Origin of the sequence: Bradyrhizobium diversitatis (assembly GCF_016031635.1) — a bacterium.
Classification (GTDB): domain Bacteria; phylum Pseudomonadota; class Alphaproteobacteria; order Rhizobiales; family Xanthobacteraceae; genus Bradyrhizobium; species Bradyrhizobium diversitatis.
Genome location: NZ_JACEGD010000044.1, coordinates 1 through 48,981, shown reverse-complemented (window position 1 = coordinate 48,981; position 48,981 = coordinate 1). Strand labels below are relative to the sequence as shown.

The following is a 48,981-nucleotide window of genomic DNA, read 5'->3' as shown; positions in this document are numbered from 1 at the left end:
AAGACATACCCTACGATCAACATCCGGATCATCAGCTCCGGATCGATCGACGGGCGACCCATGGACGAATAATGAGGAGCAAGTTCGCTGCGAAGCCAGGATAGATCGAGAGCAGTGTCGATCTTCCGCACCAGATGATCTTCGGGAACTACATCGCTGAGATGAAACTCGTAGAACAGTTGACCTTGGTCACCCTTCAGACGGCCCATCATGGATCGACCTCGTCGCGATTCGCGTCAACACAACGGAATCACGCTTGCTGGCTCGTCTCAACTGACTTTTGCAACAATATCGGACCCGAAGCGGAAGGGACGGCAAGAGCGGCGAACGCAAATGATGGTAGAGCGTTCTTTCGAACCATGAAGGCGAAAAGAACGCTCTTACAAGACTTTGCACGCCTCAACCGCGCAGCCACCGTCTACAAGTGCAGCGGTCTGATGTTCTGATTCACGCGGAAAAAATTCGTCGGGTCGTATTTGGCTTTCAAGGCGACGAGACGATCGTAATTGTCCCCGTAGGTGGCCTTGAGTCTGTTGTCATCTCCATCGTCCATCATGAAGTTCACGTAGCCACCGTTAGCCGAGTAGGGATGCACCGCCTCCCAGTATCCCTTGGTCCAGCGGGTGATCTCGCCCGCCTTTTGCGGATTGGGATCGATCCCGGCGATAACCATCGACCAGGTCGCATCGCGCGTGCTCCAGGCGGTGTCGCTCTTGCCGACACGACGGACTGCAGCGTCGATCGGGTAAAGATGCATGAGTGAGAGCGGACTCGGTAGTTTGTGTGCCTGGGCGATATGGGCGTCAATCGCTTCGTCAGTCAGTTCTTTCACGAAATCGCCGCGCCAGTACCATTGCAGGCCCTTCGGCAAGAACGGATCGAACATGGACTGGAGGGCCGGATAGGACATCTCGCCCATCCAGTTGAAGAGCGGCGCGGGGAGTTCAGAGAGCAATTTAGCCATGACAGCCTGGCCGTCTGCTGTCGCGCCGTTGTAGCAGGCTATGATCGCGCAGGCGCGCTTGCCCTGATGCTCCGCCGGGAACGGCTCCATCGGCGGAACGGTCTTTAACCCGACAAAGACCGCAAGCTCTTCAGGCGCCCTAGGCAGGAAATGCCGGTACGTCTGCATGACGGTCCGGGCATCCTTGAGATCCCAGAAGATTGGGCCGGCATAGACCATGGTCACCGGATGAGCCTGGAACAGGAAGCTCGTAACAATACCGAAATTGCCGCCGCCTCCGCGCAGGCCCCAGTGGAGGTCAGCGTTCTCTGATTTGTTCGCGGTGACAATACGGCCGTCGGCAAGCACGACATCCGCCTCAAGCAGATTGTCTATGGTCAGGCCATACTTCCGGGTGAGGTATCCGGTGCCGCCGCCGAGCGTGAGGCCGGCGATACCCGTGGTAGAGACGATGCCGGCCGGCACAGCGAGTCCGTAAACATGCGTGGCGTGATCCACGTCGCCCTGCGTGCAGCCGGGACCGACGCGGACGGTACGTGCAGTGGGATCGACCCGCACGCCTTTCATCATCGACATGTCGATCATCAGCCCGTCATCGACACTGCCAAGGCCTGGTCCGTTGTGGCCGCCTCCGCGGATCGCGACCGCGAGATCGTTCTGCCTCGCAAAATTGACCGCAGTGACAACATCAGCGACATCGGTGCATCGCGCAATCATCACGGGTCTCTTATCGATCATCCCGTTGTAGAGGCTTCGCACGCCGTCATAATCGGCGTCCGTTTGCCTGATGACGGGGCCGCGCATGTTGCCGATAAAAGTTTCGATGGCAATGGCATGCATGATCTCCTCCTCTTGCACACAGCGATCGTCAATGAGGTCTGAGGTTGCTCCTATCGTGGGGTCTTCCGATGTTCGTTAGCAAACCAGTGATCGCGGACGTCATCGCACAAATGACGTCTCATGATGTGCCTCGGACTTCCGCTAGCAGCTCTGTCTACATTCACGTCAGACTGTCTTGCTGGCGGGGCCGTTCGACCAAAGCCAGCGGCCCAAGCGCAGGACCGATGCCCAGGCGCTCGGCTTCTACCAACAGGTCCCGAAGTTGCCATGTCGTTACCTGTTCGGAACGACCCCGACCAAGTGCACAAACAGTGCGTCCATATCGAACAAAGAAGTTGGCCCAGGGTAGCGGCTCTGCCCGGGTAAAATCCTCCAGGGCAGCACTATAGCGCTCCGCGCCTTTCCAATCCTGCGAGTGCAGCGATGCTTCAACCGCGTATCGGAAGAACCACAGATGATTGTGGGCGACAGCGCCTTTGCGGAGAATATCCTCGCCTTCTGCCAGCGCCGTTTGAAGCTCAACGGAATCATCAGTTGTGACCGCGAGATGGCCCAGGATCCACGGACCCACAAAAGTCATTCCGGTCTCCCGGGCGATCATCAAGGCGCGGCGCAGCAAATCCATCGCCTCCGCCTTGCTCGCTTCTGAGCGGGCGACCATCGCTAGATCGTTGAGGCTTACAGCCTCAAACCGTTTGGCGCCAAGACGTTGAGCGAGGAGCAGCGCCCGATCGGCATGAATCTTCGCACGCGCAAACTCGCCTGTCGTGCGAAACACGTTGCACGCCGCGTTATGGGCGATGATTTCCGCGCGGTGATGCCCGACCCGCGCTGCCAGTTCAATTGCCATCTGGCTCGTCGCGAGTGCTTCGGAGAAATCGTTGAGGTACACCTGGGTATGCGCGACCATACTGAGGTTGGCGACTTCGATGCGCCCGTGGCCAGACCCGCCCGACAGCTCCACGCATCCGCTAAAGTGCCGATGAGCGCTGGCCATTCGGCCGCGCGCGTATTCAGCATCGCCCAACCCGCCAAGCGAGCGCGCCTCCAGCTCTGGCGAACTGGCTATCCGGGCGCAGTCGAGAGCGCGCTCATGTTGATGTAAGCACTCGACGAGCCTTCCGAGGGGGAAGCAGAGATTGCCACGCAGATGGTGGATCCGCGCGCGCTCCGCCGCCGAAAGATCGTCCATAGCCGCGCTCGCGGCCTTGTCCAGCATCGCAAAAGCCTCGTCAAAACGATCGGTCACGCGCAGGCCGGCAGCGAGCCCGAGCCAGGCTCGACACCTCTCGATGTCAGCATCGGCCACTGCCAGGGCCTGCTCAAAAGCAGCAATCGATTCTGGGATTAGACCGAGGTCATGCAGGATTTCGCCCCGAAGCAGATGCAGTGCGCTTAGATCGGCCCGGTTGTTAGCCAAGGCTACTCCGCGCTCGACGAGACGTAGGGCCCGTTCGGTCCGGTACTCCGCAGCCTGCGCTCGTGCTGCCTCCAGGAAGGCACGCGGAGCGCCATCGTCGTCCCCTCGATCGAGATGCTGTGCGCACAACATCAGGTCACGGCTCTTGAACCAATCTGCCGCCTTGCGGTGCAACTCGCGGCGCCGGCTCCTGAGCAGGGTGTCGTAGACTCCTTCCTGAATCAGCGCGTGGGCGAAAAGAAAGTGATCGCCCTGCGAGCGCACCAGGAGATGCCGCATCAGGCCGGCGCAACTCCAGCCAGGCTGGTCGAGTAGGGCGGCCAACGCTTCCGCAGTAAAGCGCTGGCCGAGAACCGAGGCTGCTTGCAGCGCCCGCTTGTCGGAGAGTGGAAGCCGATCTAAGCGCGCCTGTACCAGACTCCGGATCGACCCCGGGACGTTGCCCTCGGCGCTTTCCTCGGCGTGCCGCAACAGTTGCTCCAAAAACAGCGGATTCCCGTCGGCCCGTTCGACACAACGCTGGGCGAGCTCGCCTACTTCGCCGAAATAGGCCTCGGCGAGCCGGTTGGCTTCGGTTGGCTGAAGCGGGCCGAGGTCGATCGTCACCATTGGCAGGCCGGCAATCGTCGGTACCCAAGCCTCTTGAAGCAGGTCGCGCTCGAGCCGCGAGGTCATGACCAGAAGCGCCGGACATCCAGCGACGGTCTCAGCGAGGTTCGACAGATGAGCGAGGGTCATCTGATCAGCCCAGTGCACGTCCTCAATTGCCAGCAGCAGAGGACGATGGCCGCTCGCGTTGGTGACAAGTTCGGTGACGGTCGCCCGCTTACCGCGGTTGCGGGCGGGATTATCCATGGCGTCATATAGCGTACGTAGTCCAGTCGGCTGCGGTAGGTTGAGGAGGTCATTCAGGTACACTCGTCGCTCGTTAGCGAGCATGCCATCCGCAATGGTCTTCTCAGCAGCAACAGAGATCTCTTCCTCGCTGCTCTCGCCCGACAAACCGAGCAGGCTGCGGACGAGAGAGCGGATTGCGTCCTGGCCGGAGCCCATTCCGAAGTCGAGCACCAGCCCGCCGTGGCAGGCGAAGTTCTGCCTCTCGGCGGTTGTCCGAAACTGCTCGAGCAGGCGGGTCTTGCCGATGCCAGCCTCACCGCGGATGTAGATGGTCCGGCCGTGTAGCGTGTTCCGGCACCGGACGAGCGCCGCTTCGAGCTCCCTTAGTTCGCGGTGCCGTCCAACAAAGGCTTGGCGGCTGGAGCGGGCCGGTTTGCGAAGGGCGTGCAGTCGCCACACTCTTACCGGCTTTGCGAGCCCTTTGATGGTGAGCTCACCGACGTCGGAGCAGTCGACCCGTTCGGCCAGGGCACGGTAGAGCGAATCTGAAATGAAGATTTCGCCCGGGGGCGCCATAATCCTTCAGTCGTGAGGCGAGATTTACGGATTCGCCGGTGACAGTGTATTCAACGTGGCGTGCGCTGCCGGTATCGCTGGCCATGACTTCGCCACTGGCAATGCCGATGTGCACGCTAATAGGGCGGGCAAGATCGGCCGCGACCACCGGCATGCGGCTTCCGATATCGAGGGCCGCCTGGACGCATCGCTCAGGATCGTTGCCATATGCTACCGGGGCACCGAAGACAGCCATCACGCAATCACCGATGTGCTTGTCAACAGTACCACCGTGATCGACGACGCTTGCGTCGGCAAGATCGAAGAAGCTTTCAAGGAGGGTGTGGACTTCCTCAGCGTCGAGTTCGTCGGCGAGTTTCGTGTAGCCGGCGATGTCAGCGAATAGCACTGTCACCTGCCGCCGCTCAGCATCCGGAAGCGGCGAAGCCAACCTCGGTGTCGCGGCGGGTGCGCTTGGGACAGGGCGCGGCGTCGGCGTCGGTCCGTCACGCAACTCCGCGATAGCGGTAAGCAGCTTGCGGCGGTGACCCACCGAGGCGACGCCAATCCCGATTAGATCGTCGCCCGTGAGGCGGGCAAGGACCGAAGCGTCAATGTCGTTCTCCCGGAACGCCTGTTCGTATCGCCCCAGCCCTAGACCGTGCAGCCAAGCTGTAACATTCATGGGCGCCTCCTGGCCGCATCCCTCCGAAGAGCACCCCAACCAGTCTACCCTAGGATTTCGCGACAGGTGCTGGGAAATTTCAGCGCGCCGTGAACGTGCCCAGGGCGTCTAGACGCGATTGCGCCTGCGCTGGATCGGAGCAATACCGTCAGGTTCTCTGACACAAAGGCCGCTCAGTTGGGCCTTTTACTTTAAGCAACAACAGTATGTTGCCGGCTGGGCCCGTTCGAGACGTGCCGAGTGGGCGCGACGGTGTTCGCCTCTGGAGAACGGAAGTCGTCGCCAGGGAGCCAAACCCACGCGATTCGACCGCTGGGGCAGCCAATGCACGTCTTCGAGCGGAAAGCGGACGTCGCCGTGCCTCCATCGACACTGATGGATTCTGAGTACACACGCCTCAGCTCGACACGTGTTTTGCCCGACGTGTCAAGCTGATCGCGGCTGCAATTGTCGTTACCGTGCCGCTCGAAAATCCCTTGCCGATCAAGGCGCATTCTACTGTGCATGGGGTTGTTTTCGACGTTTTGGTTCGGGGCCCCGCCGGATCAGTCGCTATCCCACCCGCTGCCCTTGATCCCCGCATTCGCATAGACGATGCCGCCATCGACCGCGATGGTCGCGCCGACCACGTAGTCGCCGGCGCGCGAGGCGAGATAGATCGCGGCGCCCGCCATGTCTTCGTCGGTGCCGATGCGGCCCGCGGGCACGCGCGTTGCGACCTCGTCGCCATGGTCGCGCGCGGCACGGTTCATGTCGGACTGGAACGGGCCCGGCGCGATGGCCGTGACCACGACATGGTCGGAGATGAGCTTCACCGCCATGCGGCGGGTCAAATGGATCAGCCCCGCCTTGCTCGCGGCGTAGGAATAGGTCTCCATCGGATTGACGAAGATGCCGTCGATCGAGGCGATGTTGATCACTTTCGCCGGCTGCTCCGCGCTTGCTGCCGCGCGCAGGGGGCCGGCCAGCGCCTTGGTCAGGAAGAACGGCGCCTTGACGTTGAGGTTCATCACCTTGTCCCAGCCGCTCTCCGGAAATTCGTCGAACGCCGCGCCCCAGGCCGCGCCTGCATTGTTGACGAGGATGTCGAGCCTGGATTCGCGCTTCTTAAATTCGCTCGCCAGCAGATCGCAGCCGGCGACCGTGGACATGTCGATCGGCAGCGCGATGCATTCGCCGTCATATTGTGCGGTGAGCGCCTTGGCGGTCTCCTCGCACGGCCCAGCCTTGCGCGCGGTGATGTAGACCTTTGCCGCGCCGGCGCTGAGAAATCCAGCCGCGATCATCTTGCCGATGCCGCGCGAGCCGCCGGTCACCAGCGCGACACGGCCTTTGAGCGAGAACAGATCGTTGAACATGGTGCCTCCCTTGGTTGGCGCTGTTTTGGGCGGGGCGGGAAGGGGAGTCAAGGAACGCGCTGGGGATGGGATCGGAGTGGGGCATGACAGCGGGTCGACCAACTCGGTGTCGTCCCGGACAAGCGTAAGCGCAGATCCGGGACCCATAGCTACAGGGCGCAATTTGGCGACGGCTCGTCGTCCGGTACTTCTATCAACATCAATTGAGAGATCACGCGGTATGGGTCCCGGATCTGCGCGCGCTGAGGGCGCGCTTGTCCGGGACGACAGCGGAGTTTGCAGCTACGCCGCCGCGATCCGGCGAAAACCGTTCCACATCGCGGTCGCGGCGCCTGAGGTCAGCACCGGCAGGATGCGCGCGTCCTGGTAGTTGCCGTTGAGCGAGACGCGGGGCAGCGCGGTCATGTGGCCGGCATTCTCCGCGAACAGCATGCCGGGCCGTGTCGTCACCGCGGTCTTGAAGCCGGCGGATGCGGCAAGGGCGAATTCGCGCATCCCCGCGGCCTCGCGATCGCCATAGGGATAGGCGAGGTGCAACACGGGGCGCTCCAACACCTGCTCGATCCGCGCGCGGCTCGCGGTCATCTCCTGCGCGGCGATGTCTTCCGCCTGCTTGGCGAGGTTGCAATGGCTGACACTATGCGCGCCGATCGTGACCAGCGGATCGGCGGCAAATGTCTTCACCTCGGCCCAGGACAGGCACAGGCTGCGGCACAGCGCTTCCATGTCGACGTCGTACGTCGTGCAGAGCGCTTCGATCTCGCGCTTGAGGTCGTGCTCGCCCGGCAGCGCGCGCAGCCAGTTGTGCAGGCGATCGAACGTTGCCTGTTTGGCGGCAGGCGTGGTGGCATCCAGCCGCAGCGCGGAATTTCCGATCTGGATGTCGACCTGCTCGGCTTTGGCGATCACGGCCTCCAGCGCCGTCCACCACAATCGTCCGGTCCCTTCCGCAAAATCGCTCGCGACATAGACCGTCAGCGGCGCGTCAAATTCGCGCAACACCGGCAATGCATGGTCCAGATTGTCCCGATACCCATCGTCGAAGGTGAAGGCGGCGAAGCGGCGGTCGAACCGGCCCTGCACCAGCCGCTCATGCAACTCGTCCATGCTGACGATGTCGATGTCGCGCGAGCGCAAATGGCACAGCGTCGCCCGCAGGAATTCGGGCGTGACTTCGAGATGCCGGTTCGGCTGGAACGCAGCCTCGCGGGCAGGCCGCACATGGTGCAGCATGAAGATGGCGCCGACGCCCGACAAAAGTGGGCGCAACAGGTGGTGCGCTCCGCTGAAATAGAGTGCTCCCAGCCCGGCGCGGATGACGTTGTTACGCAGTTGTTTCATGAACGGCTGGGGGGACTCTGGCATTCCGTCCTCAACTTAGGGAAGAACCCTTGAAGAAAAAGTTATTCCGATTGTCCATGCGGGGTCCCTGGATCGGCAGCATTTCCGGTTTGACAGCCTGCCAAGGGTTTGTTTTGTCTCCGTTTCCAGAGTTCGGGTCGTCGAATGCAGAAGCTTTTCAGGTGGGCCAGCAAATGGTGGCCAGGGCTGATCCCCCTGGCCGCCATGTGGGGATTTGCGGCCTGGAATAACACCTTACCGGTCGAGGCCGATCTGTCGGCGCGCAGCTCGGCGGCGCTGAAGGATACCGTTCTGGACAAGACACGGATCGTGGTCGATGGCCGCGACGTCGGCCTGGCCGCCGACGCCTTCTCCGAGGAGGGTCGCCGCGACGCCGTGATGGCGGTCGAGACGGTCGCCGGCGTCCGCCTGGTCGACGATCGGACCCGCCTTGTTCCCGAAGCCAAGCCCTTCGTCTGGAACGCCGAGCGCGACGTGGTGCGGGTGACTCTGTCGGGCTCCGCGCCCCTGCCGTCGATGAAGGCCCGGCTGACCGAGGCCGCCCGCAAGGAGGTCGGCGGCGTCGAGGTGGCCGACCAGATGGGGCTGGCGCGCGGTGCGCCGCCACGCTTCGAGGCTGCCGCGATGCTGCTCCTGGATCAGATCGGCAAGCTCAAGGACGGCAAGATCACGATAACCGACACCAAGGTCAATCTGTCGGGCATGGCGCGCGAGCTCGGCGGCCGCGAGGCGATCGCGGCCGCGCTGAAGAACTTGCCCGAGGGTTTTTCGATCGCCGCCAACGAGATCAAGGCGCCGCCCTACATCTTCCAGGCCTACAAGGATCCGGTGGCCGCGACCGTGACGCTGACCGGCTATGTTCCCGACAATAATGTCCATGCGGCGATCGCCACCAGCGCCACGCGAAAGTTCTTCACCGAGAAGGTCGTCGACAACCTCAAGGCCAGCATCGGGGCACCCGGCTCCTTCAGCGCGGCCGTGGTCCCAGCGCTCGGCGCGCTGTCGCGGCTCTCGACCGGCACGCTTGTCGTCTCCGATCGCGAGGTGAAGCTGTCGGGCGATGCGCTCTACGAGGGCGCCGCCAACGATATCCGCGCAGGGCTCGGCAAGGACTTCCCGAAAAACTGGCAATACAAGCCGGAGATCACGGTGAAGCCTGCGGCAGGCCCGGTCGACGGTACTGTGTGCCAGCAATTGTTCTCGGAGCTTCTGACCAAGGGCAAGATCCGTTTCGCGATCAGGCGTGCGGACATCGATCCCGACTCCGCCGGCATCCTCGATCGTCTGATCGAGACGGCGCTTCGCTGCCCCACCACCAATATCGAGATTGCCGGGCATACCGACGCCGACGGCGAGGATTCCTTCAACCAGGCTCTCTCGGAAAAGCGCGCGCAGGCGGTGATCGACTATCTGGTCAAGGCCGGCCTGCCTGCCAGCCGCTTCACCGCGGTTGGCCATGGCAGCACGCAGCCGCTCGCCGGCAACGACACCGATGAAGGCAAGGCCCAGAACCGCCGTATCGAATTTCTGGTGAGGTGACGATGCCCTATCTCGTCTCGTTCCATCTGGGCTGGCTGATCGGCTCGCTGCTGCTGGGCTTCTGCATGGGCTGGATCTCGGTGGTCCAGCGCGGCAACGGCACCTCGAAAGTGACGGCGCGCTGGCTCGCCGCGCTCACCGCCGCGCTGGTCGCGGCCTCGCTCGCCCATGTGGTCCCCGGCCGCTTCGGCTACTGGCTCGACCTCGGCCTGATCATGTTCGCCTGCTACCTCGTCGGCTGCACCATCGGTGCATGGCTGCGCGACCGCGTGGTCTCGCGCACCGCGCCACCGGCCGCTCTGTGATGTTGCTGTGCACCCTCACTGAAGGGACGGGGGGCGTCCGCCGCGGCCTTCCGGCGCCTCAGAACGCGTCAACTGGCCGCTTCGATCCTCCTCTTTCAACAGTCAGGCCTGCCCCATAGATTGATGTCGGCTTAAGGCGTGACGGAACATTGTGCGGCCGAAATCATCAAAACTTCATGGCGCCTGCGCAGGATTGCCATGGAGATTCGCGTCAAGCCTTGCCGCCGAAAGCGCCAAATCGTGCATCAGGAGCCGTAACCCTGCCTAAAATATTGAAGGCACGTGTTTTTGTTCGGATTGGCGAATTCCACTCCGCCCGAAAACGCGCTAGTGGAGGGGCAGGGGGTATGCGCGATGCCGGCGCCGACGGCGAGGGTTCGCTGGGTGCCTGTGCTTCGTCCGCCTGTCCGCCGGCCACCCTGGCCGCCGAAGCGTTGTTGTTCGAGGTCTAGATGCTGGAAGCCATACGCAGGGCGATGTCGTTTCTGCGCCAGAAGCAAGTCCTGCATAAGCTTGGAGTTGTGATCAGCATCGCGGTCATCGGCATCGCTTGCTATGTGCTCTACCACATGCTGCGAGGCATCGATTTCAACGAGGTCCTCGAGGCGATCAAGAGCACCGAGCCGAGTCAGATTGCGATGGCGGCGCTGTTCGTCGCTGCGGGCTATTTCACCCTCACATTCTACGACCTCTTCGCCACGCGCGCGATCGGCCATGCCCATGTGCCCTATCGCATCAACGCGCTCGCGGCCTTCACCAGCTATTCCATCGGCCACAATGTCGGCGCGAGCGTCTTCACGGGCGGTGCGGTGCGCTACCGCATCTATTCGGCCTATGGGCTGAACGCGATCGACGTCGCAAAAATCTGCTTTCTCGCCGGCCTGACCTTCTGGCTGGGCAATGCCGCCGTGCTCGGTCTCGGCATCGCCTATCACCCGGAGGCCGCCGCCTCGATCGACCAGCTTCCGCCCTGGCTGAACCGGACGCTGGCGCTGATGATCATCGTGGCGCTGATCGGCTACGTGGTCTGGGTCTGGACCCAGCCGCGGGTGGTCGGCCGCGGCCCATGGACCGTGGTGCTGCCGGGCGGCCCGCTGACGCTGCTTCAGATCGCGATCGGCATCGTCGATCTCGGCTTCTGCGCACTGGCGATGTATGTCCTGGTGCCGGACGAGCCCCATGTCGGCTTCGTCGTGGTTGCGGTGATCTTCGTCTCGGCCACCCTGCTCGGCTTTGCCAGCCATTCCCCGGGGGGGCTCGGCGTGTTCGACGCCGCCATGCTGGTCGGCCTCTGGCAGATGGACCGGGAGGAGCTTCTGGGCGGCATGCTGCTGTTCCGCGTCCTCTATTATCTGTCTCCCTTCGTCCTATCTGTAATCTTGCTGACGCTTCGCGAGGTTATCATCGGCGCGCGATCGAAGCGCTTGCATCAGGCGGCGCTCAAGCTGGACCCCGGCCCGGCGCGCGAAGCCGCCTATGTGCGAGAGCGTAGCGACAGCGGCGCCTGACCGGTGCCAGGCCCTTAAGACAAGGTCGTTAGGACAAGTCCCCCAGGAGAAGCCCGTCCCGATGGCGATCGACGCCCCATCTTCTCCCCCCGCCCAGCCCTGGTCCGACCGGCTGCGGCACTCGACCATCATCCTGATCGCCGCGGCGCTGGCGCTCTCCGTCGTGGTCTCGCTCGGCGAATTGTCCGCGCTGCACGCCGCGATTGTGTTCCTCTGCATCGCGGCGGCAGCCCTGATCCCGTGGAGGCTGCACGATACCGCCGCCTCACGCGATGATGTCAGGCGGATCAACCCGGTCGAGAGCGCGGCGGTGGCTGCGGTAGTCGCCGGCATGCCGGATCCGGCGGTGCTGCTCGACCGCGCCGGCCGCGTCATCCATCTCAACGCCGCGGCCGCCCAGCTCGCGCCGGCGCTGCGCCGGAACGAACTTGCCCAGTTCGCGCTGCGCTCACCGGAGATCATCACGGCGCTGCGCGAGGCGATCGCCACCACCGAGCCGCGGCGCGCGACCTATCTCGACCATGTTCCGGTCGATCGCTGGATGGAGCTCATGATCACGCCGGTTCCGGTGCCGACCAGCTTCGGCGGCGCCGATAAATGCATGCTGATGACCTTCCACGACCAGACCCCGCTGCGCCGGGTCGAGGAGATGCGCGCCGACTTCGTCGCCAATGCCAGCCACGAGCTGCGCACCCCGCTGGCCGCGCTGTCGGGCTTCATCGACACGCTGCAGGGCCAGGCCAAGGACGATCCCAAGGCGCGGGAGCGTTTCCTCGGTATCATGCACAACCAGGCCACGCGCATGGCGCGCCTGATCGACGATCTGCTGTCGCTGTCGCGGGTCGAGCTGTCGGCCCATGTCCGGCCCGACACCCTGGTCGACCTCATACCGATCATCCGCCAGGTCGCCGACGGGCTCGAGCCGCTGGCGCGCGAGCGCCAGGTCGAGGTGGAGATCGAACTGCCGGAGCTGCCGGTGATGATCGCGGGGGACCGCGAGGAACTGCTCCGCCTGTTCGAGAACCTGATCGAGAACGCGCTCAAATACGGCGCCTCCGGCGGACGCGTCATCGTGTCGCTGACACCAAGCGTCGCCACTGATGGAACTCCGGAAATCCGGGTCTTGGTTCGCGATTTCGGCCCCGGCATCGCGCCCGAGCACCTGCCGCGGCTGACCGAGCGCTTCTACCGGGTGGACGTCGGCGACAGCCGCTCGCAAGGCGGGACCGGGCTCGGATTATCGCTGGTGAAACATATTCTTAACCGTCATCGCGGGCGGCTTCTGATCGAGAGCGTGCCCAGGCATGGCGCGACTTTCACGGCGTGTTTTCCCCAGGCGAAGATTTCGGCTTCGGCCTAAAAATCAAGCGAATTCAATCGCTTGGTTGCGTCATCCAGCTGTCACGAAACCTTCGTAAAAGCACAGCCGACCGCTCCTAAACGGACGGCGCGGGGAGCGCGATCGGGCGCGGATGGCGCTTCGCTCCCCTGTATGGAGACCAGCATGAATTTCCTCAAAACCATGGTCGCTGCTGGCTTGGTCGCCGCATCGACGACGGCAGCCTTTGCGGCCGACATCACCGGCGCCGGCGCGACGTTCCCGTTCCCGCTCTATTCCAAGTGGGCTGACGCCTACAAGAAGGAGACCGGCAACGGTCTGAACTACCAGTCGATCGGTTCGGGCGGCGGCATCAAGCAGATCCAGGCCAAGACCGTGACCTTCGGCGCGAGCGATATGCCCCTCAAGCCCGAGCAACTTGAAAAGGACGGAATGATCCAATGGCCGCAGGCGATGGGCGCCTTGGTGCCAGTCGTCAATCTCGAAGGGATCAAGTCGGGCGAGCTGGTGTTTTCTGGCGAGTTGCTGGGCGACATCTATCTGGGCAAGGTCAAGACATGGAATGACCCGGCGATCGCCAAGCTCAATCCCAAGGTGAAGCTCCCCTCGGACGCCATCACCGTCGTGCGTCGGTCGGACGGCTCCGGCACCACGTTCATCTGGACCGATTTCCTTACGAAGACCAATGCCGAGTGGAAGACGAAGGTCGGTGCTGGTACCGCGGTCGAGTGGCCAACGGGTGTTGGCGCCAAAGGCAATGAAGGCGTCGCGGGCAATGTCAGCCAGACCAAGAACTCGATCGGCTATGTCGAGTATGCCTATGCCAAGCAAAACAAGCTGACCTACGGCGCCCTGATCAACAAGTCTGGTAAGACCGTGCAGCCGACTGTTGCGGCCTTCCAGGCGGCAGCCGCCAACGCCGACTGGGCCGGCTCCAAGAACTACTATGTGATCCTGACCGACCAGCCCGGTGAGACGTCGTGGCCGATTACCGGCGCGACCTTCATCTTGATGCACAAGGATGCGACCGACAAGGCGGCCTCCCAGGAAGCCATCAAGTTCTTCAAGTGGGCGTTCGAGAAGGGCGACAAGATGGCGGAGGAGCTCGACTACATCCCGATGCCCGACACGGTCGTGAAGCAGATCGAGAAGACGTGGGCTGCCGAGATCAAGAGCTGATTGCAGCATACTGAAACTCGCGCTCCGCCTCGGCGGGCGCGAGTGAAGGAGCGGCCCGGAATCCCAGGATTCCGGGTCCTTGAGACCACCCGGAACGACGCGGGCAAACCGTCGAAAACGACCGCCTTTGGCGGCATGCAGATGGCGTAAGGCAAAACAGGGGATCGGCGTGGCAGAGATGGCCGTTCAGAGCGATGTAATCGACGATGCCGGACCTTATGATCGCGCCAAGGCCTTGGGCGCGTTCAAGCTCGGTGACGTCACCTTCTACTGGATCACGCGGCTTTCCGCGATCTCGGTGCTGCTGATCCTCGGCGGCATCATCATTTCGCTGATTGTGGGCGCCTTCCCGGCGATCAAGGAATACGGCCTGTCGTTCCTGTGGACGCAGCGCTGGGCCCCTTCGGCCGATCCGCCCGTGCTCGGCGCGCTCGGGCCGATGTACGGCACGCTCGTCACCTCCTTCATCGCGATGCTGATCGCCATTCCCGTCGGTCTGGGCATTGCGATCTTCCTCACCGAACTTTGTCCGCAATGGCTGCGCCGCCCGATCGGCATGGCGATCGAGCTGCTCGCCGGCATTCCTTCGATCATCTACGGCATGTGGGGCTTCTTCGTGCTGGGCCCGTTCCTGGCCAACACCTTCCAGCCCTTCATGATCAAGGTGTTCGACGGCGTGCCCGTGCTCGGCGCGATCTTCGCAGGTCCCCCGTCCTATCTCAGCCTGTTCAATGCCGCGCTGATCCTCGCCATCATGGTGCTGCCCTTCATCACCTCGATCTCGGTCGACGTGTTCAAGACGGTGCCGCCGGTGCTGAAGGAAGCCGCCTACGGCGTCGGCTGCACCACGTGGGAAGTCGTGCGCAGCGTGGTGATCCCGTATACCCGCGTCGGCATCATCGGTGGCGTCATGCTGGCGCTGGGCCGCGCGCTCGGCGAGACGATGGCGGTGACTTTCATCATCGGCAATTCGTTCCGCATCTCTTCATCGATTTTCGCCCCGGGCACCACGATCTCGGCGGCGATCGCATCCGAGTTCGCCGAGAGCGACGGCCTGCACCAGTCCGGCCTGATCCTGCTCGGCCTGCTCCTGTTCGTGCTGACGTTCTTCGTGCTCGCAGCCGCGCGGCTGATGCTGATGCGCCTGGAAACCAAGGCGGGGAAGTGAAGCCATGAACCCGATCTATTCACGCCGCCGCCGCTGGGATGTCATCATCCGCGGGCTCTGCATCGCCGCCGCCGCCTTCGGCGTTACCTGGCTCGCGCTGATCCTGATCACGCTGCTGTACAACGGTCTGGCCGGGCTCAACCTTCAAGTCTTCACCGCAGACACGCCGCCGCCCGGATCGACCGAGGGCGGCCTGCGCAACGCCATCGTCGGCTCGCTGATCATGACCGTGATCGGCGTCGGCATTGGCGCGCCGCTCGGCCTGTTCGCCGGCACCTATCTCGCCGAGTACGGCCGCAACGACAAGCTGACCTCGGTCATCCGCTTCATCAACGACATCCTCTTGTCGGCGCCCTCGATCATCATCGGCCTGTTCATCTACGGTGCGGTCGTGGTGCCGATGCGAGGCTTCTCGGCAATCGCAGGCAGCCTCGCGCTCGCAGTGATCGTGATCCCGGTCGTGGTGCGCACCACGGAGGACATGCTGCTGCTGGTGCCGAACCCGCTGCGTGAAGCCGCCAGCGCACTCGGTCTGCCGCGTTCGCTGGTGATCAAGCGCATCGCCTACCGTGCGGCGCGCTCGGGCCTCATCACCGGCGTGCTGCTGGCCACGGCTCGCGTCGCGGGCGAGACCGCGCCGCTGCTGTTCACCGCGCTGTCCAACCAGTTCTTCAGCCTCGGCCTGGACAAGACGATGGCCAACCTGCCGGTGACCATCAACAACTTCGTGCAAAGCCCCTACGCCTACTGGAAGCAACTCGCCTGGAGCGGGGCGCTGCTGATCACCCTGACTGTGCTTGCCCTGAACATTGGCGCCCGCATCCTTGGTGCCGAGAGGACCGCAAAATGAGTGAAATGTCTATTTCCGTAAGCGCGCCGACCGTTCATCCCGGCTCGCAGCCGCTCCCCGAGGCGCCTGCCAAGGTCACCGCGCGCAACCTCAATTTCTATTACGGTGAGCACCATGCGCTGAAGAACATCAATCTGGCGCTGGGCACCAATCGCGTCACGGCCTTCATCGGCCCGTCCGGCTGCGGCAAGTCGACCCTGCTGCGCATCTTCAACCGGATGTACGACCTCTACCCGGGCCAGCGCGCCACCGGCCAGCTGTTGCTCGACCACACCAACATGCTCGACCCCAAGCTCGACCTCAATCTGCTGCGCGCCCGGGTCGGCATGGTGTTCCAGAAGCCGACCCCGTTCCCGATGACGATCTACGAGAACATCGCCTTCGGCATCCGCCTCTACGAGAAGATCTCGAAGTCCGAGATGGACGATCGCGTGGAGAAGGCGCTGCGCGGCGGCGCGCTGTGGAACGAGGTCAAGGACAAGCTCAACGCCTCCGGCCTGTCTCTCTCTGGCGGCCAGCAGCAGCGCCTCTGCATTGCCCGCACCGTCGCGGTGCGGCCCGAGGTGATCCTGTTCGACGAGCCCTGCTCGGCGCTCGACCCGATCTCGACCGCCAAGGTCGAGGAGCTGATCCAGGAATTGTCCGAGAACTACACGATCGCGATCGTCACGCACAACATGCAGCAGGCGGCGCGCGTCTCGGACAAGACCGCCTTCATGTATCTCGGCGAGTTGATCGAGTTCGACGACACCAGCAAGATCTTCACGTCGCCGAGCGACCGGCGCACGCAGGATTACATCACCGGCCGGTTCGGCTGAGGAGACGGAACATGGGTTCTGAACATACCGCAAAGGCTTTCGATACCGACCTCCAGGAACTCACGCGCCTGGTCGCCGAGATGGGCGGCATCGCCGAGCGCATGATCGTCGATTCCGTCGACGCGCTGATCCGCCGCGACGTCGCGCTCGGTCAGCGCGTCGTCGCCACCGACGCCGAACTCGACACGCTGCAGAAGCGCATCGAGGAGCGCGCCGTGCTCACCATCGCCCGCCGCCAGCCGATGGCCGTCGATCTGCGCGAGATCGTCGGCGCCATGCGCGTCGCGACCGATCTCGAGCGCATCGGCGACCTCGCCAAGAACATGGGCAAGCGCGTCGCGGCGCTGGAGACGGATTTTCATCCGCTGAAACTGTTCCGCGGCCTGGAACACATGACCGACCTCGTGCAGCAGCAGGTCAAGTCGGTGCTGGACGCCTATGCCGCGCACGATCTGCCGGCAGCAATGGCGGTGTGGAAGGGCGACGAGGAAGTCGATGCCATCTGCACCTCGCTGTTCCGCGAACTCCTCACCTACATGATGGAGGATCCGCGCAACATCTCGTTCTGCATCCATTTGATGTTCTGTGCCAAGAACATCGAGCGGATCGGCGACCACGCCACCAACATCGCCGAGACCGTGTTCTACATGATCGAGGGCCAGGCGATCACCGACAAGCGGCCGAAGGGCGACATGACGACCTTCGCCACGACGGTGCCGAATACCTAAGCGGCGCCGAATACCCAAGGAGCGACGACAACATGGGCGCACGCATTATGGTGGTTGAGGACGAGGAAGCTCTCACCGAGCTTCTTCGCTACAACCTCGAAGGCGACGGCTATGACGTTGAGACGGTGATGCGCGGCGATGATGCCGACACCCGCCTCAAGGAGCACATTCCCGATCTGATCGTGCTCGACTGGATGCTGCCGGGCCTGTCGGGCATCGAGCTGTGCCGGCGGCTGCGCACCCGTCCCGAAACCAAGCAGCTGCCGATCATCATGCTCACCGCGCGCGGCGAGGAGAGCGAGCGGGTGCGGGGACTTGCGACCGGTGCCGACGACTACATCGTCAAGCCGTTCTCGGTGCCGGAGCTGCTGGCGCGCGTGAAGGGCCTGCTCAGGCGCGCCAGCCCCGAGCGGCTCGCCACCGTGCTCGCCTATGGCGACATCGAGCTCGACCGCGACAAGCGCCGCGTGGCGCGCTCGGGTCGGCCGATCGATCTCGGCCCGACCGAATATCGTCTGCTGGAGTTCTTCCTGGAGCATCCCGGCCGCGTGTTCTCGCGCGAGCAGCTGCTCGACAGCGTCTGGGGCCGTGACATCTACATCGACGAGCGCACTGTCGACGTCCACATCGGCCGCCTGCGCAAGCTGCTCAATCTCGGCCGCGAGCAGGATCCGATCCGCACCGTCCGCGGCGCCGGCTATGCGCTGGACGATCGGTTCGCGAAGGCGGAGCAGACGTAAGGTTTGCAGGCGCGGGTTTAGCGAGCTATCGCCACACGTTCAGTGTCGTCCCGGACAAGCGAAAGCGCAGATCCGGACCCATAACCACAGCGCGTGATTGTCTTGCGAAAGGGTATCTCCGAGTCCCCGTAACCACATCTTGCGGTGGCTATTGGTCCCGGATCTGCGCGCGCTTGTGGCGCGCTTGTCCGGGACGACATCGGATGTGTTGAGGCACCGTCGTGCGACGGCTGCCGACTTTGCAGTCAGCCAACTAAATCCGCAAACTCACCGCGTGGGCTTCGCCGGTGCGCGCCGGCGATCCGCCGCCGGCTGATACGCCACGCGCGAATGCTGGGCGCAGTAGGGCAGGCCGGAGAGCGCCTTGCCGCCGCAGAAGAAGAAATCCGGGCTCGAGGGATCGCCGACCGGCCAGTGGCAGGTCGCCTCGTTCAGCTCCAGCAGCGACAGCCGCTGGCTCATCGGCACCACATTGTCGTAGGTGACGGGTTCGGCCTCCACCTCGACCTCGAAGGCCTGCGCCAGCGCGGTGTTGCCGCGGGCAACGGGGCGGGTCACCCGCATCATGTGCTGCGCGGGGCGCGCCTTGCGCGGCCGGGGCGCTGCCGACGAAGGGCTCTTGGCGCGGCCGGACAAGCCGAGCCGGTGCACCTTGCCGATCACGGCATTGCGGGTCACATTGCCGAGCTCCGCCGCGATCTGGCTGGCCGAAAGTCCGGCCTCCCAGAGCTTTTTCAGCTGCTCGACGCGATCATCGGACCAGGTCAAAACCGTCATTGCACCCTTTCCCTCGCTGCGCGCCTGCCATCCTGGGGCCTTCGCAGCGATTGCCTAAGCCTTGAAAAACCCGTGCCGCCAGAATCCCTTAAGGCTCGCCGGGCGCGCTCAAGACGCCCGAACGTTTACGCCGGTACATGAGGACTTAAGGGATCAGAACTGCTGCACGAGATGTCGTATCTGACAGTCCAAACGCTACAATATGGCGTGACTCCCGCGCAAGAGTCCGCCGACTCGCGTCCACATGTTCCGTGGTGAAAATCCCGCAAAATCGGCACCGCAAGACTACGGATTCAGCGTTTCGCGGGGCTTTCCGGGCGGCATTGACACCCGTCTTGCCAGGCATAAGATAGTCCTGCGTGCCGCCCTTAAAAGGCGGCACGTTTCGTTTTCCGGGCCGGTCAATGGTGCGTTGCGCAATGCACGCGTGACACCGTCCGCAACATTCAAGTGACGTCATGACCAACAGCGCCGCGCCGCATTTGCTCCCCGTTTTCGCCAGGACCGACCTCGGTTTCGAGCGCGGAGAAGGCTGCTGGCTGATCGCGACCAATGGCGATCGCTATCTCGATTTCACCTCCGGCGTGGCGGTGAATGCGCTCGGTCATGCGCATCCCACGCTGGTCAAGGCGTTGCAGGAGCAGGCGACGAAGCTCTGGCACATGTCGAACCTGTTCCAGAGCCCGGACGGCGAGAAGCTCGCGGCGCGTCTGTGCAATGAAAGTTTTGCCGACTTTGTGTTCTTCTGCAATTCCGGCGCCGAGGCGCTGGAAGGTGTGATCAAGCTGGTGCGCCACCATCACTTCTCCAAGGGGCATCCTGAGCGCTATCGCATGATCACATTCGAGGGCGCCTTCCATGGCCGCACGCTGGCGACGCTGGCCGCCACCGGTTCTGCAAAATATCTCGAGGGCTTCGGTCCGCCGATGGACGGCTTCGACCAGGTGCCGCATGGCGACCTGGAGGCCGTGAAGAAGGCGATCGGCCCGCACACCGCCGGCATTCTCATCGAGCCGATCCAGGGCGAGGGCGGCGTTCGTTCTGCGCCTCCCGCGTTCCTGAAGGCGCTGCGCGAGCTCTGCAACGAGCGCGGCCTGTTGCTCGCCTTCGACGAGGTGCAGACCGGCATGGGCCGAACCGGCGAACTCTTTGCCTACAAGCGCACCGGCGTCGTGCCCGACGTGATGTCGCTTGCGAAGGCGCTCGGTGGCGGTTTCCCGATCGGCGCAGTGCTCGCCACCGCCGACGCTGCGCGCGGCATGGGGCCGGGCTCGCACGGTTCGACCTTCGGCGGCAATCCGCTCGCCATCTCCGCTGCGAACGCCGTGCTCGACGTCATGCTCAAGCCCGGCTTCTTCGACCACGTACAGAAAATGTCGCTGCTGCTGAAACAGAAGCTCGCCTCCGTGATCGATCGCCATCACGATGTCGTCAGCGAGGTGCGCGGCGAGGGGCTCCTGATCGGCATCAAGGCCGTGGTGCCCTCGGGCGATCTCGTCGCGGCGCTGCGCGCCGAGAAATTGCTCACCGTCGGAGCCGGCGACAATGTCGTGCGCTTCCTGCCGCCCTTGATCGTGACCGAGGCGGAGATCGAAGACAGCGTCGGGCGGCTCGAACGCGCCTGCGCTGCAATCTTGTCCAGCCAGACCAAGCGGGCGGCAAGCTGATGAGCAAGACGCCCAATAAAGCTCCAAAGCACTTTTTGGACATCAACGAGCTGCCGCTGTCGGAGCTCAAGAGCATGCTCGCCGCCTCGTCGGCCATGAAGGCGAAGCAGAAGGCGCACCAGCCGGTCAGGCCGCTCGAAGGCAAGACTCTGGCGATGATCTTCGAGCGGCCATCGACGCGGACGCGGGTGTCGTTCGATGTCGCCATGCGCCAGCTCGGCGGCGAGCCCATCATGCTCACCGGCGCCGAGATGCAGCTCGGTCGCGGCGAGACCATCGCCGACACCGCGCGGGTGCTGTCGCGCTATGTCGATGCCATCATGATCCGCATTCTCAATCACGAGGCGCTGCTGGAGCTTGCGGCCTATGCGACTGTGCCCGTGATCAACGGCCTGACGCGGCGGTCGCATCCCTGCCAGGTGATGGCCGACCTCATGACCTATGAGGAGCATCGCGGCCCGATCGAGGGCAAGACGGTGGCCTGGACCGGCGACGACAACAACGTGCTGGCGTCCTGGGCGCATGCCGCCGAGCGCTTCAAATTCCAGCTCAACGTCGCAACACCTCCGGAGCTCGCGCCGAAGAAGGCAATGCGCGACTGGATCAAGACGTCAGGCGCGCCGATCGTGCTCGGCACCGATCCGGAAGCCGCCGTGCGCGGCGCCGATTGCGTCGTCACCGACACCTGGGTGTCGATGGGCGACAAGGAGGGCGAGCATCGCCATAACGTGCTCAAGCCCTACCAGGTCAATGCCAAGCTGATGTCGCTGGCCAAGCCCGATGCGCTGTTCATGCACTGCCTGCCGGCCCATCGCGGCGAGGAGGTCACGGACGAGGTGATCGACGGTCCGCAATCGGTCGTTTTCGACGAGGCCGAGAACCGCCTGCATGCGCAGAAGGGCATTCTGGCCTGGTGCTTCGACGCGGTGAAGTAATTGCGGTGGTGGGGCCGCCTTGATGGCCTCATTCTCCGCTGTCATCCCGGACAAGCGCCGCGCAGCGGCGCGCCGATCCGGGATCCATAGCCACAGGATTGAGTTTGGCGAAGACTCGGAGTTGTCATCGCCGGTCACAACGTCATCCTGTGGTTATGGTCCCGGGTGCGCGCTTCGCGCGTCCCGGGACGACACCGAATTTGAGGCGGCTTGTTACCGTTCAATCCGCATCCGGAACACACCATCTCCGTGCCCCTTCCAATCCCCACTCTCCGACCCCAGATAGAGCGCCATGGTTTCCCAATCCTCTGACATGAAAACCGGGCCTGAAGGCCCGGTTCGCGCACCATCGGCGGTTCCGATCGACGACGCCGTGCTGCCTTACGAGGTCGACGCGCTCGATGTGCGCGGGCGGCTGGTGCGGCTCGGCCCGGCGCTCGACGATATCCTGACCAAGCACGATTATCCCGCACCCGTCGGCAAGCTGCTCGGTGAAGCCATCGTGCTGACGACGTTGCTCGGCACCGCGTTGAAATTCGAAGGTCGCTTCATTCTTCAGGCCCAGACCGACGGTCCGGTGTCGTTCCTGGTCGTCGACTACATGGCGCCGGATCGCCTGCGCGCCTATGCGCGCTTTGACGCCGAGCGCCTCGGCGAGGCCAAGGACGCCGGCATGCAGTCTGGCACGCTGCTCGGCCGCGGCCATCTCGCCATGACCATCGACCAGGGCTCCGACATGAGCCGCTACCAGGGTCTGGTTGCGCTCGACGGCGGCAGCCTGGAAGACGCCGCGCACGAATATTTTCTCCGCTCCGAGCAGATCCCGACGCGCGTGCGCCTTGCGGTCGGCGAGGAGTGGCGCTCGAGCGACGGCGGCAAGCATCGCTGGCGGGCCGGCGGCATGCTGATGCAGTTTCTGCCGAAGGCGCCCGAGCGCGCCCGGCAGGCCGATCTGCATCCCGGCGATGCGCCTGAAGGTGTCGAAGTGCACAGTGTCGCCGAAGACGACGCCTGGGTCGAGGCGCGTTCGCTGATCGAGACCGTCGAAGACGTCGAGCTGATCGATCCCGAACTCTCGGGCGAGCGGCTGCTCTACCGTCTCTTCCACGAGCGCGGCGTGCGCGTGTTCAATCCGCAGGTCCTCAAGGTGCAGTGCTCCTGCTCGCGCAATGCGGTCGCCTCGATGCTCAAGAGCTTTTCGCCGGACGATCGTGCCGCAATGGTCAAGGACGACAAGGTCGTCGTCACCTGCGAGTTCTGCTCGTCGGTGTACCAGTTCACGCCGCACGAGGCGGGCGTGGAGTAGGCCCGAGTGGGCCGATGCCCATGCCAAAAGGCCTCTTTAGCCATTCTTCGCAAACCTTATCGGATACGTAATGGGCAGCGGCCCGACGGGCGATAGTTTTGCTTGCCGTGCAACCCCTGCAGCATGTTAGCATGAAGTCTCCGTGGAGAGGGAGTTGGCGTAGCCAAGTGAGGGATGTCAGGCGAGGCGGATTCTGGGCCAAAAGCTGCGCCGGTAAATCCACCGGATCCTGGTGATTTCAATGCATTCGCACGCTGGCTAGGCAAGCGGCCGCGTGACTGGTCTGCCGTTATTGCCTGCCGGGTGTCATTGCGCGTGCTCCCTTTGGTATCGTCTTATCGGGGCAGAACCGATGTCGTCTTGCCAATTTTTCGTGCAGTCGCCATCTCGCAGTATGCCGCTGAACGACGATCAAGCCGCGAGATTGCGACAACCGCGGCCGCTGCGGCCCTCGCCGCCTTTGCTGCTGCCGACGCTGCGGCCACCGATGCTATCGATGAGCTTGCTCGCGCCGCTGTCGATGCTTCCGTCCGTCCTGCTGTCGATGCTGCTAGCGTCGCGGGCTACACTACGAGCGATTTCGCCCTTGCCGCTGCCGACACCGTTCGCGCCGCTTTCGCTGCTGGGGACACTCAAGCAATGTTGGTCAATGAGGCGCGAGTTGATGTAAGCCGGCTGCACGCCGGAATGACCGTGCGCCAGCTCGCATCCACGCCTCTTTGGCGCAACTCGCCGCCGTAGCGCATTGCAGAAGCTTGGCAGGATTTGGCGCGAGATCTGCGCCGGAGAAATAATCACTGGTCTGTGTGGATCGATTGGTATGATGCTCTTATGCACGGAGCTGTCGACGACCGTGAGCAGTACCTCGCTGCGTTCACCGATTTGCCGGGGGCTCTGCGGTGGGATGGGAGCTCCGATGCTGTTAATGCTAAGATTGCGAACCGGCTTGCGGAAATAGCGCGAGGGCAGCAAAATAGCGAAATTCCGGATCAATCGCCCGCTCCTGTTCAAATTGTAGAGCGCGACGGAAAACTCCAAAAAGCGACCGATCGCAATAGCCCGCTCAATACAGCCGAACGGGACTTTAACGACTGGCGCGCTCCCGTTGTCGACCACATGCGCGAACTCACGCGCTCGGATTTTCGGGTAGGTACCAATCACAGTCGAATCCGTGAGCGCTTGATTGCCCTCGGCGGGCTGCTGTCCGGGAGGGTCGACGAGGTGAAAGATCGGCAATTTCGTATCGGCTATGAAATTGAACGGTTCGGGGCACTGCTGGCTGCCTATCGTGTGGGTGGCGACGATATGCCTGCTCTTGATGCTGCCCAGCTTGAAGATCTCAATCATCTCCGTGTCGCGCTGATGATGGGTATCGACAAGCTTGAGAGATGGCTCGAGTTTAGTAAGCTCGCTCAAGCCAGCGAAGCTCGAGAAGGTGATGCAGATCGCAATGTTGTCGGCAGCGCGCTCGAGGAAATGGCAGCTGTAATGACGCAGCATCATCGCTATTTCGATCCAGAACTGCCAGCGACATTCCTGTTCCTTGCCGAAGCTGTACGTGACCCTGTCGGCGCTACTAAGACCACAGTTTATGGTGCAGTGAAGAGCGCGGAAAACTTGGTGAGCTTTCTCGGAAGAAGGTCGATGGACGTAGGCAAGAAGGTGGCGGATGCGATCGAAATTCACATTTCAAAGGCTGTTGCAACGTCGCTGATCGCCGGTCTGAGCGGGGCTGCGCTCGCACTTTCTGCCGCGCTGCCGCAAGGCTGGGTTTGGCTGAGGCCTCTTCTGGTGGCGGTCGGAGGGCCATAAGGTTCTTGGCGGGAGGTCTGTTTCGATCGCCCGTCAATCCTCCCGCATAAATATATTTCCTCTTCCGAAATTCGGAAATAGCGTATGTTTCGCCCATCCCGGCTCGACCTTGAGGGCGATCGTACGTCGTCACGGATCGCGAGCCGGGCTTGCGGTGGACGCGGCAGCGTCGGCACGGAGGGGTGCGGGCAGGGCGGGTAGTCCTGTGAGCCCGAAACCACGTGTGGAACGAGCGGCGCTGAGAGTTCGTCTCGCCAACATTCTTCCCGCAACGTCAACAGCGCGGGAAGACCCTGTGGCATCGGGCGAGCGCGCGTACGGCAAAGCCGTGGGTCCTGGCCGTCGTCGCTACGGTCAAGCCTGTCGCGGAGGTGTGGAGCGTCCAGCCGGATCAACCGCATCGTCAATCTGCGGGGCGAGGGAAGCCAGAGGGAATTCGGCTCCCGGGAGAGCGGGCATAAGCCGTCAACCCATCGCGCGGGGAAGGCCGTGTGTTGGGCTTCACCTGTATGCTGCTGTGCGGTCTTTTTGCGCTACATCTCGCGCAGCAGACCGTGGGTGCCAAGCCGGCACCCAGCCTTCCCTGCGCCCTCTCGAACAAGAGGGTGGAAAGTCAATCAAAGCTCGGGCGAACTCGCCGCGAGGATGAGAAGGTGTGTCTGTTGGGCCGCCCGATGAGTACCCCCGCTACGCTCGAAGGCTAATTCAACACGCGCTTGTTGTCGGGACTGTCGAGCGAGAACGTCGGCACGTCGATCTCGAAGCGCTCGCCGGTTTCGCTGACCATCTGGTAGCGGCCGGTCATGAAGCCCGAGGCGGTCGAGAGCGGTACGCCGGAGGTGTATTCGAAGCGCTCGCCGGGGGCCAGGATCGGCTGCTCGCCGACCACCCCCTCGCCCTTCACCTCCTGCTGGCGGCCGGAGGCATCGGTAATGATCCAGTGCCGCGTCTTGAGCTGCACGGTCTCCTCGCCCGAATTGGTGATGACGATGGTGTAGGACCAGAAATAGCGCGAGCGGTCGGCCGACGACTGCTCCGGAACAAAGTTCGGCTCAACGGTCACTTCGATCTGGCGGGTCACGGCGCGGTACATGGTTGCTATAATAGCCAAATCCGTCCCGGGAACCAAACGCCACAGACGGCTTTGGCGACATCGTCCCGCCAGAATTCGAAAGGAAGGACACCCCAGAGGGAGATTCTCTCATATGATCCGGGCCGCTTTGCGATACGACGGCGGGACCCCTACATTCTTTCAACCTCGCGTTTTACGGAAGGGTTCTTAGGCCCCCGATGACCATTGCCGACCAAGTGACGGGATCGACGATCGCGGGGACCGGCGAGGCCAGACCCGCAGGGACCAAGCCGCGCGCGGCCGCGCCGGCCATCACGCTGCCCGCCATCGGCGAGCGCGAGCTCCGGCTCGATCTGTTCCGCGGGCTCGCGCTGTGGCTGATCTTCATCGACCACCTGCCGCCGAGTCTGTTGACCTGGTTCACGATCCGCAATTACGGCTTCAGCGACGCCACCGAGATCTTCATCTTCATCTCCGGCTACACCGCCGCCTTCGTCTACGGCCGCGCGATGCTGGAGAGCGGCGTCCTCATCGCCACCGCGCGCATCCTGCGCCGGGTCTGGCAGATCTACGTCGCCCACGTCTTCCTGTTCACGATCTTCCTTGCCGAAATCTCCTATGTGGCGACCAGGTTCGAGAACCCGCTCTACACCGAAGAGATGGGCATCATGGACTTCCTCAAGCAGCCGGACGTCACCATCGTGCAGGCGCTGCTCCTGCGCTTCCGACCCGTCAACATGGACGTGCTGCCGCTCTACATCGTGCTGATGCTGGCGCTGCCCCTGATCCTGTGGTCGATGAAATGGCGACCCGACGTCACCCTCGGCCTTTCGGTCCTGCTCTACGCAGTCACCTGGGAGTACGATCTCTATCTGTCGGCCTATCCGAACGGCTTCTGGGCCTTCAATCCCTTTGCCTGGCAATTGCTGTTCGTGTTCGGTGCCTGGTGCGCGCTCGGAGGTGCGCGCCGCATGTCGCGTATTCTGTCGTCGCGCGTCACGATGTGGCTGGCGATCGCCTATCTCGTCGCGTCGTTCTACGTGACGCTGACCTGGTATGTGCCGCAGCTCTCCCAGTTCATGCCGAAGCTGATCGAGCAATGGATGTATCCGATCAACAAGACCGATCTCGACGTGCTGCGCTTCACGCATTTCCTGGCGCTGGCCGCGCTCACGGTGCGTTTCCTGCCGCGGGACTGGCCGGGCCTGAAGTCGCCCTGGCTGCGGCCGCTGATCCTGTGCGGCCAGCATTCCCTCGAGATCTTCTGTCTCGGCGTCTTCCTTGCTTTCGCCGGCCACTTCATCCTGGCCGAAGTCTCCGGCGGCGCAGCCATGCATGCCTTGATTAGTCTCTCCGGAGTGCTGATCATGTGGGGGGTGGCCTGGGTCATTTCGTGGTACAAGCGCGTGGCTGACAAGAGCGGTGCGAAGACCAAAAACGCCGTCGGCAATGCCGATCTGGCGGGAGGGGGCTGATGAAGGCGAAGGTTCTCCTGAGCCTGATCCTGCTATGCGGTGGCCTCGCCGCGCCTGTGGCGCGTGCGGGCGATGCTGCGCCCACGGCTCCCCCCGCGCCCCCTTCCTGCGAATTGCCGGCCTATCTGCTGACCAGCGAAAGCCCACTGCCGAAGGTCGCCGCTGCCGTCAAGGCCGGTAAGCCGCTCGAGATCCTGGTCATCGGCAGCCGCTCGACGACCATTCCATCTTCGGAGAACAGCTCGTACCCGGCGCGCATGGAGGCGATCCTCAAGGAGAAGCTGCCGCCGCCGGAGGTGGTGCATGTCTCCGTAGAAATACAGAGCAAGAAAACGGCAGAGGAGACCGCCTCCACTTTCGTTAAGCTGATGGAAGCAAAAACGCCTACGTTGGTCATCTGGCAGACCGGGACCGTGGACGCTATCCGCGCCAGCGATCCCGACGAGTTTCGCAGTGCCGTCACCGAAGGGGTTGCTGCGTTGCAAAATGCGGGGGCTGACGTCGTCTTGATGAATCTGCAGTATAGTCCACGCACTGAAACCATGATCTCGGCGCAGCCTTTTCTCGATAATATGCGGGTGGTGGCGCAGGAGCACGGTATTCCGCTGTTCGATCGTTTCGCGATCATGCGGCAGTGGAATGATCAGGGGCAGTTCGACCTGTTCAGCCCGTCCCGCGGGCCCGAACTGGCGAAACAGGTCCATGATTGCCTTGGCCGGGCGTTGGCACAGTTCGTGTTCGACGCAGCCCGTCTCGAGCCGGCCCAGCAGCAGAATTGAGGTCTAGCGTTAATGAGTTCTCTCCGCCCTTTTTGCCTGACGACATGGCTGGCCGCGCCCGCAGCCGCAGCGCTGTTGTTGCTGACGCCGGCCCTGCAATCGCATGCCCAGACGCCAGCCGCCCAGGCAACACCCGCCCCCGCGCAGTCGGCTGATCCCGCTTCCACTTCGCCCTCCCAGACCACCGTCGCTGCGACGTCGCCCGAGCAGCGAGGCATCACGGCGCGCGCCATCGACAAGGTGAAGCAGGCCGCCAAATCCGCCAGCGACATCTTCAACCGTGTGCCCTGCCAGCCGCCGAAGGACGGTTCGAAGGCGATGGGCTCGCTGCCGCACGTTGCTGGCAAGCTCGTCGCCGGCCTGCCCGTCGTCATCGTCGCGTTCGGCTCGTCGTCTACTCAGGGGTTCGGCGCGAGCTCGCCGGAATTCAATTACCCCAATCGTCTCGCCGCGCAGCTGCGCCGGCACTATCCGACCGCCGACATCAGCGTCATCAATGCCGGCGTCGGCGGCGAGGACGCCCCCGAGATGATGAAGCGCCTCCAGACGCAGGTGATCGACAGGCATCCGGATCTCGTGATCTGGCAGGTCGGCACCAACGCCGTGCTGCGCAATCTCGATCCCGGCGAAACCGCCAAGATGGTGGAGGACGGCATCAGCCGCATCCAGGCCGCGGGCGGCGCCGACATCGTGCTGGTCGATCCGCAATACTCGCCGGCCGTCAACCAGCGCGCCGAGAGCGCAGGCAAGATGGTGAAGCTGCTCGGCAAGGTCGCCGAGCTCCGTCACGTCGGAATCTTCCCACGCTTCGAGGTGATGCGCGACTGGCATGAGAAGCAGGCCATTCCGGTCGAGGGCTTCGTGATCGCCGATGGCCTGCACATGAACGATTGGGGCTATGCCTGCTTCGCTCAGCTGCTGGGTGACGACATCATCCGTTCCGTCGGCCAGATCAAGCTCGGGGTGAACGTGCCCGCGGACGTGCGGACGTACCGGCCGATGTGAGAGGGCGAATAGGGAATGGCGAGGAGCGAATAGATCGACCTATTCGCCAGTCACTATTCGCCATTCGCCATTCACGCCTTCTCCAGCGCCGCCGTCAGATCCTCGATCAGATCGTCGGCATGTTCGAGCCCCGCGGAGAGGCGAATGAACCCCTCGCTGATCCCGAGGGCGGCGCGGTCCTCCGGCTTCAGGCGCTGATGCGTCGTCGTCGCCGGATGCGTGACGAGGCTCTTGGCGTCGCCGAGATTGTTCGAGATCTTCGCCAGCTTCAATTCGTTGAGCACGCGGAACGCAGCCTGCTTGCCGCCCTTGACCTCGAAGCCGACCAGGGTCGAGCCCCCGCGCATCTGCTTCTTCACCAGCGCCGCCTGCGGATGATCGGCGCGGCCGGGATAGACCAGCCGCGAGATCTTCGGATGGCTCGCCAGCACCTCGGCGATGCGCGCTGCCGTATCGGTCTGCGCGCGCACGCGCACGCCCAGCGTCTCCAGGCCCTTGAGCAGCACCCAGGCATTGAACGGCGAGATCGAAGGGCCGGTCTGGCGCATGAAATTGTGAATGTGTTCGGCGATAAAGGCTTCCGACGACAGGATGATGCCGCCGAGGCAGCGGCCCTGGCCGTCGATATGCTTGGTCGCGGAATAGACCACGACGTCGGCCCCTAGCGCGAGCGGGCTCTGCCAGATCGGCGTCGCGAACACGTTGTCGACCACGAGACGCGCGCCGCCCTTGTGCGCGATCTCGGCGATTCCGGGGATGTCGAGCACGTCGAGGGTCGGGTTGGTCGGGCTCTCCAGGAAGAACGTTTTCGTGTTGGGCTTCAGCGCGCGCTGCCATTGGTCGAGATCGAGCCCGTCGACCAGCGTGGTCTCGATGCCGTAGCGCGGCAACAAGTCCTGGATGACGTAGAGGCACGAGCCGAACAGGGCGCGCGAAGCCACGACGTGATCGCCGGCTTTGAGCGGTGCGAGGATCGCGGTCGTCACCGCGGCCATGCCGGTCGCCGCCGAGCGGGCGGCTTCGGCGCCCTCGAGCTCGATCATGCGGCGCTCGAACATCGCGATGGTGGGGTTGGAGTAGCGCGAATAGATGAAGCCGGGGTCCTCGCCCTTGAACCGCGCCTCGCACTCCTCGGCGCTGTTGTAGACGTAGCCTTGGGTGAGGAACAGCGCCTCCGACGTCTCGCCAAATTGCGAGCGCAGGGTCCCGGAATGGACCAGGCGGGTTTCGGGACGGTAGTTGGCAGGCGACTTCGACATAGGACCCTCCGACATGACCATTCGACACGCAAACGGTCACAAAAAAACCGGCCTGGATATCTCCACTGGCCGGGATCACAGAGGTCCCCGGCCTGTTTAGCGATTTATTTAACGTGGCTGCAAGCCGGCCGGCTCAAATCACCACGGGATAAGTGATGCTCATATTCCGCAATGCCCTTTCCGTCAAGACGTCCATCGGCTAGCCGTAAAAGGCTGATATTTCCCGCATGTTGGGATGCAAGCGAGCCCTGATGAGGACCCCCGGTTGACGTTCACGGTCGCCGCCGACGCCAATGGTATCCTGCCCGACCGCATGATCGCGGCGATGGCGGAAGCGGGGCTCATCCTGCCCGAATACGACTTCGTCGAAAGCCAGATCCAGCCGGCGAGCCTCGATTTACGTCTGGGCGATATCGCCTATCGCGTCCGCGCCAGCTTCCTGCCAGGTCCCGGCGCCACGGTCGCCGAACGCATCGATGAATTGAAGCTGCACGAGTTCAGCCTCGCCGACGGCGCGGTGCTGGAGACCAACTGCGTCTACATCGTGCCGCTGCTGGAAAGCCTGGCGCTGCCGCCGGAGATCGTTGCTGCCGCCAACCCCAAGAGCTCGACCGGCCGGCTCGACGTCTTCACGCGCGTGATCGCCGACGGCACCCGCCGCTTCGACATGATCGGCGCCGGCTATCATGGCCCGCTTTATGCCGAGATCAGCCCGAAGACCTTTCCGGTGCTGGTGCGCGAAGGCTCGCGCCTGTCGCAGGTGCGCTTCCGCACCGGCGATGCCATCCTCAATGCCGACGAGCTCGATGCGCTGCACGCCAGCGAGCGTCTCGTCGACATCGACGATGCCGACCTTTCCGGCGGTGTCGCCGTCTCCGTCGACCTCTCCGGCGAGAAGGCGAGCGGCTTCGTCGGCTATCGCGCCAAGCGCCACACCGGTGTCGTCGACGTCGATCGCCGCTCCGGCTATGCGGTCGAAGACTTCTGGGAGCCGATCTCGGCCCGCCCCGACGGCAGCCTCATCCTCGATCCCGGCGAGTTCTACATCCTCGCCTCCAAGGAAGCTGTGCAGGTGCCGCCCGACTACGCCGCGGAGATGGTGCCGTTCGATCCTTTGGTGGGCGAGTTCCGCGTGCACTATGCCGGATTCTTCGACCCCGGCTTCGGCTATGCCGGCGCCGGCGGGCAGGGCGCGCGCGCCGTGCTTGAGGTGCGCTCGCGCGAAGTGCCGTTCATCCTCGAGCACGGCCAGATCGTCGGCCGCCTCGTCTATGAAAAGATGCTCGCCCGCCCCGACGCGATGTACGGCCAGCGCATCGGTTCCAACTACCAGGCGCAGGGCCTCAAACTATCGAAGCATTTCCGGGTGTGACGACATCCTCTACTGTCATGCCTCGGCTTGACCGGGGCATCAGTCCGCCGCGCCTCTCGATTTGATCACTGACGCCTCGGAATGCTGGATCGCCGGCCGCAGTGCGCAGGTGTGCACAAGGCGACCGATGACACCGAATGTGTGGCAGGACGCGACGCAAATCAGGGCCCCATGCGAGGTGACGAGATGAGCAATCCATCCGATCTCGACGCAAGCATCATCGAAGACGTTGCGGACGCGCTGATCTATTCGGATCGCTCCGGCACGATCATGCGCTGGAATCGCGCGTCCGCCGCCCTGTTCGGCTTCTCCGCCGCGGACGCGCTGGGCCAGAACCTCGACCTGATCATTCCCGAGCATCTGCGCGCCGCGCACTGGAAAGGCTTCGAGGCCGCGCTGGCGAGCGGGGTGATGAAGCTTGCGGGCAAGCCGACACTGACCCGCGCGCTGCACAAGAGCGGGCGCAAGCTCTACATCGAGATGACTTTCGCGCTGGTGCGTGACGCCGGCGGCTCCGTGCAGGGATCGGTCGCGATGGCGCGCGACGTCACCGAGCGCGTCGAGCGCGAACGCGCGGCGAAGCTTGCGCAAAATTCGTGATGCGGAATTGACGGGCCGGCGTGCAGGGCGCCCTGCGCGAGCGTCAGGTTGCCTGTCCCCGGGGGCGGTGACACACTCGATCGCAACAACGATCGGGGAGCGAACATGGCTCAAGCTGACGCCGCACGGGAAGCTCAATGGAAGCGCTGGCGCGCGGTCGCGGATCTCTATCACGCCTACTTCACCGGTCTGATTCTCACGGTCGTGACGCGGCGCGGTACCGCTGACGCCGCCGAGTTCGTTTTCCGTGTGTTCCGCCGCCAGCAGCAGGAGCGTTTCCTGCCCGGGCTCGAGAAGCTCGGGCTTAAAGGTCTGCCGCCCGCGGTGGCTGCGGCGCAGTATCACTATCTCTCCAACTGGATCGGCGGCGTGCATGTCGAATACATGTACGAGAGCGACACCAAGGCCTGGATCCGCTATCCGCCGCCGCGCTGGATTTGGAAAGGCACCGCGATCTGCGGCGTGCCGGGCGAGGTCAGCCGCGCGATGCTGCGCGGCTGGCACGCCAACAACGGCGTTGCGCTTGGTGATCTCAGGCTCGGCTTCGTCTGCACCAAGCAGAGCGTCGACGGCCAGGATGGGCTCGAAGGCTATTATCATCAATACGACGATCCGCTCGAGCTCGACCAGCGCCTGGTGTTCGCGCGGCATCTGGAAGCTCCATTGTTCGATGCGAAGACCGCACCGGCGCTGCCGGTCGCGAGCTGGCCGAAGCCGCGGCTGGAAAAAGCCTATCGCAACTACGCCATGGAATATGTCCGCACCGCCGCGCCCGTGATGGTGCAGCTGTTCGGTCCGGAGGATGCCGGCTATCTCCTGCATCTCACCGGCAAGCTGATCGGCATGCAATATTTCGACGAGGTTGCCTCGGCGCTGGCGATGCCCCGCGGCGGCGCGAGCGAGTTCGCATCGTTCCTGAGCGCGTTGTTTGCCGCGCAGGATGATGCGGCCGAGACCACGCAATCAGAAGCCACGTTTGAAATCCACCAGCAGAGCTGGAAGCTGATGGACGATGTCGCCGACCATCACCCCGCTTGTGCGCAGGTGCTGGCGGGATTGTTCGAGGGGCTCGCCGCGGGTTGCGGACGGCACATCGGCGTGCAGATGCGCTCTGCGGCCGCTGGCCGTCCGCCCCTGGTCTGGACGATCGGGTAGGCTCACCCATCGGAATGCGCCGCCGCAGGGCACGCCTGCACCCGACGCAGGAGGAATCGGCGAGCGCCGTGCTAACAAGCCCCAGCCGCGCCCTGCGCGCGAATAGATTGATTGGCACACCTGTTCATTGCCGCGCCGCAAATGGCGCCCCTGCCCGGGAGAGGACATGACGGACATCGCCGAGATCCCGGTCGGTGAACAGGAGCGCCCGTTGCCGCCGCTGCCGCGCTCCGTCAAGAGCGCGCTGACCGACGGGCCGATCCTGCGCACGCTGCTCTCCCTCGCCTGGCCGAACGTGATCGGCTTGTCGGCCGGCATCTGCGTGGTCATCGCGGAGACCTCTTATGTCGGCCGGCTCGGTGTCGAGGCGCTGGCGGCGATGGCGCTGGTGTTTCCGACCGTGATCCTGACCATGACGATGTCGGGCGGCGCCATGGGCGGTGCGGTGGCCTCGGCCATCGCGCGTGCGCTCGGCGCCGGTGATCGCGAACGCGCTGGCACGCTCGCCGTGCATGCGATGCTGATCGGCATCAGCTTCGGCCTGGTCTTCATGCTGGGCATGCTGATCTTCGGACCGAGGGTGCTCGAAATACTTGGCGGCCGCGGCGCTGTGCTGACGCATGCGATCGCCTACACGCAGGTGTTTTTCGGCGGCGCCGTGCTACCCTGGTTGCTCAACACCATGGCGGGCGTCCTGCGCGGCACCGGCAACATGAAGCTGCCGTCATTTCTCATCCTCAACTCTGCGGCCTGGCAGATCGTGCTCGGCGGCACGCTGGGTCTCGGTCTCGGACCGGTGCCGCAGCTGGGCATGCGCGGCGTCGCGGCCGGCGCGCTGATCGCCTATTCCATGAACATCTGCATCATGGGCTGGTACCTGTTCTCCGGCCGCGCGCGGATCGTACTGAGGTTGCGCGGCTTGCGCATCCGATGGGCGATGTTCTTCGACATCCTCAAGGTCGGCGCCATCGCCTGCTTCTCGCCGCTGCAATCGGTGCTGACGATCTCGATCTTCACTCACATGCTGGCGAAGTTCGGCACCGCGATCCTCGCCGGTTACGGCATCGGCGCGCGGCTCGAGTTTCTGTTGACCTCGATCGCATTCTCGTTCGGCATCGCCTGTGTGCCGATGGTCGGGATGGCGATCGGCGCAGGCCGCATCGCACGCGCCCGGCGCATCACCTGGATCGCCAGTGCGGCCGCTTTCGTGGCGGTCGGCGCGCCTGCGTGCCTCGTTGCGATCTTCCCGGATCTCTGGGTCAACATGTTCACCGACAGCGTGGCCGTGCGCGCGGCGAGCCATCAATATCTCTCGACCGTCGGGCCGTTCTACGCCTTCTTCGGCCTTGCAACGACGATGTATTTCTCCTCGCAGGGCGCCGCCAAGGTGATCGGCCCGGTGCTCGCGCAGACGGCGCGGCTGATCTACATCGCGGCCGTCGGCTGGTGGCTGTCGACGCACGATGCCAGCGCGCAGAGCTTCTTCTGGCTGGCCGCAAGCTCGATGGTCGTGCTCGGCGTGCTGTCGTGCTCCAGCGTGGTGCTGACACGCTGGGGGCCGCGCAAGGCGAAAGCTGCGATCAGGCCGGCGCTTTCGACTGCCGACTGATGCGCGATGCGAAAATCATGCAGCCGCGGGCGGGAATGCCCTGTGGATCGCGCCGACGGCCTCCTTCGTTTGCCCTTCAATGTAGGCCGCAAGCTCGTTCGGCAGCACGTCGATGATCCAGACCAGCCGGCAGCGCGTATCGCTCTCGGCAATCACCTGCACGGAGGCGCTGTAATGCTTCAGCCGCTCGTTGCTGATCGCATAGACGAGGCGCTGTCGCGCATCGTCGCAATCGACCAGCACCTCGCGTGCGACCGAACCATTGGCAAAGGTGACGATGCGTGCATCGTCGTCGAGCGTGCAGGCGGTGACGAAGCCCGGCACCAGCCGCTGGTGCAGCGCCCCGAAATCGCGCACAGCGTCCCAGACATCGTGTGCGGAGGCGGGGAGGGGAATGTCGTTGCGGATGGAAGCCATGAACGTATCCTTGATTGTGATAAGTGGTGCCACGGGCATCGTCATTGCGAGCGTAGCGAAGCAATCCAGAAATGTTTCCGCGGGGACAGCCTGGATTGCTTCGTCGCGAGAGCTCCTCGCAATGACGAAGGAGAGAGCTCACACGCAAACCGCCTCGACATTGTTGCCGTCGGGGTCGATCAAGAACGCCGCATAATAGGTCGGGCTGTAGTCCTTGCGCGGCCCGGCGCCGCCATTGTCGCGGCCTCCGCTCCTCAGCCCTTCGGTATGGAACGCCTTGACGGCGTCATGATCCTTGGCGCGGAAGGCGATATGGGCGCCGTCGGCCTTCCGGCCCTTGTTCAGGTGCAGCCACAGCGCGGGCTCGCCCTTCGGCCCGAAGCCGGCATAACCGTCGCCGCTCGAGCACAGGACATAGCCGAGCGGCGCCAGCACTGCAGTATAGAAGCGTGTCGCAGCGTCGAGGTCCGCAACACGCAATCCGATGTGGTCGTACATGTTCGTCTCCATTGCAGAAGCGTGCCGAGAGGGGGCACGCGCCGGAGACGACCCTAGTTAGTTGAGGGCAAGCTGCTCTTGGAGAATCTTGCGCTGTCCCTTCGAGGCCTGGCGGAATTTGGTCGGGGATACACCGGCAGCGCGGTGGAAGGTGCGGACGAAATTGGAGAGATCGCCGAAACCGACGTCGTAGGCGATGTCGGTGACCGCGATGTCGTCGTCAGTCAGCAGCCGCGCCGCGTGCCGCAGCCGCGAGCGCACCAGATATTGATGCGGGGTGACGCCGAGCACGCTTGAGAACAGCCGCAGGAAATGGAACGGGCTGAGGCCGGCCTGCTTTGCTGCCTGTTCGAGGTCAAGCTCGGCATGCGAGTTGTCGTCGATCCACAGCGCGGCCTCGACGGCGCGGCGACGGTCGCGTGCGGTGGGGGTGGCTGGCTTGCGCGCCTTGCCCGAGACGACGTCAATGAAGCGGCCGGCGAGGATCTGGCCGATTTCGTCGAGACCGAGGTCGCTGTTGCCATCTGCTGCCGTCTGAGCGAGCTCGCCCAGCACCATCAGCTCGGGCAGCGGCGGCGTCGCGCCGACCTGCCAGACCTCGCGCCGCCCACCGAGAGTCTCGACCAGATCCTCGCTGAGAAAGAACGACAGGCAGACGTCGCCGGACACGTGCTCATGCGTGCAGGTGTATTCCTCGCCGGGGGCGCCGACCAGCATCGAGCCTGCCACCAGCTCGAAGAAACCGGCGCGGCAATGGCAGCCGAAGCTCCCTGCGCGGACATAGGCGATGGAATGGCCGGTGCGGCATTCGGGAAACGGCGCGTCGTCCGGTCCCGCATCGCAGCGAAATTCGGAGACCGTCATCGATGGCGTCGTCAGCAGCGTGGTCGCATCCATCCGGCCTATCTAGGCATGATCCGGAAAAGTGTGTAGCGGTTTTCCGACGAGATCATGCCAAAAAACAAGGCTAAGGTGCGATCAGGATCGCGCCTTAGCTGGCGCGGGGCGGAGCAACGGGCAGCAGCACCTCGAACAGCGTCTTGCTGGCGACGGGTTGGGCACCTTCGAGCGCCAGCAGCCGCCGCCTGGAGATCATGCCGGCATAGGGGGAAAGCCGGTCGGTGTAATTGCCGGCCTCCAGCACCCGGTGACAGGGCACGATCAGCATGTAGGGATTTTTGGCGATCGCCTGCGCCACCGAGTGCACGGCGCCGGAGGCGCCCAGTGCCTTGGCGATTTCGTGGCAGGTGCGCGTTTCGCCGCGCGGGATCGCGCAGGTGTGCTCGTAGACCCGCCGGTTGAAGCCGGGCACCCCGCCGGCGTCCAGACCGACGTCGGAGAAATCCGGCTCGCCGCCTTGCAGCAGGCCGACGATCCCCTCGATCGCCAGCTCGGCGTTCTCGGAGGGCCGCTGCTCCCGCGCCTCGGGATGGGCCAGGAAAATGCGGCGGCGGGTATCGATCTCCCGCGCCTCCGGCAGTTGCACGGCGACCACGCCGGTGCCGCTCCAGATGATGCCGCAGCGCCCCAGCGCCGTATCGAATATCGCGTAAGCACGCCCCGCCATGCACACGCCCCACTCAGTGCACGTTTCGCCCCAGACACGAAATCATAACACCGCCACAATCCGGCGCATCTGGAATCTTGTCAGGACGTTAACAACCGTCGGGCCGGGCGCGCCAAAGCGCTTGGCGGGAGGCGCCGTCTCGGCTAATCAGGAGGGGCGCGAAGCGCGCATAAGCGGGCGTAGTTCAATGGTAGAACGGCAGCTTCCCAAGCTGCATACGAGGGTTCGATTCCCTTCGCCCGCTCCAAGTTTCGTCCCGGCCGTCATGTGATAGGCTGAGGCCATGGTCAGGACACTCGAACAAGCCATTGCGCAAATCTCGCGATTGCCGGCCGCCGATCAGGAAGAGATCGGCCGGAAATTGCTTTCGCATGTCGAAAAGCTCGGCGCCCTCCGGTCTGAAATCGACCGGGGCATCCATTCGCTCGATGCAGGCAAGGGCGAGACCCTGAATATGGAAGAGTTTCTTCGCGAAAAGAACTCACGGCATGGTGGAGCATAGGCTTCCGGTCATTTGGTCACCGGAAGTTGTCGAGGATATCGATCGCCTTTGGGATTATTACGCCAGCGCGGCAGGAACCGGGACCGCCGACAAGATATTGCGCGAGATCGGGAAGGCCGTCACCTTCATCGAGGATTTCCTCTTCGCAGGGCGGGCACGCGATGAAATCCGGCCAAGCTTGCGTTCGCTGGCCGCCGCTCCGCAAATCGACTTCTATCGCTCGAAGGATGACCGGGCCGAGATCGTGCGAGTGCTCGATGGCAGGCAGGATATCGAGGCGATCTTTTCCAATGAGAAAAACGGGTAGGCAGAGGGCAATGCCTGGCGGAGCCGAATCCGTCCGGGTGGCGGTGCCGCCCAAGATTCTAATATGTTCGCCTCGGCCATCCGGTATTCATCGCGCTCCGTAGTAAGCTCTCGATCCGTGTTCGGTACGAACGCCCGGCGACGCCTGCAATGAAACCCATGGACCAACAGAAACTCGATCGCGCCATTGGGCGGCGCCTCAAGACGCTGCGGACGCAGGCGGGCATGACGTTGAACGAGCTCGCGGGCCGCTCCGGCGTCAGCCGGGCCATGATCGGGCGGGTGGAGCGGGCGCAGAGCAGTGCGACGGCGGCGCTGCTCAACAAGCTCTGCGCGGCGCTCGACGTCACGCTCAGCGATGTCGTGGCGCTGGCGGAGAAGCCGCCGGAGCGCCTGGTGCGGCTTGCCGACCAGCCGCATTGGCGCGATCCCGACAGCGGCTACCGGCGGCGTCATGCCTCGCCGCCGGACGCGGCGAGCGGCATCGAGATCATCGTGGTCGACCTGCCGGCGGGGGCCCGCGTCTCCTACAGCCCCTGGGGCCGCAACGCCTTCACCCAGCAGATTCTGATGCTGGAGGGCATCATCGCCGTGCATATCGATGCCAAGGCGGTGCGGCTGCGTGAGGGCGATTGTCTGGATTTCGACGTGATGCGCGCCGTGATGTTCGAGAACGAGACCAAGCAGGATGCGCGCTACGTCATCATCACACGGCGCGGCGCTTCCTACGGCAAGATGTGAGAGGGTGGAGATCATGACGATGCAGATCCGCACCGGCGACACCTATGATCCCCGCGTCGTCGCGCTGCTCGATCACCACGTCACGGCCGCGCGGGCGCAGACGGCGCCGGGCAGCGCCCATGCGCTTGATCTCGCGGGCTTGCGTGCACCCGATGTCGCGTTCTGGACAGGCTGGGACGGCGAGACACTGGTCACCACCGGCGCGTTGAAGATGCTTTCGACGAGCCACGGCGAGGTCAAGTCGATGCACACGCATCAGACCGCGCGCCGGCGCGGCTTTGGCGGCCGGATGCTCCGGCACATCATCACGGAAGCCCGTGCGCGCGGCATGACACGGCTCAGCCTCGAGACCGGCTCGTGGGACTATTTCAAACCGGCTCACGCACTCTATTTGGCGCACGGTTTCGTCCTCTGCGGTCCCTTCGAGGGCTATGTCGAAGATCCCAACAGCCTGTTCCTGACGCTCGATCTGTCGGCGCCGGCGCGTCGGTAGCTCAGGAGCGCGTCTCCTCGCAAAGGCACCAAATCAGCAAGGGCGCCTCAAAATGAGTTGCGCACCTCAAAACACCTCTGCTAGCCTTCAGCCATGGCCGAGACGCTCACCCCGACCGCGCTGACCCTGAAGGACATCGCCCGCGAGGCTGGCGTCAGCCTCGCGACGGTGGACCGCGTCCTGCACAACAGGCCGGGAGTGCGCCCGGATACGGTCAGGCGCGTCAAGGCTGCCATCGAGCGCAATTCGTTCCAGCCGCATGTGGCCGCCGCCGAGCTCGCCCGCGGCCGCGCCCGCCGTTTCGCCTTCGTCATGCCGTCGGGACCAAACCCGTTCATGCAGCAGATCGAGGCCTATCTCGGCGAGATGGCGGCCTGGCTGGTGGCCCGCCGCCTCAGCGTCGAGACGGTCGCAACCGACGTGTTCGACGCTTCCGCGCTCGCGGCCTCGCTGGAGGCATTGTCGGGCGATTGCGACGGCGTTGCCGTGGTGGCGCTGGATCATCCCGGCGTGCGTGCTGCCATCAACGATCTCGTCGATGCCGGCACGAAGGTCGTGACGCTGGTCTCGGACGTACCATCCTCGCGCCGGCACCATTATGTCGGCATCGACAATATCGCGGCGGGGCGCACCGCCGGCGCGCTGGTCGGGCGGCTGGTCGGCCAAAGGTCCGGCAAGGTCGCGATCGTCGCGGGCTCGCAGGGCCTGCGCGATCATGCCGAGCGCATCTTCGGCTTCAACCAGGTGATGGCGACGGAATTCCCCGATCTCAGCGTGTTGCCCGTACTGGAAGGGCGCGACGAGGACGACCGTTCGGAGCAACTGCTGGGGCAGCTGCTCGGCAGCCATGCCGACATTGTCGGTCTTTATAACGTCGGCGCCGGCACGCAAGGCGTCGCCAAAGCGCTGAGCCAAGCCGGGCGCGACAAGCAGGTGGTGTTCGTCGGACACGACGTCACCGCGCTGACGCGCCGATTGCTGCTGCAGGGCGTGATGGATGCTGCGATCTCGCAGAGCCCCGGACATGAAGCGCGCGCGGCCGTGCGCGTGCTGCTGGCGCTCGCTCGCGGCGAGCCGATCTTGCGCGAGCAGGAGAAGATCAGGATCGACATCGTGATGCGGGACAATCTGCCTTAGCGGCAGGCGGATTTCGGAACGGCCCGTTGCGGGGAAAGCGACGCAAGATCGCGCACCGCCGCAGGCAAAAGGGAGGATAACGTGTATCTCGGGATCGACATCGGCACGTCCGGTGTGAAAGCGGTGCTCGTGAGCGAAGCCGGCGCGGTCGTCGCGACGGGAACGCGCGAGCTTGCGCTGTCGCACCCCGCACCGCTGTGGTCCGAGCAGGATCCCGACGCCTGGGTCGACGCGGCCATCGGCGCCATCGACGATCTCGCCGCGCGCCAGCCGCGCGAGGTTGCGCAGGTTCGCGGCATCGGGCTGTCAGGCCAGATGCATGGCGCGACGCTTCTCGGCAAGGATGGCCGGCCGCTGCGTCCCGCCATTCTCTGGAACGATGGTCGCTCGCAGGCCGAATGCGCCGCGCTGGAGCGGCGCTGTCCCTCGCTGCACACGATCACCGGCAATCTGGCGATGCCCGGCTTCACCGCCCCGAAACTGTTATGGGTCGCGCGGCATGAACCCGAAATCTTCGACCGCGTGGCGAAGGTGTTGTTGCCGAAAGCCTATGTCCGTTATCGCCTCACCGGCGAGATGGTCGAGGACATGTCGGACGCGGCCGGCACGCTGTGGCTGGATGTCGGTCTGCGTCGCTGGTCGGCCCTGCTGCTGCATGCCACCGGACTCGATCTGCACCACATGCCGCGCCTGGTCGAGGGCAGTGAGGTGAGCGCAGTGCTCGCGCCTGATTACGCGCGGCGCTGGGGCATGCAGAAGGATGTCGTGGTCGCGGGCGGTGCCGGCGACAATGCGGCCAGCGCGATCGGGCTCGGTGCCATCGTGCCGGGCGATGCCTTCCTGTCGCTGGGCACGTCGGGTGTCCTGTTCCGCGTCACCGATCGCTTCGCCCCGGCGCCCGCTTCGGCCGTGCATGCCTTCTGCCACGCGCTGCCCGGCCTCTGGCACCAGATGGGCGTGATGCTGTCGGCGGCGGCCTCGCTCGCGTGGCTCGCCGGCGTGATGGAGACGCCGGCTGCAGCGCTGCTGGCGCCGCTCGGCGAGCGCGTCGATGGACCAAGCCCGATCAGATTCCTGCCCTATCTCGATGGCGAACGCACGCCGCACAACGATGCCGCGGCCAGCGGCGCCCTTGTCGGCTTGCGCGGTGCGACCGGCCGAAGCCAGATCGTCCAGGCCGTGCTCGAAGGCGTCGCCTTTGCCGCGCGCGACAATCTGGCGGCGCTGAGCGCGGCGAGCGGGCCGATTGCCGAAGTCGATCTCGTCGGCGGCGGCTCGCGCTCGGCGCTGTGGGCGCAGATCTGCGCCGATGTGCTCGGCATTCCCGTTCACCGCGTCGAAGAAGGCGAGGTCGGAGCCGCGCTCGGCGCCGCGCGGCTCGCCCGCATCGCCGCCACCAGCGAAGACGCAGCGGAGGTCTGCACCCGTCCGCGGCGGCTCGCGACCTTCACGCCCCGTGCATCCGTCGCTTCGGCCTATGACGAGGCCTATCGGCGGTGGCGCGCGCTTTATCCAGCATTGAAGGAGTCCGCTAAGTGAACGCGTCAGCAAAGTTCTTCGATGCAAGCGCACCCGTCGCCTTTGTCGGCAAGGATGCCGCAAACGCGCCCGCCTTCCGCTGGTACGACAAGGATCGGCTCGTGCACGGCCGCAGGCTCGAGGATCATCTGCGCTTTTCAGTCTGCTATTGGCATTCCCTATGTTGGCCGGGCGGCGATCCCTTCGGTGGCGAGACGTTCCTGCGGCCCTGGCACCACGGCACCGACGCGATGGCGATGGCACGCGCCAAGGCTGACGTCGCCTTCGAGCTGTTCCGCCTGCTCGATGTGCCGTTCTTCACCTTCCACGACGTCGATGCGGCGCCGGAAGGCGCCACGCTCGCGGAATCCGTCGCCAACCTCAACGCGATCGCCGATCTGTTCGAGCAGAAGATGGCTTCCGCAAAAGTGCGCCTGCTCTGGGGCACCGCAAACCTGTTCTCACACCGCCGCTACATGGCGGGCGCCGCGACCAATCCGGACCCTGATATCTTCACCTATGCCGCGGGCCAGGTCCGCGCCGCACTGGAGGTGACGCGCCGGCTCGGCGGCGAGAACTACGTGCTGTGGGGCGGGCGCGAGGGCTACGAGACGCTGCTGAACACCGATCTCAAGCGCGAGCTCGACCAGCTCGGCCGCTTTCTCTCGCTCGTCGTCGAGCACAAGCACAAGATCGGCTTCAAGGGGCCGATCCTGATCGAGCCGAAGCCGAAGGAGCCGACCAAGCATCAATATGATTTCGACGTCGCCACCTGCTACGGCTTTCTCGAGCGCTACGATCTCCTGAACGACGTCAAGCTCAACATCGAGCAGAACCACGCCATCCTCGCCGGCCATTCCTTCCATCACGAGGTCGCGCTCGCCGAGGCGCTCGGTGTCTTCGGCTCGCTCGACATCAACCGCGGCGACGATCTGCTCGGCTGGGACACCGACCAGTTCGCAATGAACGTGGGCGAGCTTGCGCTGGTGTTCCACGAGATCCTGAACCGCGGCGGCTTCACCTCGGGCGGACTCAATTTCGACGCCAAGATCCGCCGTCAGTCTATTGACCCCGACGATTTGATCCATGCCCATGTCGGCTCGATGGATGCCTGCGCGCGTGCCTTCCTCGCCGCCGCCGACATGATCGATGCCGCCGTCCTCACCGAGCCGCTTGCCAGGCGTTACGGCGGGTGGGCCGGCCCCGAGGGGCGCGCCATTCTCGGCGGCCAGCGCTCGCTCGCCGATCTCGCCGACCGTGCCATGAGTCCCGGCTTCGACCCGCAGCCGCGCTCGGGCCGGCAGGAATACCTGGAATCCCTCGTCAACCGCTACGTCTGAGGAGGACCGCTGATGGCAAAGACCGACGCAACACCGGTCCTCGAGCTGACCGGCATCGGCAAGGAGTTCGGTGCGATCCGCGCGCTGCACGACGTCGACATGCAGGTCTGCCCCGGCGAGGTGGTCGGGCTGATGGGCGACAACGGCGCAGGCAAGTCGACGCTGGTCAAGATCATCGCCGGCAATTTTCGCCCCACCCACGGCGAGATCCGCTTTGCCGGCAGCACGGTCCACTTCAACCGCCCGGTCGATGCCCGCGCTGTCGGCATCGAGGTGGTCTATCAGGACCTCGCACTATCGGACAATCTGACGGCCGCAGCCAACGTCTTCCTCGGCCGCGAGCTGAAGCGCAAATTCGGACCCATCGCCTTGCTCGATCACAAGGCCATGGCGGCGCGCGCGCTGGAGCTGTTCGGCGAGCTGCGCTCGGAGACGCGCCCCGACGATCTCGTCAAGCAGATGTCGGGCGGCCAGCGCCAGGCGGTCGCGATCGCGCGGACGCGGCTGTCCAACGCCAGACTCGTGATGATGGACGAGCCGACCGCCGCCATCTCGGTGCGCCAGGTCGAGCAGGTGCTCGGCCTGATTCACCGGCTGAAGGAGCAGGGGGTCGCCGTGATGCTGATCTCGCATCGCATGCCCGACGTGTTCGCGGTGTGCGACCGCGTCATCGTCATGCGCCGCGGCGAGAAGCGGGCCGACAAGCCGATCCACGAGACCTCACCGGAGGAAGTCACCGCTCTCATCACCGGCGCGAAGGAGGCGGCATGATGGCCATGCCCATGGAATCCCCGATCACCTTCACCAATGTCGGCAAGATCAGGTGGTGGCAGCGCGGCATCTTCGCCTCCCAGACCGGCTATGTCCTGCTCGCGCTGGCGGTGCTGCTGGTGATCATGCATTTCGCCAGCCCTTACTTCTTCACGCAAGGCAACATGCAGAACGTGGCGAAGAATTTTTCCTTCATTGCCATTGCGACGCTCGGCGTCACCTTCGTGATCATCACCGGCGGCATCGACCTCTCGGTCGGCTCGATGATGTGCTTCTCCGCCATGATCACCTCGATGGTGATGACCGAGCTGTCGACGCCCGGCTCGCCCGCGGGCGCGCTGTTCGTGCACATGGCGGCCGACGGCAAGACCGTGCTCGCCAATGTACCCGGGCTGATCCTGCTGGTCTCGATCGTCGCCGGCCTTGGCGTGGCGCTGATCGCCGGCCTCGTCAACGGATTCTGCATCGCCGTGCTTGGGTTGTCGCCCTTCGTCACCACGCTCGGCATGCTCTCGATCGTGCGCGGGCTCGGCTACGTCGTATCCAACGGCCGTGGCAGCTTTCCGGGTGGACCGGACGCCGACTATTTCTACGCAGCGACCTCGGGCGATGTGCTCGGCGTACCCGTGCCTTTCATTTATCTCGTGATCCTCGCGCTGGCGATGGCCGTGGTGCTGCACCACACTTCGTTCGGCCGCCACGTCTTCGCGCTCGGCGGCAACGAGAAGGCGGCCGAACTCACCGGCATTCCGGGGGTGCGGGTGAAGATCGAGGTCTACGTGATCTGCGCGCTCGCTGCGGGGCTCCAGGGTATCATCATCTCCGGTTGGCTCGGGTCGGCGCCGGCCAACATGGCGACATCCTACGAGCTCAACGTGATCGCGGCGGCCGTGATCGGCGGCGCCAACCTCGCCGGCGGCATTGGCGGCCCGCTCGGGGCCATCGTCGGCTGCGTGCTGCTGGAAGTGATCCGCAACGGTCTCGTGCTGGCGCAGGTCAGCTCCTACTGGCAGCAGACGCTGGTGGGCGTGATCATCATCCTTGCCGTGCTGGTCGACCGTATCCGCTCGCGGATGAATTGACGTGACGCCGTTCCGGGAGGGCAACCAAGATGCCGCCCGTCCGCTTCCCGGACGCTTCTGACAGGACGGGCGCTAGAGAAGGGTGGAGGAGACAATGAGGAAACTTCTTCTTGCCGGCATCGCCGTTGCGATGATGGCAACGCCGGCATTTGCCGCGAACTACCGCTTCGTGATCGTGCCGAAGGCGATGAACAATCCGTTCTTCGACTTTGCACGCGACGGCTGCCTCAAGCGTGCCAAGGAGCTCGGCAACATCGAGTGCATTTACAAGGGGCCGGTGGAGCATGAGCCGGCGACGCAGGCCCAGATCATCCAGGACTTCGTCACCCAGAAGGTCGACGGTCTTGCCATCTCGGTCGCCGACGTCGCTGCCATGACCAAGTCGATCGAGGCGGCAACCGCGGCCGGCATCCCCGTCATCACCTTCGATGCTGACGCACCGGGCTCCAAGCGCATCGCCTATATCGGCACCAACAACAAGGAGTTCGGCCTGGCTCTCGGCAAGCAGCTCCTGAAGATGCGGCCCGATGGCGGCAAATACGCGATGGTCTCGGGCGGTCCCGGCGCCAAGAACCTCGCCGAGCGCGTCGATGGCGTGCGCGAGGCACTGAAGGGCTCGAAATGGACCGAGGTCGCGGGCTCCCCGACCTTCTGCAACGACGATCCCGCGCTCGCGGTCCAGCAAATGACGGACATGCGCACCGCAACGCCCGACCTTGCCGCCATCGTTCCGATCGGCGGTTGGCCGATGTTCGCTCCCGAGGGCTTCAAGGCCTTCGCTTCCAGGAACAAGAAGGACATCGATTCCGGCAAGTTCACGCTGGTCGTGGCCGATACGCTGAAGATGCAGCTCGAGCTGCTGCGCGACGGCTATGCCAATGCACTGGTCGGTCAGCGTCCGTTCGAGATGGGCGAGAAGGCGATGGACACGCTGCTCGCGATCAAGAAGGGCGAGAAGGTGCCGGAGATCGTCTACACCGGCCTCGATCTCGTCACCAAGGACAACGTCGCACAGATGCTGAAGTAGGCGCGCCGCCGGTCCCGTGCTGCCACATGCCTCTCCCGCTTGCGGTTTGCGCAAGCGGGAGAGATGATCCGGATTGTTGGAAGAAGACTGCTGGAAGGCAAATGGGAATGAAACGCGCGCGGCTCGGCTCCCTCGACGTTACTTCAATCGGTCTCGGCTCCGCTCCGCTCGGCGGATTGTTCGCTCCCGTCAGCGATGCCGATGCGGAGGCGACGATCGCGCGCGCCTGGTCGGCCGGCATCCGTTTCTTCGACACCGCGCCGCTCTACGGCTTTGGCCTTGCCGAGCGGCGGCTGGGCGCATTCCTGCGGCAGCAGCCGCGCGACTCCTACGTCATCTCGACCAAGGTCGGCCGTCTGCTGCGCGCACCGGATGGCGCTGCCGCCGAGGACGAGCACTACAAGGGCACGCCGCGGGAGCGGCCGGTGTTCGATTTCAGCCATGACGGGGTGATGCGATCGGTCGAGGAGAGCCTGGCGCGCCTTGGGCTCGACCGCGTCGACGTCCTGCTCGTGCATGATCCCGACGACCATTATGACGACGCCGTCGCCGGCGCGTTCCGCGCGCTGCAGCGCCTGCGCGAGGACGGCACGGTCAAGGCGATCGGCGCCGGCATGAACCAGTCGGAGATGCTGGTGCGCTTCGCCGAGGCCGTGCCGGTCGACTGCTTCCTCCTCGCCGGGCGTTACACGTTGCTCGATCAGGGCGCGCTGGATGCGCTGTTTCCGGTCTGTCAGGCGAAGGATATCGGCATTCTGCTCGGCGGCATCTACAACAGTGGCATCCTGGCCAATCCCCACACGAGCGCGAAATTCAACTATCAGGACGCCGATCCGGCGCTCGTCGCGCGTGCCCTCGAGCTCGACGCGCTCTGCCGCAGGTACGGCACCGAACTGAAAGCCGCCGCGCTCCAGTTCTGCATGGCGCATCCGGCCGTGACGGTCGCCGTGATGGGCGCGCGCAATGCCGCGGAGATCGCCGACAATATCGCGATGTCGGAGAACGTGGTGCCGGCCGCGTTCTGGCAGGAGCTGCGTGCGAGAAAGTTGGTCGACGTCCGGGCGCCGCTACCGGGCGGAGTGTAAGGCATGATCATCGACGGCCACCAGCATTTCTGGGACCCGGCACGCGCCGACTATCCCTGGATGGAGGCGGACGAGCTCGGCCCGATCCGCCGCGCCTTCGGTCCCGCCGATCTCGCGCCGCTCATGAAGGCCAACGGTATCGACGCAAGCATCCTGGTGCAATGCCGCTCCGCGCTGGAGGAGACCGAGCAGTTCCTGCACATCGCGCACGAAAATCCCTTCGTCGTCGGCGTCGTTGGATGGGCCGATCTGGCGGATGGCGCCCTCGACGAAACGCTTGATCGCCTGCGCGCTTTGCCTGGCGGCGGCAGGCTGGTGGGAATTCGTCACCAGGTCCATGACGAGGCTGATCCGGATTGGCTGCTCCGCGAGGATGTGCAGCGCGGCCTCACGGCTGTTTTCACCCGCGATCTCGCGTACGATCTTCTCGTCCGTACCCGCGAGCTGCCGGCCGCGATCTCAACGGCGCAGGCCTTTCCGCAGGCGCGCTTCGTGCTGGACCACGCTGCCAAGCCGCCGATCGCCGACGGCGCCAGCGCCGAATGGACCGACGGCATCGCAGCACTGGCGGCTTGCGGAAATGTCTGGTGCAAGATCTCAGGCCTGGCGACCGAGGCGGTCTGGAATGACTGGGATGCGGATCGGCTGTTTCCGTTCGTCGAGCACGCCGCAAGATGTTTCGGGGAGGACAGGCTGATCTACGGCTCGGACTGGCCAGTGTGCCTGCTTGCGGGAGGTTACGGCGAGATCAAGAGTGCGCTGGAGGCCTGCCTTGCGAGGCTCGGCCCGCGTGTGCGGGATAAGGCGTTTGGCGTGAATGCCAAGGCTGCGTATAGGTTGGGCTAATTGCAGTGGATGCACGCTTTTCCCCTCTCCCCTTGTGGACTACGAGATTCACACGTCTCGAAAACCGACTCAAAGACAAGGACTTAGATGACCCCCGGTCACCGAAAGATAGGTACGTCCTCGGCTCAGCGGTCATTGAAGAGACTCGGCTTTTTGCCCGCCGCAAAAGACCGCTCCAAAGGTGTGTGCATCTCGTAGCCTTGTGGGAGTGGGTGGCTCGCCGCACAGCGGCGAGACGGGTGAAGGGTGTCTCTCCGCGAGCACCTTCACATGTGAGTTTGCCGAAGCAACCCCTCATCCGGCGCCATAGCCGAAGCTTCGCTTCGGCGTTGTAAATAGTCGTCCGTTAAGAAGCCGAATTGAGCGGGGCCGGACAGGCGCGCGTGCGCCAGAGCTGGATCAGGAACAGGCACAAGAGTTCTCTGATCCAGGCGAGGATGCGGCGGAAGTTGTGGCCGACGGCTGAGAGGATGACGTTGGCCGCATCGCCGGCGCGGCCTTTGAGGTAGCAGCGGCCGAGGTGGCCATCGGTCTTCAGGTGTCCGATGATGGGTTCGATGGCGGAACGGCGGCGCAGCTCGCGCTTGATGACACCGAAGACGCCGCGCTTCTGGCCAGAGATGAAGATTCGGC

The 48,981-nt window shown here is 64.2% G+C and carries 48 protein-coding genes, 1 tRNA gene and 1 riboswitch; of the genes, 34 read left to right on the top strand and 15 right to left on the bottom strand.

All coding sequences use genetic code 11. From position 1 onward, the window contains the following. From H1B27_RS34260 to H1B27_RS34235, 6 genes are all read right to left on the bottom strand, one after another. On the bottom strand, positions 1 to 212 hold a 212-nt coding region (locus tag H1B27_RS34260; protein WP_376709018.1), incomplete at its 3' end, for a transposase. Positions 213 to 418: 206 nt separating this feature from the next. Continuing rightward, a complete protein-coding gene (locus H1B27_RS34255; protein ID WP_246515891.1) occupies positions 419 to 1,804 on the bottom strand; it encodes an FAD-binding oxidoreductase in 1,386 nt (461 codons plus the stop codon). A gap of 160 nt (positions 1,805 to 1,964) precedes the next feature. Further along, positions 1,965 to 4,637 (bottom strand): ATP-binding protein, encoded by a 2,673-nt coding sequence (locus H1B27_RS34250; RefSeq protein WP_197969069.1) that lies wholly within the window; start codon positions 4,635 to 4,637, stop codon positions 1,965 to 1,967. Beyond that, positions 4,555 to 5,301 (bottom strand): adenylate/guanylate cyclase domain-containing protein, encoded by a 747-nt coding sequence (locus H1B27_RS34245; RefSeq protein ID WP_197969068.1) that lies wholly within the window; start codon positions 5,299 to 5,301, stop codon positions 4,555 to 4,557. Before H1B27_RS34245 ends, H1B27_RS34250 begins: the two co-directional genes overlap by 83 nt. A 545-nt stretch (positions 5,302 to 5,846) precedes the next feature. Then, entirely contained in the window at positions 5,847 to 6,659 is an 813-nt protein-coding gene (locus H1B27_RS34240) for an SDR family NAD(P)-dependent oxidoreductase (protein WP_197969067.1), read from the bottom strand. Between the two features lie 282 nt (positions 6,660 to 6,941). Continuing rightward, entirely contained in the window at positions 6,942 to 8,000 is a 1,059-nt protein-coding gene (locus tag H1B27_RS34235; RefSeq protein ID WP_197969066.1) for a polysaccharide deacetylase family protein, read from the bottom strand. Between the two features lie 165 nt (positions 8,001 to 8,165). Between H1B27_RS34235 and H1B27_RS34230 the strand changes: the two genes are divergently transcribed. The 10 genes from H1B27_RS34230 (at position 8,166) to phoB (ending at position 18,195) form a co-directional block, all read left to right on the top strand. After that, complete coding sequence (locus tag H1B27_RS34230; RefSeq protein WP_197969065.1) at positions 8,166 to 9,560, top strand: OmpA family protein; 1,395 nt, start codon at positions 8,166 to 8,168, stop codon at positions 9,558 to 9,560. A 2-nt stretch (positions 9,561 to 9,562) separates the two neighbouring features. After that, positions 9,563 to 9,865: a hypothetical protein gene (locus H1B27_RS34225; RefSeq protein WP_061879669.1), complete on the top strand. Its 303-nt coding sequence runs from the start codon at positions 9,563 to 9,565 to the stop codon at positions 9,863 to 9,865. Positions 9,866 to 10,317: 452 nt separating this feature from the next. Further along, the gene (locus H1B27_RS34220) at positions 10,318 to 11,373 is read left to right on the top strand and encodes a lysylphosphatidylglycerol synthase domain-containing protein (RefSeq protein ID WP_028179025.1); all 1,056 of its coding nucleotides are present in this window, start codon (positions 10,318 to 10,320) and stop codon (positions 11,371 to 11,373) included. Between the two features lie 61 nt (positions 11,374 to 11,434). Continuing rightward, positions 11,435 to 12,733 carry an ATP-binding protein gene (locus H1B27_RS34215; RefSeq protein WP_061879668.1) on the top strand — a complete coding sequence of 433 codons (1,299 nt, stop codon included), beginning with the start codon at positions 11,435 to 11,437 and terminating at the stop codon, positions 12,731 to 12,733. Positions 12,734 to 12,877: 144 nt separating this feature from the next. After that, positions 12,878 to 13,891, top strand: coding sequence for a phosphate ABC transporter substrate-binding protein PstS (pstS, locus tag H1B27_RS34210; protein ID WP_061879726.1), 1,014 nt, complete (start codon positions 12,878 to 12,880; stop codon positions 13,889 to 13,891). Positions 13,892 to 14,069: 178 nt separating this feature from the next. Next, complete coding sequence (gene pstC, locus H1B27_RS34205) at positions 14,070 to 15,059, top strand: phosphate ABC transporter permease subunit PstC (RefSeq protein ID WP_197969073.1); 990 nt, start codon at positions 14,070 to 14,072, stop codon at positions 15,057 to 15,059. A 4-nt stretch (positions 15,060 to 15,063) separates the two neighbouring features. Continuing rightward, positions 15,064 to 15,909, top strand: a complete 846-nt coding sequence (gene pstA, locus H1B27_RS34200; RefSeq protein WP_061879666.1) for a phosphate ABC transporter permease PstA — start codon at positions 15,064 to 15,066, stop codon at positions 15,907 to 15,909. Next, complete coding sequence (gene pstB / locus H1B27_RS34195) at positions 15,906 to 16,727, top strand: phosphate ABC transporter ATP-binding protein PstB (RefSeq protein WP_061879665.1); 822 nt, start codon at positions 15,906 to 15,908, stop codon at positions 16,725 to 16,727. The genes pstA and pstB overlap by 4 nt, the downstream gene beginning before the upstream one ends. An 11-nt stretch (positions 16,728 to 16,738) precedes the next feature. Continuing rightward, positions 16,739 to 17,455, top strand: coding sequence for a phosphate signaling complex protein PhoU (gene phoU / locus H1B27_RS34190; protein ID WP_061879664.1), 717 nt, complete (start codon positions 16,739 to 16,741; stop codon positions 17,453 to 17,455). Between the two features lie 32 nt (positions 17,456 to 17,487). Then, positions 17,488 to 18,195: a phosphate regulon transcriptional regulator PhoB gene (phoB, locus tag H1B27_RS34185; RefSeq protein WP_008143479.1), complete on the top strand. Its 708-nt coding sequence runs from the start codon at positions 17,488 to 17,490 to the stop codon at positions 18,193 to 18,195. Between the two features lie 267 nt (positions 18,196 to 18,462). Here phoB and H1B27_RS34180 read toward each other — a convergent pair whose 3' ends face one another. Further along, positions 18,463 to 18,972, bottom strand: a complete 510-nt coding sequence (locus tag H1B27_RS34180; RefSeq protein WP_061879663.1) for a GcrA family cell cycle regulator — start codon at positions 18,970 to 18,972, stop codon at positions 18,463 to 18,465. Between the two features lie 458 nt (positions 18,973 to 19,430). Here H1B27_RS34180 and H1B27_RS34175 point away from each other — a divergent pair, with 458 nt between their 5' ends. The 3 genes from H1B27_RS34175 (at position 19,431) to H1B27_RS34165 (ending at position 22,880) form a co-directional block, all read left to right on the top strand. After that, positions 19,431 to 20,639, top strand: coding sequence for an aspartate aminotransferase family protein (locus H1B27_RS34175; protein ID WP_061879662.1), 1,209 nt, complete (start codon positions 19,431 to 19,433; stop codon positions 20,637 to 20,639). Then, a complete protein-coding gene (argF, locus tag H1B27_RS34170) occupies positions 20,639 to 21,574 on the top strand; it encodes an ornithine carbamoyltransferase (protein WP_028179016.1) in 936 nt (311 codons plus the stop codon). Before H1B27_RS34175 ends, argF begins: the two co-directional genes overlap by 1 nt. Before the next feature lie 292 nt (positions 21,575 to 21,866). Further along, positions 21,867 to 22,880 carry an Hsp33 family molecular chaperone gene (locus H1B27_RS34165; protein ID WP_197969064.1) on the top strand — a complete coding sequence of 338 codons (1,014 nt, stop codon included), beginning with the start codon at positions 21,867 to 21,869 and terminating at the stop codon, positions 22,878 to 22,880. Between the two features lie 411 nt (positions 22,881 to 23,291). On the opposite strand, the gene H1B27_RS34160 is transcribed toward H1B27_RS34165, so the two are convergent. Continuing rightward, positions 23,292 to 24,227: a hypothetical protein gene (locus tag H1B27_RS34160; RefSeq protein WP_197969063.1), complete on the bottom strand. Its 936-nt coding sequence runs from the start codon at positions 24,225 to 24,227 to the stop codon at positions 23,292 to 23,294. A gap of 15 nt (positions 24,228 to 24,242) precedes the next feature. Between H1B27_RS34160 and H1B27_RS34155 the strand changes: the two genes are divergently transcribed. Beyond that, on the top strand, positions 24,243 to 24,692 hold the full coding sequence (locus H1B27_RS34155) for a hypothetical protein (protein ID WP_197969062.1): 450 nt from the start codon (positions 24,243 to 24,245) through the stop codon (positions 24,690 to 24,692). A 700-nt stretch (positions 24,693 to 25,392) separates the two neighbouring features. Here H1B27_RS34155 and apaG read toward each other — a convergent pair. Continuing rightward, entirely contained in the window at positions 25,393 to 25,785 is a 393-nt protein-coding gene (gene apaG / locus H1B27_RS34150) for a Co2+/Mg2+ efflux facilitator ApaG/CorD (protein ID WP_024337101.1), read from the bottom strand. Between the two features lie 197 nt (positions 25,786 to 25,982). Between apaG and H1B27_RS34145 the strand changes: the two genes are divergently transcribed. The 3 genes from H1B27_RS34145 to H1B27_RS34135 are packed head-to-tail and all read left to right on the top strand — an operon-like array spanning position 25,983 to position 29,023. After that, positions 25,983 to 27,239 carry an OpgC domain-containing protein gene (locus H1B27_RS34145; RefSeq protein ID WP_197969061.1) on the top strand — a complete coding sequence of 419 codons (1,257 nt, stop codon included), beginning with the start codon at positions 25,983 to 25,985 and terminating at the stop codon, positions 27,237 to 27,239. Next, the gene (locus tag H1B27_RS34140) at positions 27,239 to 28,018 is read left to right on the top strand and encodes an SGNH/GDSL hydrolase family protein (RefSeq protein WP_197969060.1); all 780 of its coding nucleotides are present in this window, start codon (positions 27,239 to 27,241) and stop codon (positions 28,016 to 28,018) included. The genes H1B27_RS34145 and H1B27_RS34140 overlap by 1 nt, the downstream gene beginning before the upstream one ends. Before the next feature lie 12 nt (positions 28,019 to 28,030). Beyond that, positions 28,031 to 29,023 carry an SGNH/GDSL hydrolase family protein gene (locus tag H1B27_RS34135; protein ID WP_061879658.1) on the top strand — a complete coding sequence of 331 codons (993 nt, stop codon included), beginning with the start codon at positions 28,031 to 28,033 and terminating at the stop codon, positions 29,021 to 29,023. 71 nt (positions 29,024 to 29,094) lie between these two features. Here H1B27_RS34135 and H1B27_RS34130 read toward each other — a convergent pair whose 3' ends face one another. Further along, positions 29,095 to 30,282, bottom strand: coding sequence for an O-succinylhomoserine sulfhydrylase (locus H1B27_RS34130; protein WP_197969059.1), 1,188 nt, complete (start codon positions 30,280 to 30,282; stop codon positions 29,095 to 29,097). Between the two features lie 75 nt (positions 30,283 to 30,357). Beyond that, positions 30,358 to 30,437, bottom strand: a riboswitch (SAM riboswitch). Positions 30,438 to 30,517: 80 nt separating this feature from the next. Here H1B27_RS34130 and H1B27_RS34125 point away from each other — a divergent pair. The 4 genes from H1B27_RS34125 (at position 30,518) to H1B27_RS34110 (ending at position 35,018) form a co-directional block, all read left to right on the top strand. Then, the gene (locus H1B27_RS34125) at positions 30,518 to 31,654 is read left to right on the top strand and encodes a 2'-deoxycytidine 5'-triphosphate deaminase (protein ID WP_156505060.1); all 1,137 of its coding nucleotides are present in this window, start codon (positions 30,518 to 30,520) and stop codon (positions 31,652 to 31,654) included. 186 nt (positions 31,655 to 31,840) lie between these two features. Continuing rightward, positions 31,841 to 32,254 carry a PAS domain S-box protein gene (locus H1B27_RS34120; protein WP_197969058.1) on the top strand — a complete coding sequence of 138 codons (414 nt, stop codon included), beginning with the start codon at positions 31,841 to 31,843 and terminating at the stop codon, positions 32,252 to 32,254. 105 nt (positions 32,255 to 32,359) lie between these two features. After that, complete coding sequence (locus H1B27_RS34115) at positions 32,360 to 33,409, top strand: hypothetical protein (protein WP_197969057.1); 1,050 nt, start codon at positions 32,360 to 32,362, stop codon at positions 33,407 to 33,409. Positions 33,410 to 33,575: 166 nt separating this feature from the next. After that, entirely contained in the window at positions 33,576 to 35,018 is a 1,443-nt protein-coding gene (locus tag H1B27_RS34110) for an MATE family efflux transporter (protein ID WP_197969056.1), read from the top strand. A gap of 15 nt (positions 35,019 to 35,033) precedes the next feature. On the opposite strand, the gene H1B27_RS34105 is transcribed toward H1B27_RS34110, so the two are convergent. From H1B27_RS34105 to H1B27_RS34090, 4 genes are all read right to left on the bottom strand, one after another. Beyond that, positions 35,034 to 35,435, bottom strand: a complete 402-nt coding sequence (locus tag H1B27_RS34105; protein ID WP_061879724.1) for an SRPBCC family protein — start codon at positions 35,433 to 35,435, stop codon at positions 35,034 to 35,036. 138 nt (positions 35,436 to 35,573) lie between these two features. Beyond that, positions 35,574 to 35,933, bottom strand: a complete 360-nt coding sequence (locus H1B27_RS34100) for a VOC family protein (protein WP_197969055.1) — start codon at positions 35,931 to 35,933, stop codon at positions 35,574 to 35,576. A gap of 57 nt (positions 35,934 to 35,990) precedes the next feature. After that, positions 35,991 to 36,830, bottom strand: a complete 840-nt coding sequence (locus tag H1B27_RS34095; protein WP_197969054.1) for a helix-turn-helix transcriptional regulator — start codon at positions 36,828 to 36,830, stop codon at positions 35,991 to 35,993. A gap of 94 nt (positions 36,831 to 36,924) precedes the next feature. Continuing rightward, positions 36,925 to 37,500: a methylated-DNA--[protein]-cysteine S-methyltransferase gene (locus H1B27_RS34090; protein WP_197969053.1), complete on the bottom strand. Its 576-nt coding sequence runs from the start codon at positions 37,498 to 37,500 to the stop codon at positions 36,925 to 36,927. Between the two features lie 173 nt (positions 37,501 to 37,673). Here H1B27_RS34090 and H1B27_RS34085 point away from each other — a divergent pair. The 13 genes from H1B27_RS34085 (at position 37,674) to H1B27_RS34025 (ending at position 48,348) form a co-directional block, all read left to right on the top strand. Further along, positions 37,674 to 37,747 (top strand) — tRNA-Gly (locus tag H1B27_RS34085). Positions 37,748 to 37,783: 36 nt separating this feature from the next. Beyond that, a complete protein-coding gene (locus H1B27_RS34080; protein WP_197969052.1) occupies positions 37,784 to 38,002 on the top strand; it encodes a hypothetical protein in 219 nt (72 codons plus the stop codon). Further along, positions 37,989 to 38,309, top strand: coding sequence for a type II toxin-antitoxin system RelE/ParE family toxin (locus H1B27_RS34075; protein WP_197969051.1), 321 nt, complete (start codon positions 37,989 to 37,991; stop codon positions 38,307 to 38,309). Before H1B27_RS34080 ends, H1B27_RS34075 begins: the two co-directional genes overlap by 14 nt. A gap of 158 nt (positions 38,310 to 38,467) precedes the next feature. Next, positions 38,468 to 39,049: a helix-turn-helix domain-containing protein gene (locus H1B27_RS34070; protein ID WP_197969050.1), complete on the top strand. Its 582-nt coding sequence runs from the start codon at positions 38,468 to 38,470 to the stop codon at positions 39,047 to 39,049. A gap of 19 nt (positions 39,050 to 39,068) precedes the next feature. Next, positions 39,069 to 39,542: a GNAT family N-acetyltransferase gene (locus H1B27_RS34065; RefSeq protein WP_197969072.1), complete on the top strand. Its 474-nt coding sequence runs from the start codon at positions 39,069 to 39,071 to the stop codon at positions 39,540 to 39,542. Between the two features lie 93 nt (positions 39,543 to 39,635). Then, positions 39,636 to 40,679 carry a LacI family DNA-binding transcriptional regulator gene (locus tag H1B27_RS34060; protein ID WP_197969049.1) on the top strand — a complete coding sequence of 348 codons (1,044 nt, stop codon included), beginning with the start codon at positions 39,636 to 39,638 and terminating at the stop codon, positions 40,677 to 40,679. 81 nt (positions 40,680 to 40,760) lie between these two features. Beyond that, entirely contained in the window at positions 40,761 to 42,218 is a 1,458-nt protein-coding gene (gene xylB / locus H1B27_RS34055; protein ID WP_197969048.1) for a xylulokinase, read from the top strand. Beyond that, positions 42,215 to 43,537, top strand: coding sequence for a xylose isomerase (gene xylA / locus H1B27_RS34050; RefSeq protein ID WP_197969047.1), 1,323 nt, complete (start codon positions 42,215 to 42,217; stop codon positions 43,535 to 43,537). The genes xylB and xylA overlap by 4 nt, the downstream gene beginning before the upstream one ends. A 12-nt stretch (positions 43,538 to 43,549) precedes the next feature. Continuing rightward, the gene (locus tag H1B27_RS34045; RefSeq protein WP_061879647.1) at positions 43,550 to 44,308 is read left to right on the top strand and encodes an ATP-binding cassette domain-containing protein; all 759 of its coding nucleotides are present in this window, start codon (positions 43,550 to 43,552) and stop codon (positions 44,306 to 44,308) included. Further along, entirely contained in the window at positions 44,308 to 45,390 is a 1,083-nt protein-coding gene (locus H1B27_RS34040; protein ID WP_197969071.1) for an ABC transporter permease, read from the top strand. Before H1B27_RS34045 ends, H1B27_RS34040 begins: the two co-directional genes overlap by 1 nt. A 94-nt stretch (positions 45,391 to 45,484) precedes the next feature. Beyond that, the gene (locus H1B27_RS34035; protein WP_061879645.1) at positions 45,485 to 46,417 is read left to right on the top strand and encodes a sugar-binding protein; all 933 of its coding nucleotides are present in this window, start codon (positions 45,485 to 45,487) and stop codon (positions 46,415 to 46,417) included. Between the two features lie 107 nt (positions 46,418 to 46,524). Next, complete coding sequence (locus tag H1B27_RS34030) at positions 46,525 to 47,502, top strand: aldo/keto reductase (RefSeq protein ID WP_197969070.1); 978 nt, start codon at positions 46,525 to 46,527, stop codon at positions 47,500 to 47,502. Positions 47,503 to 47,505: 3 nt separating this feature from the next. Beyond that, positions 47,506 to 48,348 (top strand): amidohydrolase family protein, encoded by an 843-nt coding sequence (locus tag H1B27_RS34025; protein ID WP_197969046.1) that lies wholly within the window; start codon positions 47,506 to 47,508, stop codon positions 48,346 to 48,348. Positions 48,349 to 48,694: 346 nt separating this feature from the next. Here the strand turns inward: H1B27_RS34025 and H1B27_RS34020 are convergent. After that, positions 48,695 to 48,981 (bottom strand): transposase (locus H1B27_RS34020; RefSeq protein WP_197965649.1); only part of this gene is annotated, 287 nt, incomplete at its 5' end.

Coding starts and splice junctions, on each gene's coding strand:
- H1B27_RS34250 (WP_197969069.1), bottom strand. CDS start 4,637: ATGGCGCCCCCGGGCGAAATCTTCATTTCAGATTCGCTCTACCGTGCC.
- H1B27_RS34235 (WP_197969066.1), bottom strand. CDS start 8,000: ATGAAACAACTGCGTAACAACGTCATCCGCGCCGGGCTGGGAGCACTC.
- H1B27_RS34115 (WP_197969057.1), top strand. CDS start 32,360: ATGGCTCAAGCTGACGCCGCACGGGAAGCTCAATGGAAGCGCTGGCGC.
- H1B27_RS34060 (WP_197969049.1), top strand. CDS start 39,636: ATGGCCGAGACGCTCACCCCGACCGCGCTGACCCTGAAGGACATCGCC.
- apaG (WP_024337101.1), bottom strand. CDS start 25,785: ATGTACCGCGCCGTGACCCGCCAGATCGAAGTGACCGTTGAGCCGAAC.
- pstB (WP_061879665.1), top strand. CDS start 15,906: ATGAGTGAAATGTCTATTTCCGTAAGCGCGCCGACCGTTCATCCCGGC.
- H1B27_RS34025 (WP_197969046.1), top strand. CDS start 47,506: ATGATCATCGACGGCCACCAGCATTTCTGGGACCCGGCACGCGCCGAC.
- H1B27_RS34100 (WP_197969055.1), bottom strand. CDS start 35,933: ATGTACGACCACATCGGATTGCGTGTTGCGGACCTCGACGCTGCGACA.
- pstC (WP_197969073.1), top strand. CDS start 14,070: ATGGCCGTTCAGAGCGATGTAATCGACGATGCCGGACCTTATGATCGC.
- H1B27_RS34245 (WP_197969068.1), bottom strand. CDS start 5,301: ATGAATGTTACAGCTTGGCTGCACGGTCTAGGGCTGGGGCGATACGAA.
- H1B27_RS34130 (WP_197969059.1), bottom strand. CDS start 30,282: ATGTCGAAGTCGCCTGCCAACTACCGTCCCGAAACCCGCCTGGTCCAT.
- H1B27_RS34125 (WP_156505060.1), top strand. CDS start 30,518: ATGCAAGCGAGCCCTGATGAGGACCCCCGGTTGACGTTCACGGTCGCC.
- H1B27_RS34075 (WP_197969051.1), top strand. CDS start 37,989: ATGGTGGAGCATAGGCTTCCGGTCATTTGGTCACCGGAAGTTGTCGAG.
- H1B27_RS34140 (WP_197969060.1), top strand. CDS start 27,239: ATGAAGGCGAAGGTTCTCCTGAGCCTGATCCTGCTATGCGGTGGCCTC.
- H1B27_RS34045 (WP_061879647.1), top strand. CDS start 43,550: ATGGCAAAGACCGACGCAACACCGGTCCTCGAGCTGACCGGCATCGGC.
- H1B27_RS34230 (WP_197969065.1), top strand. CDS start 8,166: ATGCAGAAGCTTTTCAGGTGGGCCAGCAAATGGTGGCCAGGGCTGATC.
- phoU (WP_061879664.1), top strand. CDS start 16,739: ATGGGTTCTGAACATACCGCAAAGGCTTTCGATACCGACCTCCAGGAA.
- argF (WP_028179016.1), top strand. CDS start 20,639: ATGAGCAAGACGCCCAATAAAGCTCCAAAGCACTTTTTGGACATCAAC.
- H1B27_RS34255 (WP_246515891.1), bottom strand. CDS start 1,804: ATGCATGCCATTGCCATCGAAACTTTTATCGGCAACATGCGCGGCCCC.
- H1B27_RS34155 (WP_197969062.1), top strand. CDS start 24,243: ATGATGGGTATCGACAAGCTTGAGAGATGGCTCGAGTTTAGTAAGCTC.
- H1B27_RS34095 (WP_197969054.1), bottom strand. CDS start 36,830: ATGGATGCGACCACGCTGCTGACGACGCCATCGATGACGGTCTCCGAA.
- H1B27_RS34145 (WP_197969061.1), top strand. CDS start 25,983: ATGACCATTGCCGACCAAGTGACGGGATCGACGATCGCGGGGACCGGC.
- phoB (WP_008143479.1), top strand. CDS start 17,488: ATGGGCGCACGCATTATGGTGGTTGAGGACGAGGAAGCTCTCACCGAG.
- H1B27_RS34030 (WP_197969070.1), top strand. CDS start 46,525: ATGAAACGCGCGCGGCTCGGCTCCCTCGACGTTACTTCAATCGGTCTC.
- H1B27_RS34220 (WP_028179025.1), top strand. CDS start 10,318: ATGCTGGAAGCCATACGCAGGGCGATGTCGTTTCTGCGCCAGAAGCAA.
- H1B27_RS34105 (WP_061879724.1), bottom strand. CDS start 35,435: ATGGCTTCCATCCGCAACGACATTCCCCTCCCCGCCTCCGCACACGAT.
- H1B27_RS34120 (WP_197969058.1), top strand. CDS start 31,841: ATGAGCAATCCATCCGATCTCGACGCAAGCATCATCGAAGACGTTGCG.
- H1B27_RS34035 (WP_061879645.1), top strand. CDS start 45,485: ATGAGGAAACTTCTTCTTGCCGGCATCGCCGTTGCGATGATGGCAACG.
- H1B27_RS34135 (WP_061879658.1), top strand. CDS start 28,031: ATGAGTTCTCTCCGCCCTTTTTGCCTGACGACATGGCTGGCCGCGCCC.
- pstS (WP_061879726.1), top strand. CDS start 12,878: ATGAATTTCCTCAAAACCATGGTCGCTGCTGGCTTGGTCGCCGCATCG.
- H1B27_RS34110 (WP_197969056.1), top strand. CDS start 33,576: ATGACGGACATCGCCGAGATCCCGGTCGGTGAACAGGAGCGCCCGTTG.
- H1B27_RS34090 (WP_197969053.1), bottom strand. CDS start 37,500: ATGGCGGGGCGTGCTTACGCGATATTCGATACGGCGCTGGGGCGCTGC.
- H1B27_RS34160 (WP_197969063.1), bottom strand. CDS start 24,227: ATGATTGAGATCTTCAAGCTGGGCAGCATCAAGAGCAGGCATATCGTC.
- H1B27_RS34065 (WP_197969072.1), top strand. CDS start 39,069: ATGCAGATCCGCACCGGCGACACCTATGATCCCCGCGTCGTCGCGCTG.
- H1B27_RS34240 (WP_197969067.1), bottom strand. CDS start 6,659: ATGTTCAACGATCTGTTCTCGCTCAAAGGCCGTGTCGCGCTGGTGACC.
- H1B27_RS34070 (WP_197969050.1), top strand. CDS start 38,468: ATGGACCAACAGAAACTCGATCGCGCCATTGGGCGGCGCCTCAAGACG.
- H1B27_RS34175 (WP_061879662.1), top strand. CDS start 19,431: ATGACCAACAGCGCCGCGCCGCATTTGCTCCCCGTTTTCGCCAGGACC.
- H1B27_RS34040 (WP_197969071.1), top strand. CDS start 44,308: ATGGCCATGCCCATGGAATCCCCGATCACCTTCACCAATGTCGGCAAG.
- H1B27_RS34165 (WP_197969064.1), top strand. CDS start 21,867: ATGGTTTCCCAATCCTCTGACATGAAAACCGGGCCTGAAGGCCCGGTT.
- H1B27_RS34080 (WP_197969052.1), top strand. CDS start 37,784: ATGGTCAGGACACTCGAACAAGCCATTGCGCAAATCTCGCGATTGCCG.
- H1B27_RS34180 (WP_061879663.1), bottom strand. CDS start 18,972: ATGACGGTTTTGACCTGGTCCGATGATCGCGTCGAGCAGCTGAAAAAG.
- H1B27_RS34225 (WP_061879669.1), top strand. CDS start 9,563: ATGCCCTATCTCGTCTCGTTCCATCTGGGCTGGCTGATCGGCTCGCTG.
- pstA (WP_061879666.1), top strand. CDS start 15,064: ATGAACCCGATCTATTCACGCCGCCGCCGCTGGGATGTCATCATCCGC.
- H1B27_RS34215 (WP_061879668.1), top strand. CDS start 11,435: ATGGCGATCGACGCCCCATCTTCTCCCCCCGCCCAGCCCTGGTCCGAC.